The 57,671-nt window shown below is 73.1% G+C and carries 28 protein-coding genes and 1 pseudogene (1 of these 29 only partly in view); 13 read left to right on the top strand and 16 right to left on the bottom strand.

Annotation, left to right across the window (positions count from 1 at the left end; genetic code table 11):
• Both ACFZBP_RS05505 and ACFZBP_RS05500 read left to right on the top strand, forming a co-directional pair.
• A protein-coding gene (locus ACFZBP_RS05505; RefSeq protein WP_391410169.1) for a 3' terminal RNA ribose 2'-O-methyltransferase Hen1 crosses the window boundary here: on the top strand, positions 1–1,119 show its 3' portion. Its footprint begins 354 nt before the window's first position; only the last 1,119 of its 1,473 coding nucleotides appear in the window; the start codon falls outside the window, past its left edge; its stop codon occupies positions 1,117–1,119.
• Positions 1,116–3,668, top strand: a complete 2,553-nt coding sequence (locus tag ACFZBP_RS05500; RefSeq protein ID WP_391410167.1) for a polynucleotide kinase-phosphatase — start codon at positions 1,116–1,118, stop codon at positions 3,666–3,668. The genes ACFZBP_RS05505 and ACFZBP_RS05500 overlap by 4 nt, the downstream gene beginning before the upstream one ends.
• A 24-nt stretch (positions 3,669–3,692) precedes the next feature.
• Here ACFZBP_RS05500 and ACFZBP_RS05495 read toward each other — a convergent pair whose 3' ends face one another.
• Both ACFZBP_RS05495 and ACFZBP_RS05490 read right to left on the bottom strand, forming a co-directional pair.
• Positions 3,693–4,592, bottom strand: coding sequence for a hypothetical protein (locus ACFZBP_RS05495; RefSeq protein ID WP_391410165.1), 900 nt, complete (start codon positions 4,590–4,592; stop codon positions 3,693–3,695).
• Positions 4,589–5,626 carry an SPFH domain-containing protein gene (locus ACFZBP_RS05490; protein WP_383456661.1) on the bottom strand — a complete coding sequence of 346 codons (1,038 nt, stop codon included), beginning with the start codon at positions 5,624–5,626 and terminating at the stop codon, positions 4,589–4,591. The genes ACFZBP_RS05495 and ACFZBP_RS05490 overlap by 4 nt, the downstream gene beginning before the upstream one ends.
• 135 nt (positions 5,627–5,761) lie before the next feature.
• Between ACFZBP_RS05490 and ACFZBP_RS05485 the strand changes: the two genes are divergently transcribed.
• Together ACFZBP_RS05485 and argF are read left to right on the top strand one after the other, a co-directional pair.
• On the top strand, positions 5,762–6,985 hold the full coding sequence (locus tag ACFZBP_RS05485; RefSeq protein ID WP_383456659.1) for an arginine deiminase: 1,224 nt from the start codon (positions 5,762–5,764) through the stop codon (positions 6,983–6,985).
• Between the two features lie 62 nt (positions 6,986–7,047).
• Positions 7,048–8,055: an ornithine carbamoyltransferase gene (gene argF, locus ACFZBP_RS05480; protein ID WP_391410162.1), complete on the top strand. Its 1,008-nt coding sequence runs from the start codon at positions 7,048–7,050 to the stop codon at positions 8,053–8,055.
• Between the two features lie 116 nt (positions 8,056–8,171).
• On the opposite strand, the gene ACFZBP_RS05475 is transcribed toward argF, so the two are convergent.
• On the bottom strand, positions 8,172–8,624 hold the full coding sequence (locus ACFZBP_RS05475) for an ATP-binding protein (RefSeq protein ID WP_383456653.1): 453 nt from the start codon (positions 8,622–8,624) through the stop codon (positions 8,172–8,174).
• Between the two features lie 304 nt (positions 8,625–8,928).
• On the opposite strand from ACFZBP_RS05475, the gene ACFZBP_RS05470 reads away from it, so the two are divergent.
• Together ACFZBP_RS05470 and ACFZBP_RS05465 are read left to right on the top strand one after the other, a co-directional pair.
• Positions 8,929–9,756: an enoyl-CoA hydratase family protein gene (locus ACFZBP_RS05470; protein ID WP_383456651.1), complete on the top strand. Its 828-nt coding sequence runs from the start codon at positions 8,929–8,931 to the stop codon at positions 9,754–9,756.
• Between the two features lie 110 nt (positions 9,757–9,866).
• Positions 9,867–12,152: a bifunctional salicylyl-CoA 5-hydroxylase/oxidoreductase gene (locus ACFZBP_RS05465; RefSeq protein ID WP_391410160.1), complete on the top strand. Its 2,286-nt coding sequence runs from the start codon at positions 9,867–9,869 to the stop codon at positions 12,150–12,152.
• A gap of 49 nt (positions 12,153–12,201) precedes the next feature.
• On the opposite strand, the gene ACFZBP_RS05460 is transcribed toward ACFZBP_RS05465, so the two are convergent.
• Together ACFZBP_RS05460 and ACFZBP_RS05455 are read right to left on the bottom strand one after the other, a co-directional pair.
• The gene (locus tag ACFZBP_RS05460; protein WP_391410158.1) at positions 12,202–13,014 is read right to left on the bottom strand and encodes a PaaX family transcriptional regulator C-terminal domain-containing protein; all 813 of its coding nucleotides are present in this window, start codon (positions 13,012–13,014) and stop codon (positions 12,202–12,204) included.
• Positions 13,015–13,029: 15 nt separating this feature from the next.
• Entirely contained in the window at positions 13,030–14,634 is a 1,605-nt protein-coding gene (locus ACFZBP_RS05455) for an AMP-binding protein (protein ID WP_391410380.1), read from the bottom strand.
• A 224-nt stretch (positions 14,635–14,858) separates the two neighbouring features.
• Between ACFZBP_RS05455 and ACFZBP_RS05450 the strand changes: the two genes are divergently transcribed.
• Entirely contained in the window at positions 14,859–15,989 is a 1,131-nt protein-coding gene (locus tag ACFZBP_RS05450) for an acyl-CoA dehydrogenase family protein (RefSeq protein ID WP_391410156.1), read from the top strand.
• Positions 15,986–16,384, top strand: a complete 399-nt coding sequence (locus ACFZBP_RS05445) for a Rid family hydrolase (protein ID WP_391410154.1) — start codon at positions 15,986–15,988, stop codon at positions 16,382–16,384. The genes ACFZBP_RS05450 and ACFZBP_RS05445 overlap by 4 nt, the downstream gene beginning before the upstream one ends.
• Positions 16,385–16,391: 7 nt before the next feature.
• Here the strand turns inward: ACFZBP_RS05445 and ACFZBP_RS05440 are convergent, their stop codons facing one another.
• A complete protein-coding gene (locus tag ACFZBP_RS05440) occupies positions 16,392–16,583 on the bottom strand; it encodes a DUF5999 family protein (protein ID WP_391410152.1) in 192 nt (63 codons plus the stop codon).
• 237 nt (positions 16,584–16,820) lie between these two features.
• On the opposite strand from ACFZBP_RS05440, the gene ACFZBP_RS05435 reads away from it, so the two are divergent.
• Positions 16,821–17,273 (top strand): DUF6299 family protein, encoded by a 453-nt coding sequence (locus ACFZBP_RS05435; protein WP_391410150.1) that lies wholly within the window; start codon positions 16,821–16,823, stop codon positions 17,271–17,273.
• A gap of 105 nt (positions 17,274–17,378) precedes the next feature.
• Here the strand turns inward: ACFZBP_RS05435 and ACFZBP_RS05430 are convergent.
• A pseudogene (locus ACFZBP_RS05430) lies at positions 17,379–17,483 on the bottom strand (4-hydroxy-2-oxovalerate aldolase); the annotation flags it as partial.
• 285 nt (positions 17,484–17,768) lie between these two features.
• Here ACFZBP_RS05430 and ACFZBP_RS05425 point away from each other — a divergent pair.
• Both ACFZBP_RS05425 and ACFZBP_RS05420 read left to right on the top strand, forming a co-directional pair.
• Entirely contained in the window at positions 17,769–18,548 is a 780-nt protein-coding gene (locus ACFZBP_RS05425; RefSeq protein ID WP_391410148.1) for an alpha/beta fold hydrolase, read from the top strand.
• A 328-nt stretch (positions 18,549–18,876) separates the two neighbouring features.
• Positions 18,877–21,363 carry a BTAD domain-containing putative transcriptional regulator gene (locus ACFZBP_RS05420; RefSeq protein ID WP_391410146.1) on the top strand — a complete coding sequence of 829 codons (2,487 nt, stop codon included), beginning with the start codon at positions 18,877–18,879 and terminating at the stop codon, positions 21,361–21,363.
• On the opposite strand, the gene ACFZBP_RS05415 is transcribed toward ACFZBP_RS05420, so the two are convergent.
• The 3 genes from ACFZBP_RS05415 to ACFZBP_RS05405 all read right to left on the bottom strand — a co-directional run bounded on the left by ACFZBP_RS05415 (position 21,340) and on the right by ACFZBP_RS05405 (position 25,385).
• Entirely contained in the window at positions 21,340–22,527 is a 1,188-nt protein-coding gene (locus ACFZBP_RS05415; RefSeq protein ID WP_383456628.1) for a cytochrome P450, read from the bottom strand. The two genes, ACFZBP_RS05420 and ACFZBP_RS05415, sit on opposite strands and share 24 nt — an antisense overlap.
• 181 nt (positions 22,528–22,708) lie before the next feature.
• Positions 22,709–24,244: an FAD-dependent oxidoreductase gene (locus ACFZBP_RS05410; RefSeq protein ID WP_391410143.1), complete on the bottom strand. Its 1,536-nt coding sequence runs from the start codon at positions 24,242–24,244 to the stop codon at positions 22,709–22,711.
• Positions 24,245–24,491: 247 nt separating this feature from the next.
• Entirely contained in the window at positions 24,492–25,385 is an 894-nt protein-coding gene (locus tag ACFZBP_RS05405) for an NAD(P)-dependent oxidoreductase (protein WP_383456621.1), read from the bottom strand.
• 153 nt (positions 25,386–25,538) lie between these two features.
• Here ACFZBP_RS05405 and ACFZBP_RS05400 point away from each other — a divergent pair, with 153 nt between their 5' ends.
• The gene (locus ACFZBP_RS05400; protein ID WP_383456617.1) at positions 25,539–26,651 is read left to right on the top strand and encodes a helix-turn-helix domain-containing protein; all 1,113 of its coding nucleotides are present in this window, start codon (positions 25,539–25,541) and stop codon (positions 26,649–26,651) included.
• Here the strand turns inward: ACFZBP_RS05400 and ACFZBP_RS05395 are convergent.
• The 6 genes from ACFZBP_RS05395 to ACFZBP_RS05370 all read right to left on the bottom strand — a co-directional run bounded on the left by ACFZBP_RS05395 (position 26,603) and on the right by ACFZBP_RS05370 (position 55,625).
• The gene (locus ACFZBP_RS05395; RefSeq protein WP_234763416.1) at positions 26,603–27,031 is read right to left on the bottom strand and encodes a DUF4440 domain-containing protein; all 429 of its coding nucleotides are present in this window, start codon (positions 27,029–27,031) and stop codon (positions 26,603–26,605) included. The two genes, ACFZBP_RS05400 and ACFZBP_RS05395, sit on opposite strands and share 49 nt — an antisense overlap.
• Positions 27,032–27,206: 175 nt before the next feature.
• Positions 27,207–28,043, bottom strand: coding sequence for an NAD(P)H-binding protein (locus ACFZBP_RS05390; RefSeq protein WP_391410139.1), 837 nt, complete (start codon positions 28,041–28,043; stop codon positions 27,207–27,209).
• A gap of 87 nt (positions 28,044–28,130) precedes the next feature.
• Positions 28,131–29,477 carry an FAD-dependent monooxygenase gene (locus ACFZBP_RS05385; RefSeq protein ID WP_391410137.1) on the bottom strand — a complete coding sequence of 449 codons (1,347 nt, stop codon included), beginning with the start codon at positions 29,475–29,477 and terminating at the stop codon, positions 28,131–28,133.
• A 54-nt stretch (positions 29,478–29,531) separates the two neighbouring features.
• Positions 29,532–36,014 (bottom strand): thioester reductase domain-containing protein, encoded by a 6,483-nt coding sequence (locus ACFZBP_RS05380; protein WP_391410135.1) that lies wholly within the window; start codon positions 36,012–36,014, stop codon positions 29,532–29,534.
• A 94-nt stretch (positions 36,015–36,108) separates the two neighbouring features.
• Positions 36,109–41,700: an SDR family NAD(P)-dependent oxidoreductase gene (locus ACFZBP_RS05375; protein ID WP_391410133.1), complete on the bottom strand. Its 5,592-nt coding sequence runs from the start codon at positions 41,698–41,700 to the stop codon at positions 36,109–36,111.
• Positions 41,701–41,795: 95 nt separating this feature from the next.
• A complete protein-coding gene (locus tag ACFZBP_RS05370) occupies positions 41,796–55,625 on the bottom strand; it encodes an SDR family NAD(P)-dependent oxidoreductase (protein WP_391410131.1) in 13,830 nt (4,609 codons plus the stop codon).
• A gap of 296 nt (positions 55,626–55,921) precedes the next feature.
• Between ACFZBP_RS05370 and ACFZBP_RS05365 the strand changes: the two genes are divergently transcribed.
• On the top strand, positions 55,922–57,505 hold the full coding sequence (locus ACFZBP_RS05365; protein ID WP_391410129.1) for an aminotransferase class III-fold pyridoxal phosphate-dependent enzyme: 1,584 nt from the start codon (positions 55,922–55,924) through the stop codon (positions 57,503–57,505).
• Positions 57,506–57,671: the final 166 nt, after the last annotated feature.

The raw sequence follows: 57,671 nt of genomic DNA, 5'->3' as shown, positions 1-57,671 counted from the left end.
CCGGCGCAGCCGCTGCCCCTGCGGATCGAGGTGCCCGCGCTTCCGGCCCGCGGCGGCCCCGAACTCGTACGACGGCTCTTCGAGCCGCTCGGCTGGGCCGTGACCGCCGAGCCCGTGCCGCTGGACGTGCGGTTCCCCGAGTGGGGCGACTCGCGGTACGTAGGGCTCGTTTTGGAGTCGGATTCGCTGACCCTCGCCGAGGCGCTGCGGCATCTGTACGTCCTGCTGCCGGTCCTCGACGACGCCAAGCACTACTGGGTCGCCTCCGACGAGGTCGACAAGCTGCTGCGGGCCGGCGAGGGCTGGCTGCCGGACCACCCGGAGCAGAAGGTCATCACCAGCCGGTATCTGTCGCGCCGCTGGTCGCTGACCCGGCAGGCGATGGAGCGGCTGGAGCTGGTGCGGCTCGCGGAGGCCGACGACAGCGAGGTCGAGGACATCGACAACGCCGTCGAGGCGGAGGGGGAGACGGAGGAGAAGCCGACCCCGCTCGCCGTGCAGCGGCGGGACGCGATCATCGCCGCGCTGAAGGCGTCCGGTGCCGCCCGCGTGCTCGATCTCGGTTGTGGGCAGGGGCAGTTGGTGCAGGCGCTGCTCAAGGACCCGTCGTTCACCGAGATCGTCGGCGTGGACGTGTCGATGCGGGCGCTCACCATCGCCGGGCGGCGGCTGAAGCTGGACCGGATGGGGGAGCGGCAGGCCTCGCGCGTGAAGCTCTTCCAGAGCTCCCTCGCCTACACCGACAAGCGGCTCGCGGGCTACGACGCCGCCGTGCTCAGCGAGGTCATCGAGCACCTCGACCTGCCGCGGCTGCCCGCCCTGGAGTACGCGGTCTTCGGCGCCGCCCGCCCGCGGACGGTCCTGGTGACCACCCCCAACGTCGAGTACAACGTCCGCTGGGAGTCCCTCCCCGCCGGGCACGTCCGGCACGGCGACCACCGCTTCGAGTGGACCCGCGAGGAGTTCCGGACGTGGGCGCGGGCGGTGGCCGAACGGCACGGGTACGGCGTGGAGTTCGTGCCGGTCGGCCTCGACGACCCGGAGGTGGGGCCACCCACCCAGATGGCCGTCTTCGAGATGGGCGGAACCAAGAACGTGAAGGAGGCGAAGGCCGCATGAGCGAGAACACCACCCTGGCAACCGAGGGACGGGTCCTGCCCGTCACCGACCTCTCCCTCGTCGTGCTCGTCGGCGCCTCCGGATCCGGCAAGTCCACCTTCGCCCGCCGGCACTTCAAGCCCACCGAGGTCATCTCCTCCGACTTCTGCCGCGGCCTGGTCTCCGACGACGAGAACGACCAGAGCGCGACCCGGGACGCCTTCGACGTCCTGCACTACATCGCGGGCAAGCGCCTGGCCGCGGGCCGCCGTACCGTCGTCGACGCCACCAACGTGCAGCAGGACGCCCGCAAGCAGCTGATCCAGCTGGCGAAGCAGTACGACGTGCTGCCCATCGCCATCGTGCTCGACGTGCCGGAGCAGGTGTGCGCCGAGCGCAACGCGGCCCGCGGTGACCGGGCCGACATGCCGCGCCGGGTCATCCAGCGGCACACCCGCGAACTGCGCCGCTCGCTCAGGCACCTGGAGCGCGAGGGCTTCCGCAAGGTGCACATCCTGCGCGGTGTGGAGGACGTCGAGAACGCCACCGTCGTCACCGAGAAGCGCTTCAACGACCTGACCCACCTCACCGGCCCGTTCGACATCATCGGCGACATCCACGGCTGCGCCTCGGAACTGGAGTCCCTGCTGGGCAAGTTGGGCTACGCCGACGGCGTGCACCCCGACGGACGTACCGCCGTCTTCGTCGGCGACCTCGTCGACCGCGGCCCGAACAGCCCCGGAGTGCTGCGGCGCGTCATGGCGATGGTGAAGTCGGGCGACGCGCTGTGCGTGCCGGGCAACCACGAGAACAAGTACGGCCGCTACCTCAAGGGCCGAGGCGTCCAGCACACCCACGGACTCGCCGAGACCATCGAGCAGATGGAGGGCGAGAGCGAGGAGTTCCGGGCCGAGGTACGGCAGTTCATCGACGGGCTCGTCAGCCACTACGTCCTGGACGGCGGGCGACTGGTCGTCTGCCACGCCGGTCTGCCGGAGAAGTACCACGGCCGTACGTCGGGGCGGGTGCGCTCGCACGCGCTGTACGGCGACACCACCGGGGAGACCGACGAGTTCGGGCTGCCGGTGCGCTACCCGTGGGCGGAGGACTACCGGGGCCGGGCGGCTGTGGTGTACGGCCACACTCCGGTGCCGGAGGCCACGTGGCTGAACAACACCATCTGCCTGGACACCGGTGCCGTCTTCGGCGGCAAGCTGACCGCGCTGCGCTGGCCGGAGCGGGAACTGGTCGACGTGCCGGCCGAGCGGGTCTGGTACGAGCCGACGAGGCCGCTGCGGACGGAGGCACCGGGCGGGCACGACGGACGGCCCCTCGACCTCGACGACGTGCAGGGCCGCAGGGTCGTCGAGACCCGGCACTCGGGCCGGGTGTCGGTCCGTGAGGAGAACGCGGCCGCCGCCCTGGAGGTCATGAGCCGCTTCGCCGTCGACCCGCGCCTGCTGCCGTACCTCCCGCCCACCATGGCGCCCACGGCCACGAGCCACATCGACGGCTACCTGGAGCACCCGGCGGAGGCCTTCGCGCAGTACGCGGCGGACGGTGTCGAGCGGGTCGTGTGCGAGGAGAAGCACATGGGCTCGCGGGCCGTGGCGCTGGTGTGCCGGGACGCGGAGGTCGCCCGCAAGCGGTTCGGGGCCGACGGTCCCACCGGGTCGCTGTACACCCGTACCGGTCGCCCCTTCTTCGACGACGAGTCGGTGACGGAGACGATCCTGGACCGGGTCCGGGCCGCTGTCACCGAGGCCGGTCTGTGGGAGGACCTGGAGACCGACTGGCTGCTGCTCGACGCCGAGCTGATGCCGTGGTCGCTGAAGGCGCAGGGCCTGCTGCGTTCGCAGTACGCGGCGGTCGGCGCCGCCTCCGGCGCGGTGTTCCCGGGGGCGCTGGCCGCGCTGGAGGGTGCCGCGGCGCGCGGCGTCGACGTGTCGGACCTCCTGTCCCGTCAGCGGGAACGGGCCGCCGACGCAGCCTCGTTCACCGAGGCGTACCGCCGGTACTGCTGGACCACCGACGGCCTGGACGGCGTACGCCTGGCACCGTTCCAGGTCCTCGCGGTCCAGGGCCGCAGCCTCGCCGCCCTCCCGCACGACCAGCAGCTCGCGCTGCTCGACCGGCTGGTGGAGCACGACGGCACGGGTCTCCTCCAGACCACCCGGCGGCTGTACGTCGACACCGGTGACCCGGAGTCGGTGCGGGCCGGCGTCGACTGGTGGCTGGAGATGACCGGCCGGGGCGGCGAGGGCATGGTCGTCAAGCCGCTCGGCGCGGTGGTCCGCAGCGGGGAGGGGCGGCTGGTCCAGCCCGGGATCAAGTGCCGGGGACGCGAGTACCTGCGGATCATCTACGGTCCGGAGTACACGCGCCCGGACAACCTGGCGCGGCTGCGGCAGCGGTTCCTCAACCACAAGCGGTCCCTCGCCATCCGCGAGTACGCGCTCGGACTGGAGGCCCTCGACCGGCTGGCCGAGGGGGAGCCGCTGTGGCGGGTGCACGAGGCGGTGTTCGGAGTGCTGGCGCTGGAGTCGGAGCCGGTCGACCCCCGGCTGTGACGGCCGGCGGCCGGCACCGTCCGGTCAGCCGACGAGCCGCAGCCGCTCCCGGCACACGCCCACGCGCAGGGTCTGACCCCAGGTCAGCTCGACCGCGTCCGTCTCCATCCCGTCCCCGAAGGCGACCAGCCGCTCGGACTCGACGGTGAGGCGGAGACGGTGCGCGGCGGCGAGTTCCCCCGCCACCAGTGACGTACCGGTGGCCGGGGAGGGCCAGGCCTCCCGCACGAACCACAGCAGGCGTTCCTCCGTCGGGGCGGGCAGCGGAAGCCGCCCGCCCCGCTCCTGCCACACCGACCGGATCCATCCGGTCGCCCCCGTCCCGGTGCCGATCAGCACCCCGGACGAGGCCTGGGCCTCGACGACACCCCCGTCGTCCTCCAGGCCCAGGCGGTATCGGGCCGTCTGGTGACCGACGGCGCCCAGGTAGATCTCGTTCAGCGCCACCAGCCGCTGGGTGTCGTCGGCGACGGCCTCCACCATGATGAGTTCGTCGCAGCGGACCCCTCCCGACTGCGCGGCCGCGAGCAGCGGTCCGGTGTCCTCGGGGCGGTGGCGGACCAGGACGCCCGGGTTGCGGCCGGGGTCGGTGTCGATGCCGAGCACCGGCTGGCCGGCCAGGTACTTGGCCACGTTCGCGACCAGCCCGTCCTGGCCGACCACGACGACCACGTCCTCCGGCGCGAACAGAAAACGGTCCAGGTCGGCCCGCTCCACCCGGGTCTGACGCCAGGTCAGCGGGATCGCCGAGGCCACCTCCGTGAGCGCCTGCCGCGTACGGCGGTGGCGTTCGGCGACCTCCGCGATGTCACGGCCCCGGGAGGAGAGGAAGAAGGCGGCCTGGCCGTGGGTGCCGTGCCGGGCCACCAACTCCTCGTACTCCGTGGTGCGATGGACGAGGACGACCCGCGGGGCGAGACTCACGTCCGCTCCGGGGCACCGAGCCTGGCGAGCAGCCCGGTCAGCACGTCCGGCGACAGCGTCACGCTGTCGATGCGCGGCAGGTTCTCCGCCAGCCGTGTCCCGGTGAGGGCGTGCAGCGTCGCCACGTCCACCTCGGCGTGCACCCGCAGCCACGCCGCCTGTGCCTGGGCCCGCGCCTCACCGACCTCGCGCGCGCCCTCGGCCTCCGCCCGGGCCAGTCGTACGGACCGCTTGGCCTCCGCCTCCGCGAGCCGTACCGTCCGTGCCGCCTCCGCCTCGGCCCGCACGGCGTCGGCCGCGGCGTGCTCCTCGGCCTCCCGGCGGGCGTTCGTGCCCCGCTGGTCGACCAACTGCTCCTCGCGGCGGGCGAGTTCGATCTGGCTGGCGAGTTCGTTCTCGGCGATGGCACGCTCCCGCTCGACCGCGACCGCCCGCCGCTCGTACGTCGCCCGGTCCGCCTCCTGCTGGATCTGCTCTCGGGCCGGGGTGCGCAGCGCCCGCTCCACCTCCGGCTCCGGACGCAGGGCGACGACGCGTACGGCGACCACTTCGATGCCGGTCGCGGGGAGGCGGGGCTCCCCGGCGAGGCCCGCGGCGATCCGTTCCCGCACCGCTGTGACGCCGTCGACCAGCGCCGCCGACAGCGGCGTACGGGACAGGACGTCCAGCGCGTGCTGCTGGGCCGTCTCCGTCAGCAGTGTCCCCAGCTGCTCCAGCGGGGTGCCCCGCCACGCGCCCGTGTCCGGGTCGACGGAGAAGTCCAGGCGGGTCGCGGCGAGTGCCGGGTCGCTGATCCGGTAGGTGACCGTCGCCTGGACGGCCACGTCCTGGAAGTCGGACGTGCGGGCATGGAAGGTCATCGCCAACTCGCGGTCATCGACCGGCACTTCGGAGAGCGCGGCGGTCAGCGCCCGGTACCAGAAGCTGAGTCCGGGGCCGTCGTGCAGCAGCTTTCCGCCGCGGTGGTGGCGGATGTGCGCCGTGGGCGCGCCGCGCAGGTGGCGCCAGCCGAGACGCCGGGTGATGTCGGCCATGGTTCCCCTCCCACGATTTCTCGTCATGCAGACGATAATCGCGAGTCCGGGTTGTCGTCAAGGGGACGAGAACGAGAGGAGGTCAAGGCGGTCAAGCAGGGGGTGAAGACGGCCCCCGGTGGTCAGGATGGAGGCATGGGATTCCATGTCGACTCCGAGGCCGGGCGGCTGCGCCGCGTCATCCTTCACCGGCCCGATCTAGAGCTCAAAAGGCTCACCCCCAGCAACAAGGACGCCCTGCTCTTCGACGACGTGCTGTGGGTGCGCCGGGCGCGCGCCGAGCACGACGGGTTCGCCGACGTCCTGCGCGACCGAGGGGTCACCGTCCACCTCTTCGGCGACCTGCTCACCGAGGCCCTGGAGATCCCGGTGGCCCGCGGGCTCGTCCTGGACCGGGTCTTCGACGAGAAGGAGTACGGGGTGCTCGCCACGGACCACCTCCGTGCGGCCTTCGAGGGCCTGCCCTCGGCCGAGCTGGCCGAGGCCCTCGTCGGCGGTATGACCAAACGGGAGTTCCTGGAGGCGCACCCCGAGCCGACCTCTGTGCGCTTCCATGTCATGGAGCTCGACGACTTCCTCCTCGCGCCCCTGCCCAACCACCTCTTCACCCGTGACACCTCCGCCTGGATCTACGACGGCGTCTCCGTCAACGCCATGCGCTGGCCGGCGCGGCAGCGTGAGACCGTCCACTTCGAGGCGATCTACCGGCACCACCCCCTCTTCCGTGACGAAACGTTCCGCGTCTGGTCCGAGGGGCAGGCCGACTACCCCTCCACCATCGAGGGCGGCGACGTCCTGGTGATCGGCAACGGTGCCGTCCTCATCGGGATGAGCGAGCGGACCACGCCCCAGGCCGTCGAGATGCTCGCCCACAAGCTGTTCGCCGCCGGGTCCGCGCAGACGATCGTGGCCCTCGACATGCCCAAGCGGCGCGCCCTGATGCATCTCGACACCGTGATGACGATGGTCGACGGCGACGTCTTCACCCAGTACGCCGGGCTCGGCATGCTCCGCTCGTACACCATCGAACCCGGCGCCGGCGACAAGGAGCTGAAGGTCACCGACCATCCGCCGGAGCACATGCACCGCGCCATCGCCGCCGCCCTTGGGCTCAGCGAGATCCGTGTCCTGACCGCGACCCAGGACGTCCACGCCGCCGAGCGCGAGCAGTGGGACGACGGCTGCAACGTGCTGGCCGTCGAGCCGGGCGTCGTCGTCGCCTATGAACGGAACTCCACCACCAACACCCATCTGCGCAAGCAGGGCATCGAGGTGATCGAGATCCCGGGGAGCGAGTTGGGGCGGGGGAGGGGCGGGCCGCGCTGCATGAGCTGTCCGGTCGAACGGGAGGCCGTATAGAAATTCTATTGGTCGTATAGACTTCCAACGTCCCTGTCCTCGTCCCACCCTGGAGCGCCCCCATGGCGACTGTTCCGAGCGCCCTCGCCGGCCGCCACTTCCTCAAGGAGATCGACTTCACCGAGCAGGAGTTCCTCGGGCTGGTCGAACTGGCCGCGGAGCTGAAGGCGGCCAAGAAGGCCGGGGCCGAGACGCAGTACCTGCGGGGCAGGAACATCGCGCTGATCTTCGAGAAGACCTCGACGCGTACGCGCTGCGCGTTCGAGGTCGCGGCCGCCGACCAGGGTGCCTCCACGACGTACCTCGATCCGTCCGGCTCGCAGATCGGCCACAAGGAGTCCGTGAAGGACACCGCGCGCGTGCTGGGCCGGATGTACGACGGGATCGAGTACCGCTGCGACAGCCACGCGAAGGTCGAGGAGCTGGCCGCCTACGCGGGCGTGCCCGTCTTCAACGGCCTCAGCGACGACTGGCACCCCACGCAGATGCTCGCCGACGTGCTGACGATGACGGAGCACAGCGACAAGCCGCTCAAGGAGATCGCCTTCGCCTACCTGGGCGACGCCCGCTTCAACATGGGCAACTCGTACCTGGTCACCGGTGCGCTGCTCGGCATGGACGTGCGGATCGTCGCGCCCGAGGAGTACTGGCCCGGTGACGAGGTCGTGGCCCGGGCCCGCAAGCTCGCGGAGGTCAGCGGCGCCGTCATCACGCTCACCGAGGACGTCGCCGAGGGCGTCCGGGGCGCCGACTTCGTCGCCACCGACGTCTGGGTGTCGATGGGGGAGCCCAAGGAGGTCTGGGACGAGCGGATCACCGCGCTCGGCGCCTACGCGGTGACCATGGACGTCCTGCGCGCCACCGGCAACCCGGACGTCAAGTTCCTGCACTGTCTGCCGGCCTTCCACGACCTCGGGACGAAGGTCGGGCGCGAGATCTTCGAGAGCCATGGCCTGGAGTCGCTCGAGGTGACCGACGAGGTCTTCGAGTCGGAGCACTCGGTGGTGTTCGACGAGGCGGAGAACCGGATGCACACGATCAAGGCCGTGTTGGTGGCTGCGCTGGCGTGAGTTTCGGGAGGCGCCGTAGGGGGGGTCGGTTGTTTGCCGGGTGCGGCGCCGTTGTGGCTTGTCGCGCCCGCGCGGCGGTAGCCGCAAATTCAATACAGCCCCGCGCCCTGGGGGTGTTAGGCCGGGCGGCGTTGGGCCGGTACCGAGGGCAGCCTGAACCACACCGCCTTGCCGGAGTCGGTGGGGCGGTGGCCGCAGGACGAGCTCAGGGCGCGGATGAGGAGGAGGCCGCGGCCGTGTTCCTGCCATGGGTCGGGATCGTTGCCGCTCGGCTTGGTCAGATCGCCCGGCGGTGCCGGGTCCGGGTCGTGGACCTCGACCTGGCAGCCGGACGGCAGCAGCTCCAGTACGAGCTCTATCGGGCCGGTGCCCGCGGTGTGCTCCACCGCGTTCGCGACCAGCTCCGCCGTGAGCAGCTCCGCGGTGTCACAGTCGGCTGCATGCTCCAGCTCGGCCAGCGCCGTACGGACCAGGGCGCGCGCCACGGGCACGGCGGCGGCCGTGTGCGGGAGCGCGATACGCCAGGAGGCGGAGGCTGACGGGCGATCTTGCAAGGCGGGTCCGTTCATGAGCAGGCTGTCCTGCTTTCAACCTTATGAATGGTACGGCGCCACCCCGCAGAGGCTCCCGAAGGGCACCGTTCGGGACCTTCGGCCCCGACTGAAGGGCGGCTTACCCGGGTGAACGGCCGGCCTCGCGCGGCTGATCCCACCGTTACGCGGGTGTCGACGAGCCGTGACGGATGTGACGGGGTCAGGTCACACCCGATCGGGTTATCGCGTGACCGTGACGACAGTCAAAGTTGGGTGATAGCTTCGAAGGGTAGAGCTCAGTGATGCAGTGCCCGCCGTCCGCCCGAGGAGGCCGCACGTCATGAGTCCCTTCACCGGCTCCGCCGCCCGCACCGCCGACTGGAAGCATCTGCGGGTCGAGCACGCCGACGGGGTCGCCACCGTCACCCTCGCCCGCCCCGAGAAACTCAACGCGCTCACCTTCGGCGCCTACGCCGACCTGCGCGATCTGCTCGCCGAGCTGTCCCGGGAGCGGGCGGTGCGGGCCCTGGTGCTGGCCGGCGAGGGCCGCGGCTTCTGCTCCGGCGGCGACGTCGACGAGATCATCGGCGCGACCCTGGCCATGGACACCGCCCAGCTCCTCGACTTCAACCGGATGACCGGGCAGGTCGTCCGGGCCGTACGGGAGTGCCCGTTCCCGGTGATCGCGGCGGTGCACGGGGTGGCGGCCGGGGCAGGCGCCGTACTCGCCCTCGCGGCGGACTTCCGCATCGCCGACCCCACCGCGCGCTTCGCCTTCCTCTTCACCCGGGTCGGCCTGTCGGGCGGCGACATGGGCGCGGCGTATCTGCTGCCCAGGGTCGTGGGACTGGGGCATGCGACTCGGCTGCTGATGCTGGGGGAGCCCGTGCGGGCACCCGAGGCGGAGCGCATCGGCTTGATCAGCGAGCTGACGGACGAGGGCCAGGTGGACGAGGCCGCCCAGACCCTCGCCCGCCGCCTGGCCGACGGTCCAGCACTGGCGTACGCCCAGACCAAGGCGTTGCTGACGGCTGAGCTGGACATGCCGCTCGCGGCGGCGGTGGAGATGGACGCGTCGACGCAGGCCCTCCTGATGAACGGCGAGGACTACGCGGAGTTCCACGCGGCCTTCACGGAGAAGCGCCCACCGAAGTGGCAGGGGAGGTAGGGATGTTCTCGGCGAAGGGGACTGCATCGCCCTCAGGGGCGGGGGGCGGTGTTGAATCTGCGGCTACCGCCGCGCGGGCGCGACCAGCCCCCACAAACCCGCAGCCGCCGATGACGACAAGCCACCCCCTACGAGTCGCGATCATCGGCGGCGGCCCGGGAGGGCTCTACGCCGCCGCCCTGCTCAAGCGCCTCGACCCCGCCCGCGAGATCACCGTCTGGGAACGCAACGCCCCCGACGACACCTTCGGCTTCGGCGTCGTCCTCTCCGACGAGACCCTCGGCGGCATCGAGCACGCCGACCCCGTGGTCCACGAGGCGATGCAGAACGACTTCGTGCGGTGGGACGACATCGACATCGTGTACCGAGGTACCCGGCACACCTCCGGAGGCCACGGCTTCGCCGCCCTCGGCAGAAAACGCCTCCTGGAGATCCTGCACGACCGCTGCCGCGCCCTGGGCGTGGAACTCCGGTTCCGCACCGAGGTCCCCGACCCGGCCCGGCTCGCCGATACGCACGACCTGGTCATCGCCGCAGACGGCGTGCACAGCACCACCCGCGAGGCCTACGCCCATGTGTTCCGCCCACATGTGGCCGAACACCACTGCCGCTACATCTGGCTCGCCGCGGACTTCGCCTTCACATCCTTCCGCTTCGAGATCGCCGAGACCGAACACGGCGTGATGCAGCTGCACGGCTACCCGTACGCGGCCGACGCCTCCACCGTGATCGTCGAGATGCGCGAAGAGGTCTGGCAGGCCGCCGGGTTCGCGGAACTCGACGAACAGGGGTCCGTCGACCGCTGCGCCAAGATCTTCGCGGAGGCGCTCGGCGGACGCATCCTGAAATCCAACAAGTCGGCCTGGACCACCTTCCACACGATCGTCAACGAACACTGGTCGCACGGCAACGTCGTCCTGCTGGGCGACGCCGCCCACACCGCCCACTTCTCCATCGGCTCCGGCACCAAACTGGCCGTCGAGGACGCCCTCGCGCTCGCCGCCTGCCTGACGGAACAGCCCTCACTGGAGCAGGCGTTGGCGGCCTACGAGCAGGAGCGCAAGCCCGTCGTCGCCTCCACGCAGCGTGCCGCCCGCGCCAGCCTGGAGTGGTTCGAGAACCTCGGGCTGTACCTCGACCAGCCGCCCCGCCAGTTCGCCTTCAACCTCCTCACCCGCAGCCGCCGCGTCACCCACGACAACCTGCGCCTGCGCGACGCCCACTTCACCGAGGCCGTGGAACGGGACTTCGGCTGCCCACCCGGTACGCCGCCGATGTTCACGCCGTTCCGGCTGCGCGGTCTGACCCTGCGCAACCGGGTCGTCGTGTCCCCGATGGACATGTACTCGGCGACGGACGGCGTCCCCGGCGACTTCCACCTCGTCCATCTCGGCGCCCGCGCCCTCGGCGGCGCCGGACTGGTGATGACCGAGATGGTGTGCGTCAGCCCGGAGGGCCGGATCACGCCTGGCTGCGCCGGCCTCTACACCGGCAAGCAGGGCGAGTCATGGCGGCGGATCGTCCGGTTCGTGCACGCGCAGGCGCCCGGCACCGCGATCGGCGTGCAGCTCGGCCACAGCGGGCGCAAGGGCTCGACCAAGCTGATGTGGGAGGGCATCGACGAGCCGCTGGAGGACGGCAACTGGCCGCTCGTCGCCCCGTCCCCGATCCCCTACAAGCCCTACAGTCAGACCCCGCGCGAGCTGACCCGCTCCCAACTCACCGACATTCGCGAACAGTTCACGGCAGCGGCCTGGCGGGCCGCCCGCGCCGGGTTCGACCTCCTCGAACTCCACTGCGCGCACGGCTATCTGCTCTCCGGCTTCCTCTCCCCCCTCACCAACCGCCGCACCGACGCCTACGGCGGCTCGCTGGAGAAACGACTCCGCTTCCCGCTCGAGGTCTTCGACGCCGTACGGGCGGTGTGGCCCGAGGAACGGCCCATGACCGTCCGGATCTCCGCCACCGACTGGGCCGAGGGCGGTACGACCGCCGAGGACGCCGTCGAGATCGCCCGTGCCTTCGCCGCGCACGGCGCCGACGCCGTCGACGTGTCGACCGGCCAGGTCGTGGCCGACGAGCAGCCGGAGTACGGGCGGTCGTACCAGACGCCGTTCGCCGACCGGATCCGGCACGCCACCGGCCTCCCGGTGATCGCGGTCGGCGCCATCTCCTCCTGGGACGACGTCAACTCCCTGATCCTGGCCGGCCGAACGGACCTGTGCGCCCTCGCCCGGCCGCACCTCTACGACCCGCACTGGACGCTGCACGCCGCGGCCGAGCAGGGCTACGACGGTCCGGGCGTGGTCTGGCCGGCCCCGTACCGGGCGGGCAGCCGCCGCCCGCAGACCGGGCGCACGGACGCCCCCAAGCCCCGGCTCACACTGGGGAGGTGAAGTCCGCCGGGTCCGTCGCGCCCAGCCCAGGCCGTTGGCCTGCCCGACGTCACAGACCGGCGTACGTGGCTCCCGCGTCCCGCAGACGCTCGTGCAGCCCCCGGAAGACGGCGGCCGAGCGGGCGCCCGGCCAGTCCGCGGGCAGCAGCCGAGCGGGCAGGCCGGGGTCGGTGTACGGGAGGTGGCGCCAGGAGTCCAGGGCGAGGAGGTAGTCGCGGTACGCCTCCTCGGGTTCGGTGTCCGGCCGGCGCTCCCAGTCGTGCAGCACGCGCGCGTGACGCTCGAGGAACGCCTCGTGCTCCTTGGCGATGGCGGCCAGGTCCCACCAGCGGGCGACGGCCTCGACGGTCGGTGTGAAGCCGAGGTGCTCACCGCGGAAGAAGTCGACGTACTCCTCCAGGCGCAGCCGCTGAAGGGTGTGCCGCGCCTCCTCGTAGAGCCGTGCCGGCGCGATCCACACACCCGGAGCCGCCGTCCCGAAGCCGAGACCGGCCAGCCGGGAGCGCAGGACGTGCCGCTTCTGGCGCTCGCTCTCCGGCACCGAGAACACCGCGAGCACCCAGCCCTCGTCGTCCGGTGCCGCGCTGGTGTAGATGCGCCGGTCGCCGTCGTCCAGCAACTGGCGGGCGTCGGGGGAGAGTTCGTACCCGGCCGCGCCCTGCGCCGTACGGGCCGGCAGCAGCAGCCCGCGCCGCTTCAGACGGGACACCGACGACCGTACGGAAGGGGCGTCCACGCCGACCGCGGCCAGCAGTCTGATCAGCTCGGCGACCGGCACCGGGCCGGGCATGTGGCGGCCGTAGGCGCCGTAGAGCGTGACGATGAGAGACCGTGGTGCATGCTGGTCGGACACGTTGATCATCTTAGTTCGTGCGGATCACTGCCGGTCGCCCGGCGGGTCGGCGGCGTCGCGCAGCCGGAAGCGCTGGAGTTTGCCGGTAGCGGTGCGCGGCAGGGCGTCCAGGAAGACGATCTCGCGCGGGCACTTGTACGGCGCCAACTCGGCCTTGACGAACGCCCGCAGCGCCGCCACGTCCCGTCGGGCACCCTCCCTGAGCACCGCGTACGCCACCACGACCTGCCCGCGCGCCTCGTCGGGCCGTCCCACCACCGCCGTCTCCAGAACTTCGGGGTGGCGCAGCAGGGCCTCCTCGACCTCGGGGCCCGCGATGTTGTAGCCGGCCGAGATGATCATGTCGTCCGCGCGGGCGACATAGCGGAAGTAGCCGTCACTCTCCCGGACGTAGGTGTCACCGGTGATGTTCCAGCCGTCGCGTACGTACTCACGCTGGCGGGGGTCGGCGAGGTAGCGGCAGCCGACCGGTCCCCGCACGGCGAGCAGCCCGGGCTCCCCGTCGGGCAGCTCCCGGCCTTCGTGGTCCACCACGCGCGCGTGCCAGCCCGGAACGGGTCGTCCGGTCGTGCCGGGCCGGATGTGCTCGTCGGCGGCGGAGATGAAGATGTGCAGCAGCTCCGTGGCGCCGATGCCGTTGATGATGCGCAGCCCGGTCCGCTCGTGCCAGGCCCGCCAGGTGGCCGCCGGCAGGTTCTCGCCCGCGGAGACGCAGCGGCGCAGCGAGGAGACGTCGTGCGAGTCGAGCTCGTCGAGCATCGCGCGGTACGCCGTCGGAGCGGTGAACAGCACGGACACCCGGTGCTCGCCGATGGCGGGCAACAGCTGCTTGGGGCCGGCCTGTTCGAGGAGCAGGGCGCTGGCGCCGGCCCGCATCGGGAAGATGACGAGGCCGCCCAGGCCGAAGGTGAAGCCGAGCGGGGGGCTGCCGGTGAAGACATCGCCCACATGTGGTTGGAGCACATGCTGCGAGAAGGTGTCGGCTATCGCGAGCACATCCCGGTGGAAGTGCATACAGCCCTTGGGCCGTCCGGTGGTCCCCGAGGTGAAGGCGATCAGGGCGACGTCGTCGGCCGCGGTGTCGGTGGCGGGGTACGGCTCGTCGGGGGCGGGGCGGCGCAGGAGGTCGTCGGGGGCGTCGCCGCCGTACGTGGCGAGGTGCAGGCCGGGTATCTCGGCCTTGGCCAGGTCGTCGACGGACCGGATGTCGCAGAGTGCGTGCCGCACCCGGGCGATCTCGCAGACGGTCCGCAGCTCGTGCGGGCGCTGCTGGGCCAGCACGGTGACGGCGACCGCGCCCACCTTCAGCACCGCCAGCCAGCAGGCGGCCAGCCAGGGTGTGGTGGGGCCACGCAGCAGCACCCGGTTGCCCGGGACGACGCCGAGGTGGGTGGTGAGCACATGGGCGAGCCGGTCGACGCGGGCGCGCAGTGTGCCGTACGTCCATGTGTCGCCGGACGGGGTGTGGAACGCGGGGCGCTCGTGGGGCGGGCCGTCGAGCAGTTCGGCGGCGGCGTTGAGCCGATCGGGGTAGTGCAGCCCCGGCAGGTCGAAGTGCAGCTCGGGCCACTGGTCGGGCGGTGGCAGATGCTCGCGGGCGAAGGTGTCGACGTGGGCGGAGCGGTGCAGACCGGCCATGGCGGTTCGCCCCCTTGCCGTGTGGGCTGCCTTGTGGGCTTGGTGCTTCCTGGCGTTCTGGTGGGCCAAGCGGGTCCGGGGGAGTGCGGGCACGCCCCCGGACCCGCTCGCACAGGGAGCGTATCGTGTTGGTGACGACAGTCAATGGTGCGCGATATCGTCGAGGAGGTCCGTCGAGAGGGCCCGTCGCGGACGGCCCCGCAGGGAGGTCGGCAATGCCCGCATTCTCACTCGATCCACCGCAGACCGCATGGTGTGCCGAACTGCGCGCCCTGGCCGCCGAACGGCTGCGCCCGCTCGCGGAGAAGGGCGAGCCCGGGCACGTCAACCGCCCCCTCGTCGCCGAGCTCGGCGAACTGGGGCTGCTGAAGCGGCTGTTCAGCTCCGGCGCGGTCGACCTGTGCCTGATGCGGGAGTCCCTCGCGTACGCCTGCACGGAGGCCGAGACCGCGCTCGCCCTGCAGGGCCTGGGCGCCCACCCCGTGCACGCACACGGCACGCCCGCCCAGCGGGACCGCTGGCTGCCCGGCGTGGCCGAGGGAAGCACGGTGGCGGCCTTCGCGCTCAGCGAGCCCGGCGCCGGTTCGGACGCGGCGGCACTGGAACTCGCCGCCGAGCCCGACGGCCCCGCCCGCTGGCGGCTCACCGGCGAGAAGTGCTGGATCTCCAACGCCCCCGAGGCCGACTTCTACACCGTGTTCGCCCGCACCACCCCCGGCGCCGGCGCCCGTGGTGTCACCGCCTTCCTGCTCCCCGCCGACCGCCCCGGCCTCACCGGGGCCGGCCTCGACATGCTGTCCCCGCACCCCATCGGCAGCCTCGATCTCGACGCCGTCCCCGTCACCGCCGACGACATGCTGGGCGAGCCCGACCGCGGCTTCCGGGTCGCGATGGGCACCCTCAACCTCTTCCGGCCCAGCGTCGGCGCCTTCGCCGTCGGCATGGCCCAGGCGGCCCTGGACGTCACGCTCGCCCACACGGCCCGACGGGACGCGTTCGGCGGCAAGTTGAAGGACCTCCAGACGGTCGCCCACCAGGTCGCCGAGATGGCCCTGCGCACGGAGGCGGCCCGTCTCATGGTGTACGCGGCGGCGGCGGCGTACGACGAGCAGGCGCCGGACGTGCCCCGGCGCGCGGCGATGGCGAAGCTGCTCGCGACGGAGACCGCGCAGTACGTCGTCGACCGGGCGGTCCAACTGCACGGTGCCCGCGCCCTGCGCCGCGGCCATCTGCTGGAGCACCTCTACCGCGAGGTGCGCGCGCCGCGCGTCTACGAAGGCGCCAGCGAGGTGCAACGCGGCATCATCGCCAAGGAGTTGTACGCGGACATGGAGGCCGGTCAGTGACCACCGAGCGCGTCAACCCACCCGACCTGTCCCCGCCCACCGGCTTCTCCCACGCGGTCGTCGCCACCGGCTCACGCGTCGTCTTCCTGGCCGGACAGACCGCGCTCGACGCCGACGGCAAGGTGGTCGGGGAGACGCTTCCCGAGCAGTTCGAGCGGGCCCTCACCAATCTGCTGGCCGCGCTGGGCGCGGCCGGCGGCGCGCCGGCCGACCTCGCGCGGGTCACCGTCTACGCCACGGACGTCGCCGCGTACCGCGCCCAGGTCGCCGAACTCGGCCGGGTCTGGCGGCGGTTGGCGGGGCGCGACTATCCGGCGATGGCGGTCGTCGAGGTCGTACGGCTCTGGGACGAACGGGCGATGGTGGAGCTCGACGGATTCGCGGTGCTGCCGTAGACGGTGCTCACGCCGCCATGGCGAGGCGCTCGGCCGGCACCCGGTGCGGGGCGACGACGCGGCCGTCGGGCAGCAGCTCACCGCTGTCGTCGAAGACGATCGCCCCGTCGCACAGCAGGCTCCAGCCCTGCTCGGGGTGGGCGGCGACCACATGGGCGCCCTGGTCGGAGGAAGGGCACGAAGACTGGTGGGAACACATGGCGCACCTCCACATCGGGCGGACGATCCGTATGGGCCGTCCATATGGGGAGACCATCCACCCCGCGCGAACTCATCGGAACGGCCCGCCGTGAACCGTGACAACACGCGGACAACTCTCTGACGGATCCACGAAGGTCGGGGCGGACTCGCCACCGAAGGGGTGACGATCACGCCCATAAGCACACCGGACAGGTACCAGTGGAGGCCCCCACTCCGCCCACCGGGAGGTCATCCCATGCCCCTGCGTCCCGCTCTCGCCACCGCCACCGGCGCCGTTCTGCTCCTGCTGGCCGCCGCGCCCTCGGCCTTCGCCGACTCCGACGTCACCGCCGAGCCCAAGGAGACCGTGACGGTCGACAAGACGGTCCGTATGGCCACGGACGGCACCGTCACCGTCACCGGCACCTACAGGTGCGCCGACAGCGAGGGCCCCGTCTTCGTGAGCGCCTCCGTCGGTCAGAAGTCCGCCCCCACCCGGTACGCCATCGGGGGCACCCTCGCCGTGTGCGACGGCAAGAAGCACCGCTGGGAGAACAAGAGCAGGACCTCCTCGGCCACCCTCAAGCACGGCAAGGCGGACGTCGAGGCCACCCTCGTGGAACTGCGCCCCTCGGACGACCTGGGCGGCCTGCCCCTGCCCCACTTCCACGCGGCCTCGAAGAAGGACATCACCCTCACGAAGGCGTGACGCCTCCCCTCACGAACGACCGGGCACCCCGGAGAACGATCGGGCCCCGGAGCACGCCGCGGCACGCACCCCGCGGCACGTCGCGCCCCTCCCCGACCGGAGGGGCGCGATGCCGGTGATCATGTCCTCCTGGCCGCCCACCATGCCCCGGCGGCCCACCTCGACGAGGATGCCGCGGGTGTCCAGGCCGTAGCGGGCCGTGGCCGGCTGGGTGCCGGCCGCGGGGGAGTGGCCGCAGCGCGACGGTCGGGGCGGTGGTCCGGAAGGAAGCGATGCGCAGGGGGCCGGTCAGGTCGGTGCGCGATGGTGGACAGGCGCGGGGGGAAATGATGAAGAATTTTTGGGCGGGATGTGATGCGGGGATGCGATGATGCGGGTGAACGCACGTGCGCGAACCCGTTCGAGAGGTCCGTGGATGTCTGGTGAGGTGCAGGGGCGTCGCGAAGCAGGCGCTGTCAAGGGGCCGTCGGGTGCTGAGACGGGAGGCCGGCCGAGGTGAGCCAGCAACGGAACGTCTGGTTTCGGCGCTTCCCGCCGGCGGAGAGCGCGCCTACTGGTATCGACAGCGGCGCGGAGTGCGAACTGGTCTGTTTCCCGCACGCGGGCGGCTCCGCCGCCTACTGGAAGTCCTTGGCTGTCGCACTCGCCCCGACCGTGGACGTGGTGGCCGTGCAGTACCCGGGCCGGCTCGACCGGTTGGCTGAGCCCCCGGTCGAGGATCTGCATCTGCTGGCCGACCTGATCACCGAGGCGCTGGGCCCGCCGGGAGAACGGCCCAGGGCGCTGCTCGGGCACAGCATGGGGGCCTCCCTCGCGTACGAGGTGGCTGTGCGGCTCGCCCGCCGGCCCGGCGACGAGCCGCAGCTGCTCGTCGTGTCGGCCCGCAGGGGACCGGCCGCCGCGCGGGGAAGGGACCGGGACTGGCCTGTGGGCGACGCGCAACTGGTTCGGCGGATAAGGGGTTTGGGCGGCACGGACGCCATCGTCCTCGATGACCCGGACTGGCTGGAACTGATCCTGCCCGCGCTGCGCGGCGACTACCGGGCCCTCGCCTCCTACGAGGACACTCCCGGCCGGCCGCTGTCCTGTCCTGTGGTCGCCCTGGCCGGAAACCGCGACCAGGAGGCGACCGTCGAGGAGATCCGAACCTGGGGCGAGCAGACCTCGGGTGACTTCCGCACCCAGGTGTTCGAGGGCGGTCACTTCTTCCTCAACCATCACGCCGGGGACGTCATCGACCTGATCCGCGGCCTGTTGCCGACCCGCGCCGGCTGACCGGGGTGGGCAGCTGACGACCCGGTGGGTGGACCACCACCGGCCGGGCCGGACGGTCCCGGCGGTCCCTATATCACGGCTGCCGTATGTGCGAAGCCGGTGAGCCGCCTGAATCCGGTCATAAAACGGCCAGCTACCGGTAAAAACTTGACCGGGAAGCAAGGGGCGTGTGTCACTTGGGACCAGGTATTCGTGATCGACTCGGCGGGTCGACCTGCGCAGACGGGGACACGGGGGTGGCACGGTTGACACCTGAGTATGCCCGTGCAAGGGGGCCTCGAAGGCGATCGCTCGTAAGAACTTGAGCAGTCTGTAACGGGGGTAAGCGATGCGGTTTCGAATGCTGGGCCCATTAGAGGTCGTTTGCAGTGACCAGTTGGTCGGACTGGGCGGAACGAGACAACGCGCGACACTCGGGTTTCTGTTGCTGAACGCCAACCGGGTGGTGGCGAGCAGTCAGTTGATAGAGGCTTTGTGGCCGGAAGGTAAAGCGCCTCAGTCGGCCCGGAAAATACTGCAGAACTCCGTGTGGAGACTGCGCAGGGCCCTCTCCCCGGACGAGCGTGACCCGGGCTGTGTGGAGCTGTTGAGCCAGGCCCCGGGCTACATGCTGCGCGTCGCGCCCGACCGGACGGATCTTCACAACTTCCGGGGGCTGGTCGAAAAGGGCCGCGCGGAACTGGCGGCGGGATCACCGGAGAACGCGTCCCTGTTGCTGCGCGACGCACTTGCCCTCTGGCGGGGACCGGTGTTGGCGGATCTGGTGGAAACCGGAATTGACTGGCCGGAGTTGACTTCCGTCAGTAACGCCCGCCTGGACGCCCTGGAGGACTGCTTCGAGGCGGAGTTGGCGTGCGGTCATCATCACCGCATCCTCGCCGAGCTGCAGAAAACCGTGGCCACCGAGCCGCTGCGGGAACGGCTGCTCGGACAACTCATGCTGGCGCTCTACCGATCGGGGCGGCAGACGGACGCATTGGACGTTTATCACAGCGCCCGCACCGAAATGGTGGAAAAACTCGGACTTGAACCGGGTCATGTCCTCAAGGCATTGCAGCAGGCCATTCTCGCCCATGACCCGGCACTGGTCCCGGTCGGCGTCCGGCAGCAGATCGAGTTGCTCATGACGGGTGCCCCCCGGGACCGCGCGGAACCAGCCCTCCAGGGCGTCCCGGTCGGCCCGGACGCCGTACCCGCGCGGCCGGAGACCTCCGCCGCCCCGGCCGTACCCCGCGATCGCCGGGTCGACGAGGGCAGGGTCCCCGAGGAGCCGGCCACCCGGCCGCCGGCCGTCGAACCGCCGGCCGCGGCCACGCCGGTGCTGCCGACCATGGTGGCCGAGCGCAAGGACGTCAGCGTCCTCATCGTGCGCGCCCAGCTCAGCCCGGAGGACGGCGACAGCGATCCCGAGCGGATAGACGAGGCCGCCGAGAACGCGGCCGCGGTCATCCGCGAGGAGGTCGAGTGCCTCGGCGGTACGGTCACCGCCTCGATCGGCCCGATCTGGCTCGCCCTGTTCGGGGTGCCCCGCAGCGGCGAGGACGACGCCGAACGGGCGGTGCACGCGGCGATGACGATCCGCGACCGCCTCGGTGTCGCGGCGGCCTCCGCGGGACCGGCCACGGCCGCCGCGCGCGGGGTCTCCGTCCAGGCGGCGGTCGCCACCGGCGAGGCGCTCGTCCGCTACCAACCCGACCGCGGCGAGGTCCCGCCGTCGGTCAACGGCGCTCTCCTCGACGAGTGCCACACCCTGCTGTACCTCACCCCCGCCGGGGAGATCCGGGTCTGCGACGACACCCGCCGCGCCACCGAGTTCGCGGTCACCTACCATCGCGGCGACTCCTCGCCCGGCTGGCAGGTCGGGGGCTTCCGCCAGGAGTACGTCGCCCTGCACGCCGTACCCGTGATCGACCGCGAGTACGACCTGGACGTGCTGCGCGGCCTGCTCCAGCGCACCCGTCACCAGACGAGGCCCCATCTGGTGACGGTGCTGGGGGAACCCGGCATCGGCAAGACCCGGTTCATCATGGAGTTCGAGCGCCGGGTCGCGGCCAACCCGGAGGCCGTACGGCTTCTGGTGGTGCGCAGCCGGCCCGTCATCGGTGAGGAGCCGCTGGAGGTCCTGTACGACCTGGTGGCGTCCTGCTGCGGGATCCTGCGGGGCGATTCGGCCGAGACGACCCGGGCCAAGCTCACCGCCACCGTCGAGCGGCTGGTCGAGACCGAGAACGAGCGGCAGTGGATGCTGACGCGACTGCACCCGCTCCTCGACGCGGAGATCTGTGCGAGCACCCGGGTCGCGGTCGCCGACGCCCTGGCCGCGTCGCGGCAGTTGCTCGCGGAGATCGCGGGGCGGGGCCCGCTCGTGGTGGTCGTCGAGGACCTGCACTGGGCCGACGACGTCCTGGTCGACTTCGTCAAGGACCTCGCGCCGTCGGTGGGTTCACTGCCGCTGCTGGTGATCGCCACCGCCCGGCCGGAGCTGCTCAAACGGCGCCCGGAGTGGGGCAGCGGTATCCGGCACGGACTCACGCTCACCCTGGAGCCGATCTCCGACGCGGCCATCGACCGGCTGCTGGAGTTCCTGATGTCCACCACGGCCAGCGGTCTGAACACCTCCGCCGGGGGACTGCTGGAGGCGCTGCTGGAGGGGGCGGGTGACGATCCGGCTGCCCGTCGCGCCCAGTTGCGCCGCATCCTGGCGTCGGGCTCGGCCTCCCTCCGGGACGAGCGGTGCGGGCCCGGCGCGGGCGGTCCGCAGACTGCCGCGCCGGACCCGTGCCTGCCGAGGTCAGCCGGACACCCGTATCGGTAGACGAGTGGGCGAGATCAGCTGCCTGGGGTTCTCGAACTCCAGGGAGCCGGTCTCGTCCACCGCGATGTCCCGGTAACGGTCCATCAGGATGTTCAGGGCGACCTTCGCCTCGAGACGGGCCAGCGGCGCGCCGAGGCAGAAGTGGATGCCCTGGCCGAACACCAGGTGGTTGGTGGTGCGGTGGATGTCGAACCGGTCGGGGTCGGGGAACCGCGAGCCGTCCCGGTTCGCGGCCCCTATCCACGGCGTCACCAGAGACCCGGCGGGGATCGTGTGACCGCCCAACTCGGTGTCGGCGGTGGTGATCCGGGCCAGCCTCGGGAACGGCGGCCGCAGCCGCAGCACCTCCTCCAGCGCGCCCGGCAGCAGCGAACGGTCCGCGCGCACCGCGGCCCCCACCTCCGGGTGCTGGTCGAAGAGGAGGACGGCGTTGCCGATGAGGGCCATCGTGGTGGCGTGCCCGGCGAACATGGTCAGACCGGTCACCCCGACGATCTCACCGTCGTCCAGGTACTCGCCGTCGACCTTGGCACCGGCGAGCCTGCTGAGCACATCGTCGGTGGGGTTCTTGCGCAGCCGCCGTACGTGCTCCAGCAGATAGGCGTTCATCTCCCGCACCGCCGGGGCGACTTCGTTCTCCAACTGCTCCGGAGGGACGGTCGCGGCGTCCACGGTGCCGAGGGCCTCGCCCCACACCCGGAACAGCGGCTCGTCCTCGACCGGCAGGCCCAGCAGTTCGAGGATCACATTGATGGGCAGGGCGTAGGCCAGCGAGTCGATCAGGTCGAAGCGGTCGGCGTCGCCCACACCGTCGAGCAGGGCGTTGGTGATCTTCTCGATCCGGGGCGTCAGCCCGGTCACGGCCCGTGCGGTGAACACGGAGCTGATCACCGAGCGGAGCTGGCGGTGCCGGGGCGGGTCCGTCGTCACCAGATTGCCCATGTCGAAGAAGTCGAGATCGGGCTGCGGCGGATTGAACGCACGGGCGGTGTCCGAGGAGAACGTGGTCGTGTCGGCGAGGATCCGCGAGATGTCGGCGTAACCGAACACCTGCCATCCCTTTTCCGGGTCCCGGTACACCGGCTGCGTGTCGAGCATCGAACGGAACCAGGCGAACAGCGACTCCGCCGGATCCTTTGCGAGAGTATCCGAAGTTATGCTCATGATCCTGACCTTATCCTCGCGTTTCTCGGCCCACGGTGAATGTCGCGGGAATAGAAGGAATGCGTGAGAGACCTGAAACCGGCAGCGGACCGAAGTCCGCTGCCGGTGACGCGGCGCCGGTTTCCGAAGACCGCCCGTAGACCGTCGGCAGATCAGGGGGAGACCGGGCCGGGAGCGCGGGTCAGAACGCCGACATCGAGCGGTACAGCCGGCGGTCGACCTGCGGGGCCCGCAGGGCCGCCGCGCTCGTCAGACGCCCGATCTCGGCGACGGTCAGGGGCTTGCCGCCGGCCACGCGGATGCCCGACTCGACGGCGCCGTCCATGTAGCCGCTCCAGCCGTCGGCGATGTCGCCGCCGGCGAACTTGACGCGGCCGTGCGGCTTCTGGATGTCGCGGTGCAGCCGGGTCAGCTGGAACGGCTGCCGGAAGGCGCCGACCCCCAGCGCGAACTCGTCCGCGTGCCAGTCGTGGGCCGTGTAGCTGAGCAGCTGGGCGTCCGGGAGGATGTCCTTCACCGCCGCCTCGACCTGCCCCCGGTCCCGTACGTCGAAGGTGTCCTTCACACTGAACGCCACCACCGGCTGGCCCACGTCGAAGCGGCCCATGATGCAGATCGGGTGCCCTTCCGGGGCCTCCGCGACGAAGCGGTCGGCGGGCCGCTTCAGGTCCAGCCACAGCTTCTTCTCGTGCGGCACGCCGATGCCCGCGGTGGAGGCCGTGCGGTGCGCCTGCGGCAGCTCCGGGGTGAACCTGATCGTCTTCCACACGTTGACCGGTACGGCCATGATGACCTCAGGGGCGACGAACTGCTGCCCGGCGCGGGTGACGACCCGGACCCGGCTTCCGTCCTGCTCGACCGAGGCCACCGGGGAGTTCAGGCGCAGCGTGGGCGCCGCCTCCGCCAGGATGGCCTTGAGCAGAGAGATCGTGCCGTCCTTCGGACGGTAGGTGTTGACGCCGTGGAAGCCGTCGAAGTTCCAGCCGGACAGCGCCCACCACTGGGTGAGATGGGTCAGCGCGCCGCGCTTGCTGGAGCCGCCGTACAGCGAGGTCGTGCTGGTGAGCCGGATCTCGTCCTCAGGGGCGTACTTCAGCTGGTCGAGCCGGTCGCGCAGCGAGAACCCGTCGTGCCTGCGCACCAGGTCCTCGCGGTAGAGCGGCTCGTAGGGGCGCTCGAAGTACTCTCGGTTGCCGTCCTCGAAGAACGGGGTGAACAGCTCCTTCTGGCGGGCGTAGGCCTCGGTCGGGTCGTACTCCTTGAATCCGTCGAGGGTGGGCAGGATGCTTCGCTCGACCCCCGCGTCGGCGATGATCGGCAGCTTGTAGCGGTTCAGCTCCCGCCACACGTACGGCTGGAGCGGGTCCACCCAGGCGCCGCCGCGCTCGATCTGCTGCCCCTGGTAGGTGTCGGTCCAGGTCCGTCCTCCGATGCGGTTGCGCGCCTCCAGCAGGAGGACGCGCTTGCCCTGGGCCTTCAGTTCGCGCGCGGCGGTGACCCCGGCGAGGCCGGCGCCGACGATGATGACGTCGAAGTCGTTCTTCAGTTCCGCCGCGGCGGCCGGCCGTGCGGCGGCCGCACCCGTCGCGGTGACGAGCGTGGTGGCTCCGGCCGCCTTCAGCAGGGTGCGCCGCGGCAGCCGCGACGCGGTCCGGCCGGAACCGGACGCCGTGTTCTCGTTGGCCGGTATCGCGCCGTGCTCGTTGGGTGTACTCACATTTCTCCTCGATGTGTCGCCGGCATGAATGCCGGGCACTCCCCCGGATCTTCGGACCGTGTCCGGAAAACGCTGCCAACGTAGTCGAGCAGCGGCGATTTTCGGTCTTCCGCGGGTAATTCCGTTTGGCGGACGGCAGATGGGTTGTCGAGGATTGAAATGTGAGAACTACGTGCAGGCGGAATGCAAAAAGCCCCCGGGATACGGCTGGTGGGCCGTATCCCGGAGGCCGGGTGGAACGCGTCCGTCAGGCGGAGGGCTTGCGGAACTGCTCGATCAGCGCCGCGTAACCGCTGTCGGCGTGGCCGTCGGCCACCGCGCGGTCGGCGAGCGCCTTGAAGAAGCGGGGCAGCTCGGCGTTGATGCCGAGGGTCTCGCTCTCCTCCGCGAGGTGCTCCATCGCGTCCTGGTGGACCGTCATGGTGGCGTCGCCGGCGGGGTACTTGCCCTCGTCGATCTGCGGGGCGTACGCGGTCACGTACTCGGTGACCACGTTGATCATCGTGTTGGCCAGCGGTGCGAAGGTGGTGGCCTTCACCTTGGCCGTGCCCAGCAGGGCGGCGCCCTGGAGGAAGCCGTTGAGGATGCCCCACATGATGCCCAGCAGCGACATGTCGTAGAGCGCGGACAGCCCGTGGTCGGTGTCCAGGTACGTGGTGCCCGCGGCGCCCAGTGCGCGCAGCGTCGCCTCGTGCTCGTCGAAGGCCGCCTTCGGACCGCTGTACAGCAGCACGGCGGCGTCGGTGGCGATGTCCGGCGGGATCGCCATGATGGCGCCGTCGAGGTAGGTGGTCTCCACGCCCGCCGCCCACTCGGCGGTCTCGCGGGCCTGCGTCGAGGTGCCCGTCGTCAGGTTCACCACGGTCTTGCCCTTGAGCGAGCCGGCCAGCGGGTCGAGCAGCTCACGCACGGCGGTGTAGTCCGTGACGCAGACGACGACCAGCGGGCTCGCCGCGACCGCGTCCTCGACCGAACCGGCGCGGGTGGCGCCCTCGGCGACGAGCTGGTCGGCCTTGGCGGCCGTGCGGTTCCACACGGTGGTGGGGTGCCCCGCCTTGAGGAAAGCAGCGGCTAACGCCTGGCCCATCAGGCCCAGACCGATGACCGACACCGGAGCTTGGGCTGCGTTGGTGTTCGACATTGCGTACTCCCGTTCCAATTCACGCTGTGGTTTGCATGGTTTGCATCTCGGCGATGGTCAACCCGCTGCCCGCAACCCTCGCACCGCGGTCCGAGCGGCGGACAGTGGCAGAAGTGCCGACCTTCGCAAAATTCCCGCCGTAGGCTTGGCGGTATGACTCCTGGCTCTGTCGCCATCGCTCTGGTCAACGACACGGACATGCAGGTGTGCGAGGTCTACGAGACGGCCATCGCCTACGCGGTCTTCGGCGATCCCCAGCCGGACCTCGCCGACCCCTGGTACGACCTGCGGGTGTGCTCGGTGACCCCGCCCTCCGCCGCCGGCCCGGCACGGGGGTTCTCCGTCCGCACCACCCACGGCGTCGAGGACCTCGTCACCGCCGACACCGTGATCGTTCCCTCGGTGCCGGACGCCGTCGTCAACCGGGGGGAGTCCCTCCCGGCCGAGTTCGTCGACGCGCTGCGCCGCGCCCACGACGCCGGCGCGCGCATGGTGTCCCTGTGCACCGGGGCGTTCGCACTCGCGGAGGCCGGGCTCCTGAACGGCCGCAGAGCCGCCGCGCACTGGCTGAACACGGCCGACCTGGCCAAGCGTTACCCCGAGGTCGAGGTGGACGACTCGGTCCTCTACGTCGACGAGGGCCGGGTCCTCACCAGTGCCGGCATGACGGCCGGACTCGACCTGTGCCTGCACATCGTGCGCCGCGACCTCGGCGCCCACGTCGCCAACCAGCTCGCCCGCCGACTGGTGGTCTCCGGCCACCGGCCGGGCGGACAGGCCCAGTTCGTGGACCTCTCCGTCCCGGTCACCGACGACGACAGCCTCGCCCCCGTCATGGACTGGGCCGCCCGCCACCTCGACCAGCCCCTCACCGTCGACAGCATGGCCAAGCAGGCCGGGATGAGCACCCGGACCTTCTTCCGGCGCCTCCAGGCCGCCACCGGGATGACCCCGCTCAAGTGGCTGCTCAACCAGCGCCTCGCGCACGCGCAGACCCTGCTGGAGACCACCGACCTGCCGATCGAGCGGGTCAGCGAGTTCAGCGGCCTGGGCACGGCGGCCAACCTGCGCCGCCACTTCACCCTGCACGTCGGGGTGACGCCCACGGACTACCGCCAGTCCTTCGGGGCGGCCCCGGCCCGCCGCAACACCCTGGCCGACGGGCGGTTGAACCCACGGGGGCCCGGACGTCCGGCGCACCCGGGCCCCCGCAGGGGCTACGCCCCGGCTGCCTCCTCGGCGGTGCGGGGACCGCTGACGCCGTAGGGGTTGTCGACGACGTAACGCCAGTTGCCGTCCTCGCCGCGCTGGAGGACGTCCACCGCGACGCCCTCCAGGTGCTCCGGGTTGCCGTCGGCGTCCTTGGTCTCCATCGACCACTCGACGATCAGCATCGCCGTGTCACCGGTCACGAGGGTCTGGAGCACCTTCGCGTCCACGGTCGGGCCGTAGGACATGAACTCCTTGACCCGGTCCCGACGGGCCTGGCCCGTCAGCGGCACTCCCGGGTCCCAGACGCCGACGGCGTCCTCGGTGTACATCGAGTTGACGGCGTCCGCGTCACCGGAGTTGAACGCCTCGCCGAACATCTCCTGATGCGTCTCGATGTCGCTCGACAAATACTTGTCGTACTTTCCGCTGGCCATGGATGAGCCGCTCCATTCATTCCCCCGCGAGGGAGTTGGACGAGAGTTGACAGATGGACATCGGGCGGATTGGGCATCGCGCCGCGCATTTCGACCCGTTGAACGCTACTGGCCGCCCGGAACGACCGGGCCACACCCCGGTAACCACCCCTGACCAGCTGTGGAGAGACCGCGGTTACCGTGCCGAGACCGCCTCCCAATCCGTCTCGGCCGCGTATACCCGGAAGTCACGCGGCTCCCGGCCGAGAGCCCGCCGCACACCGTCGGAGAGATAAGCCGTCCGGCCGTCACGAATGGTGTCGAAGAGCTCGTTCATGAAATCCGCGAAATCCCGTGCGTAGCCCCGCCCGACGAGATGCCGGGCGTATTCCTCGCGGTCCACCACGACCGGGCGGACCTTCCGTCCCGCCGCCTCGGCGATCAGGCCGACGCACTCGGGGAACGTCATCAGCCGCGGCCCCGACAGGACGTACAGCTCGCCCGCGTGCCCCTCCTCGGTGAGCGCGGCCACGGCGACGGCCGCGATGTCCTCGGCGTCGATGAACGGTTCGACGCCCTCACCGTCCGGCAGGATCACCTCGCCGGCGGCGACGTCCGGCGCCAGCAGCCGGTCCTCGCTGAAGTTCTGCGAGAACCACGTGGGCCGCAGGATCGTCCACTCCGCCCCCGACTCCCGCACCGCGCGCTCGGCGGCGAACCTGCCCTCGTCGTGTGCCCATTGCTCCAGGGTCCGCGCGGAGAGGAACACCAGTCGCCCGACGCCCCGCCGGGTGGCGAACGCGGCGAAGTCCGCGAGGAGTTCCGCCGCGTGCGGCCCCTGTTCGTCCACCACGTAGACCGCCTCGACGCCCTCGACGGCCGCCGCCCATGTCTCCTTGTCCCACCAGTCGAAACGCCGAGCGCCCGAGCGGGACGCCACCCTGGCCGTACGCCCGCGCTCGGCGAGCTGCCGCGCGACGCGGCGGCCCGTCTTGCCCGTACCACCGAGTACCAGAACGGGATTGTCGTTCATGTCACCTGCCGTCAGAGAGAAGCCGTCAGAAAGAAGCCGTCAGAGAGAAGCTGTCGGGGAAGTCCGGGGACAGCCGGAGGGGAAGGGTCAGTGGGGCTCGGTCGCCAGGGGGGCGTCCGGGGACGCCGCGCGGACGGCCGACTGGATCTCCGGCGCGACCAGCGCCTCCGGCGGGTCGACCAGGAAGACCACACGGGCGTACGAGGTCAGCAGCGAGTGGTCGCGGGTGGCCGCCTCCAGGAGCTGCCCCACATACGCCTGCTCCTCCCGCCACTCCTCGGTGCGCTCGCCCTCGACGCCCGGGAAGGCGAGGTCGGCGCCGGTCGTCATCGACCACACCGCGTCCACGGCCCCCTCGGCGAGGTCGGTGAAGTACTCCTCGGCACGCGGCGCGCCCGGCCGGGACACATGGTCGCGGAGCACCATGGCACCCAGGGCGGCGACCGTCATGCCCTGCCCGTACACCGGGTTGAAGCTGCACACCGCGTCGCCGAGGACGAGCAGCCCGGCGGGGAACGAGGTCATCAGCTCGTAGCGGCGGCGCAGGTTCGCCGGGAAGCGGTACGCCACCGGGTCGCCCAACGGCTCGTGATCCTTCACCGTGTCGTAGATGTCGGTCCCCGACAGTGACTTCAGGAACGTGAGGAACCCCTCCGAGTCGTGGGGCGGGTAGTCGCTGAGGAAGCCGTACGCCGTCACCACCGTGCGGCCGCCCTCGATGGTGGCGCAGATCGCGCCGCGCCCGGTCTCCGGCGAGGCCACCACGTCGATGGAGATGTCGTCGCCCATCAGCTCCGGCGGAAGCCGGAAGTACTGCGTGGTGTAACCGACCCCGATCCGCTGCTGGTCCTCCGCCACCTCCGGGAAACCCAGCTCCGCCAGCCACGCCGGGGTGCGGGAGCGTCGTCCGGTGGCGTCCACCACCAGATCCGCGGCCAGCTCGCGCGAGTGGCCGCCCCCCACCACCGACACCCCGACGACCGTCCGCCGGTCCTCCGACGTCAGCAGCCCGGTGATGTCGTGCCGGTGCAGGAACGACACGTTCGGCAGCGCCCGCACCCGGGTCCGCACCCGCTGCTCCAGATGCGGCCGGCTCATCGACAGCAGAAGCATGTCCGAGTGGGGCTGCGGCATCCGCCGCCCCTCCATGACCCAGCGCACATTCGCGGTGACGTCACCGGTCACAGCGCCGGTCGAGATCAGCTCGTCGGTGATGCCGGGCAGCAACTCCTCGATGATGTGCCGGCCACGCGCCAGCAGGGCGTGGACGTGGTTGCCCTGCGGCACGCCCTTGCGTGGCAGGTCGTCGTCCGTCAGCTCGTCCCGGTCCACCACGACGACCTCGTCGTACGCGTCCGCCAGCACACGCGCCGCCAGCAGCCCGGCCATGCTCGCGCCCAGCACGATCGCGCGGTTCCGCTCAGCTGTACCCACGGTTGTCGCTCCTCACTGTGTAGAAATCCCTGGCCGCGCGCAGGGGGGCGCGGCTCATGCGTCGGCCGCCGGCACCCGGTGGGCGCCGGCCTTCGGGAAGTAGCCGGCGCGCTCGAAGAACCCCACGTACTTCTCGAACAGCTCGCGCCCGATCTCCGGGCACTCGATGCCGGTGCCGACCAGGGCCTGCTCCGTCTCCGACACGTCCAGCGGCGGGTAGGTCGCGCGGCCGTCGCCCGCCATGAGGGCCTCGAAGGCGTCGAGCAGCGGCACCAGCGCGTTGTCGCGGTCGGCCCGCACCCGCTCCCGCCAGCTGTCCCAGTCCAGGACCGGCAACTCGTAGCCGTACGACCGGAGATGGTCGACGAGGTCGGCGAAGGCCTGGTGCTGCTCGTTGAACAGGTGGAACGTGCAGCCCGCGGCCTCCTCCCGGGTCGCGAGGGTGGTGATCGTCCCGCTGACGTAGTCCACCGGCACCATGTGGAAGGACCCGGCGAGCCGGTCCGGCACCGCGCCCGCCCGGAGCAGGCCCTTCAGGCTCAGCCAGACGAAGTCCTTCGTCTGGCAGGCACCGGCCCGCTGGTCGCCGCAGACCACGTCCACCCGGTACATCGAGACCGGCAGCCCGCGCTCCCGCGCGATCCCGATGACCTGCTCGGCGACCCACTTGCTCTGCAGATAGCCGTTCCACAGCTCCTCGGCGGGGCCGGTCGGGTCGGTCACCTTCGCCGGGACGCCTTCGGCGCCGGGCGCGGGCGCCGGGAAGACACCGCTCGTCGAGACGTGGTGCACGGGCACGGTGCGGTGCCGGGCTGCCAGCCGCAGCACCTCCCGCGTCCCGTCCACGTTGGACCGCCGCAGCTCGGTGTACGGCCGCAGCCAGCTCACCGTGGCGCCCGCGTGGTAGACGACGTCGACGAAGCGCGCCAGATCGTCGAACTCGTCCTCCGTCAGCCCCAGCCGTGGCGCGGAGAGGTCGCCGACGACCACGGAGATCCGGTCCGGGTCCACCTCGTCGACGACTTCGTACCACTCCAGGTTCGCTCGCAGTCGCCGTTCGGCGTCGGCCCGGTCGGCGCCGCGCACCAGGCAGTGCACACGAGCCCGCGTCGAGCGCATCAGGTCGCGCAGGAGGAACGCCCCGAGGAACCCGGTGGCCCCGGTCAGAAGGATCTCGCGGGGGTCGACGGAGACCCGGCTGATCTCGCCGGCCGGCCGTACGTCGTCGTCGAGCCGCACCTCCGCGGCGAAGTCCACGGCCGCGGGGGCCGCTTCCGCGGCCGTCGTGAGCAGTTCGGCGCACAGGTGCTTCGTCAGCGCCGCCGGGGTCGGGTGCTCGAAGACCACGGAGGCCGAGAGTCGGAGTCCCGTGGCGGCGCCGAGCCGGTTGCGCAGCTCCACCGAGATCAGCGAGTCGAAGCCGAGTTCGGTGAAGAGCCGGTCGGGGCCGATCGCCGACGTGTCGCGGTGCCCGAGCACCAGGGCGACCTCGGCGCGCACGAACTCCGCCGCGATCTCTCGCTGTCGCTCCTCCGGCAGCCCGTCCAGGCGCTGCGCCAGCGACCGCGTGTCCTCGGCGTCGTCCTGGGCGGACGGCCGGGCCGGTGTCCGCGCCAGACCGGCGAAGACGCTCGGGACCTGGGCGGGGCGGGCGCGCAGGGCGGCCACGTCGAGGGGTGTGGCCACGAGCGCCGGCCGGCCCAGCCGCAGCGCGGCGTCGAGGAGACCCGGCCCGTGCTCCTCGGTCACCGGCAGCAGACCGGTGCGGGCGATCCGCTTCAGGTCGGCCTCGCCGAGTGCGCCGCCCATGCCGCCGGCCGCGTCCCAAAGGCCCCACGCCACCGAGGTCGCGGGCAGACCGGCGGCGGCACGGTGCTCGGCGAGCGCGTCGAGGAAGGTGTTCGCGGCGGCGTAGTTGGCCTGGCCGGGACCGCCCACGAGACCCGCCACCGAAGAGAACAGCACGAACACGGACAGATCGTGATCGTGCGTCAGCTCGTGCAGGTTCCATGCCGCCTCCACCTTGGGGCGCAGCACGGCCGCCAGCCGTTCCGGGGTCAGGTCCGCGATCATCCCGTCGTCGTTCACACCGGCCGTGTGCACGACCCCGGTGAGGGGGTGCTCCGCCGGGACGGTCGCGAGCAGGGCACCGAGGGCCTCCCGGTCCGCCAGGTCGCACGCCGTGATCGTCACCTTGGCGCCCAGCTCGGCCAGCTCGTCGGCGAGTGCGTCCGCACCGGGGGCCGCCGGGCCGCTGCGGCTGACCAGCAGCAGCCGCGACACCCCGTGCTCCCGGACCAGGTGTCGCGCGAAGAGGGCACCCAGCGCCCCCGTACCACCGGTGATCAGGACCGTGCCGTCGCGCCGCCAGGGCGTGGGCGCCGGCACGTCGTCGGCCGGCGCCGGCCTGGCCACACGCGGGACCAGCACCGTCCCGCCGCGCACCGCGACCTGGGGTTCGCCGGAGGCGACGATCGAGGGCAGGGCCTCCGCCGACGCCGGGTCGTCGTCCAGGTCGACCAGCATGATCCGGCCGGGCATCTCCGACTGGGCCGAGCGCAGCAGACCCCACACCGGGGCGGCGACCAGGTCGGACACGCCGGCCCGCCGGTCGGCGCCCCGGCCGGTGGCGACCGCGCCCCGGGTCACCACGACCAGCGGGGTGTCGGCCGACCGCTCGTCCGACGGCCAGGACCGGACGAGGGCCAGCGCCCGCCGGGTCGCCTCCTGCGCCCGTGCCGCCACATCGCCGCCCGGCGCGAACACGAACGGGGCGAGCAGCGCGTCGAACGGGACCGGCGAGTCCAGGGCCGTGTCCACATCGGCGATCCTGCGGACGTCCTCGAACCCGAGGTCCCCGCAGCCCGTCTCCAGCACGGCCAGCGCGGCGCAGTCCCGGTCCTCCGGAACGACCGGGTTCCAGGCGACCCGGAACAGCGAGTCCAGCGGACGCGACCGGGCCACGGCGACCTCGGCCGCGTCCACCGGGCGGGCGACGGCCGAGGCGATCGACGCGACCGGCCGCCCGGACGGGTCGGCGAGCCGTACCGCCCAGCCGCCCTCGGCACCGGGGGTCAGCCGCACCCGCAGCGCGGAGGCGCCGACCGCGTGCAGCCGGGCCCCGCGCACCTCCGCGACGACCCCACCCCGCCCGGCCGCGAGCAGCGTGCCGTGCAGAGCGGCCTCCAGCAGCGCCGGGTGCAGCCCGTACCCGGCGACGTCGGTGCCCTCGGCGGGCGCGACCTCGGCGAACAGCTCCCCGTCGCGGTGCCGGACGGCCGAGACACCCGGGTACGCCGCCCGCTCCCCGTCGGCCCCGTCCAGGGCCTCCGCGCCCGCCGGCGGCCAGGCCCCCAGCTCGAACGGGGCCTCCCGGCCGGCGGGACTCAGGGTCCCCGAGGCGGCGACGGTCCACGCCGGGTGGTCCTCGTCGGCGCCCGTGTGGACGGTGAACGCGCGGGTGCCCGTGGGGTCCGGCGCGCCGACGGTCAACTGGACCCGGATCCGCGAGCGTTCGGGGAGGACGATCGGGCGGCGCATGGTCAGCTCGTCCACGACCGTGCAGCCGACCTCGTCGGCCGCGCGGAACACCACGTCCAGCAGCGCGGAGACGGGCAGCACGACCTCGCCATGACGGGTGTGCCCGGCGAGCCACGGGGCCGAGCGGGCCGTGAAACGGGCGGTGAGGACCAGCTCGTCACGGCCGGCGATCTCGACCGCCGCGTCCACCAGCGGATGGCCGGCCGCGCCCCCGGAGCGCCCGGACGCCTCGGCGGGGCCGGACTCCAGCCAGTAGCGCTTGCGCTGGAACGCGTAGCTCGGCAGGTCCACCCGCCGCCGGGGCCCGGCCGGGGCGAAGAAGGCGGGCCAGTCCACGGGCACGCCCGCGCTCCACAGCCGCCCCAGCGCCGCCACCGCGGCCATGGGCTCAGACAGGCCGGACCGTACGGCGGCGACGGCGGTCACCGCACCGACGCCGGACACGCAGTCGTCGACCATCGCCGTGAGCACCCCGGCCGGGCCCAGCTCCAGGGTGGTGGTCACCTGCCGCTCGGCGAGGGTGCGGACCGCGTCCAGGAAGCGGACCGGCTGCCGTACCTGCTGGATCCAGTAGTCGGGCGAGCGCAGTTCCGCCTCGGTGGCGATGCGGCCGGTGACCGTGGACACCAGGGGGATCTCCGGCGCGTTCAGGGTCACACCCCGCACGACCCGGCCGAACTCCTCCAGCATCGGCTCCATCAGGGGGGAGTGGAACGCGTGGCTGACCACCAGCCGCTTGGTCGCGCGGCCCCACGAGCGGACCGTGGACGTGATCGCGGCGACCGCGTCCTCGTCGCCCGACACCACCGTGGACGAGGGGCCGTTGAGCGCCGCCACGCCCACACGCCCGCCGGCCCCGGCGAGGAGTGGCTCGACCTCGTCGGCCGTGGCCTGCAGCGCCACCATCGCCCCGCCCCTCGGCAGGGCCTGCATCAGCCGGCCCCGGGCGGCGACCACGACCGCCGCGTCCGCGACGGTGAGGACACCCGCCACATGCGCGGCGGCCAGTTCGCCGACCGAGTGCCCGGCGAGCAGGTCGGGCCGTACGCCCCATGACTCGAACAGCCGGTACAGCGCCACCTCGACGGCGAACAGGGCGGGCTGGGCGTAGCCCGTCTCGTCGAGTCGGTCGCCCGACGCGATCACCTCGCGCAGCGGCCGGTCCAGCAGCGGGTCGAGGTGCGCGCACACCTCGTCGAAGGCCGCCGCGAACGCCGGGAACGCGGCATGCAGTTCGAGGCCCATCGCGGCGCGCTGGGCACCCTGCCCCGTGAACAGGAAGCCGAGCCTGCCGGTGCCGGTCGCGCCGCGCGGCAGGGCCGGGGCCACCGCGTCCGGCGTGAACGCGCGCAGCGCGGCGAGGAGTTCGGCGCGATCGGCGCCCACCACCACGGCCCGGTGCTCCAGCCCGGCCCGCGTGGTGGCCAGCGCGTGTGCCACGTCCTGCGCCGACACCTCAGGATGCCGCTCGACGAACTCGGCCAGCCGCTCCGCCTGCGCCACAACGGCACCGGCCGTCCGCGCGGACAGAGGCCAGGGGACGGCGGGGAGGGGGACCGGGGGAGCGGGGGGCAGGGCGTTCGCCGGGCGCGTCGTCTCCGCCGGTGCCTCCGTCGGCTCGGGGGCCTGCTCGATGATCACGTGGGCGTTGGTGCCGCTCACCCCGAACGCGGAGACGGCGGCGCGGCGCGGGCGGCCCGTGTGCGGCCAGGGCCGCTCCTCGGTCAGCAGTTCCACCGCGCCGTCGGACCAGTCGACCAGCGGCGTCGGCCGGTCGACGTGCAGGGTCCTGGGCAGCACCCCGTGCCGCATCGCCTGGACCATCTTGATGACGCCGCCCACCCCGGCCGCGGCGGCCGCGTGCCCGATGTTGGACTTCAGCGACCCCAGGTACAGCGGACGCTCGGTCGGGTGGGCCGCGCCGTAGGTGCGCACCAGCCCCTGGGCCTCGATCGGGTCGCCCAGCCGGGTGCCGGTGCCGTGCGCCTCGACCGCGTCCACGTCCGCCGCGTCCAGCCGCGCCTCGGCGAGCGCCTGGCGGATGACCCGCTCCTGGGCCGGGCCGCTCGGCGCGGTGAGCCCGTTGGAGGCGCCGTCCTGGTTGACGGCGGTGGCCCGCAGCACCGCCAGCACGCGATGTCCGTTGCGTACGGCGTCGGAGAGCCGCTCCACGAGGAGCAGCCCCGCGCCCTCCGACCAGCTGGTCCCGTCGGCGGCGGCCGCGAACGACTTGCACCGGCCGTCGGCGGCGAGACCCCGCTGCCGGGAGAAGTCGACGAACCCGCCCGGCGTACCAGTGATCGTCACCCCGCCCGCCAGGGCGAGCGCCGACTCCCCGCTGCGCACGGACTGCGCCGCGAGATGCAGCGCGACCAGCGACGAGGAGCACGCCGTGTCCACCGTGACGGCGGGCCCCTCGAACCCGAACGAGTACGAGACCCGGCCGGAGACCACACTGCCGAGCTTGCCGGTCATCAGATAGCCCTCGAACTCCTCGGGCCCTTCCAGACCGAGGTACGTCTGTTCCACCGCGCCGACGAAGACACCCACGTTGGACGCCTTCAGCCCAGTCGGGTCGATGCCCGCGTGCTCGAAGGTCTCCCAGGCGGTCTCCAGCAGCACCCGCTGCTGCGGGTCCATCGACAGCGCCTCGCGCGGGGAGATCCCGAAGAACGCGGCGTCGAAGTCGGCCGCGCCGTCCAGGAACCCGCCCTCGCGGGTGTACGACGTGCCGGGCGTGTCCGGGTCGGCGTCGTACAGCCCCTCCAGGTCCCAGCCCCGGTCGGCGGGGAAATCCGAGATGGCGTCCCGGCCCTCGGAGACCAGCCGCCACAGATCGTCGGCCGAGGCCACCCCGCCGGGGTAGCGGCAGGCCATGCCGACGATCGCGACCGGCTCCAGCCGTCCGGACTCCAGCTCGGCGATGCGGCTGCGTGCCTTCCGCAGATCGGCCGTGACCCATTTCAGGTAGTCGGCCAGCTTCTTCTCATCCGCCATGGGGTGACTCACATCTTCTCGGGGACGGCAGTGACGTGCAGTGACAGCGGTGCGGGACACCGGGGCGTACGGGACGGCGCTTCGGCACGGGGCATCAGCTGCCCGCGCGGCCGAGCTCGTTGTCGATGAAGTCGAGGAGTTCGTCTGTCGAGGCCGACTCCAGCGGGTCCGCCGGGCCCAGATCGCCGGGCGTGTCGCCCCAGGCGTCCATCCAGCGCGACAGGATCGTCTGCAACCGGACGGTGACGGCGGCGCGTTCGTCCGCCTCGGCGACACCGGAGTTCTCGGTGCCGGCGGCCGTCGAGAGGATCTCCTCCAGCTTGTCGAGCTCGGCCAGGAGCGGGGATCGCTCGCCGGGCTCCTCCCCGGACCCGAGCCCGGCGAGCAGGAACGCGGTGAGGGCCGCCGGGGTCGGATGGTCGAACACCACGGTCGCCGGCAGCCGGACGCCGCTGACCGCGCCCAGCCGGTTGCGCAGCTGCACGGCGGTGAGCGAGTCGAACCCCAGCTCCTGGAAGGGCCGTTGGGACTCGACGGCGGCCGGGTCGCGGAAGCCCAGCACGACGGCCACCTCGCCACGCACCAGGTCCAGCACGAACTCCCGCCGCTCGCCCGCGTCCATCCCGGCGAGGCGCTCCGTGAGGGGCACGCCCCCCTCGGCGCCGGTCCGCTCCGGGCGGCGGTCGGCCACCGGCAACAGGGCCCGCAGCAGCGGCGGAACCGGATCGCCGCAGGCCCGTACCGCCGCGAGGTCGAACGGCACCGCCGTGAGCGATGGATGACGTACCGTCAGCGCCGCGTCGAACAGCGCCAGTCCCTCGGCCGTGCTCGTCGGTACGAAGCCGTCGTGGGCGAAACGGGACCGGTCGGCCGGGGTGAGCCCCGCGTTGATCCCGCCCTCGACCTCCCACAGCCCCCAGGCCGGCGAGCTGGCCGGCAGGCCCTCGGCGCGACGCCGCTCGGCCAGCGCGTCCAGGAAGGCCCCGGCCGCCGCGTAGTTGGCCTGACCCGGACCGCCGAACACGCCCACGACCGAGGAGAACAGCACGAACGCCGCCAGTTCGTCCTCATGGGTCAGCTCGTGCAGATGCCACGCGGCGTCCGCCTTCGGGCCCATTACCGCGTCCAGCTGATCGGACGTCAGCGCCGGGAGCAGAGCGTTGTCCAGGACCCCGGCCGCGTGCACGACCCCGGTCAGCGCGTGCGCGGCCGGTATCTCGGAGAGCAGCGCCTTGAGCGCGTCACGGTCGGCGACGTCGCACGCCTCGATCCGCACCTCGGCCCCGAGCCCGGTGAGCTCGGCACGCAACTCCCCGGCCCCCGGAGCCCGTTCACCCCGGCGGGAGGTCAGCAGCAGCCGCCGGACGCCGTGCTCGACGACGAGGTGCCGGGCCACCGCGGCGCCGAGCGCCCCCGTGCCGCCGGTGACGAGGACCGTGCCGTCCGGGCGCCAGCGGGGGGCCGTGCCGTCGCCCGTGTCGGCCCGGGCGACCCGGTGCAGCCGGGGCACCAGGAGCCGGCCGTCGCGTACGGCGGCCTGCGGTTCGTCCGTGGCGAGCAGGGCGGCCAGGAGCGCCGGGGGGACCTGCGCGGCGTCCGCGCCCGTACCGGGGGCGTCCACCAGGACGATCCGGTCCGGGTTCTCCGACTGCGCCGAGCGCACCAGGCCCCGGACCGCCGCCGCGTCGAGGTGCGGCACCTCGTCGGCCGTGGCGGCCACCGCGCCCCTGGTGACCAGCACGAGCCGGATCGCGGCCAGCCGTTCGTCGGCCACCCAGGCCTGGAGCAGGGCCAGCGCCCTCCCGGTCGCCGAGTGCACGCCGTCCACGACCTCGGTGTCGTTGCCGGCCGCCGGGAGATGGACGAGGAGGGCGTCGACCGCCGTACCGGACTCGACCGCGCGGCCGAGGGCGGCGAGGTCCTCGTAGGAGGGAACGCCGGACTCGCCGTCGTACGCCCGGTGTGCCGCGTACGTCTCCCCGGGCCCCTCGCCCGGCAGGCGCTCCAGGGCCGCCCAGGCGATCGGCCGGTCCGGCCGACGGGGGGCGAGCGGCGTCCAGGTGACGTGGTGCAGGGCCCGCAGCGGGCCAGGGCCGCCGATGAGTTCCGACGGCTCGGGGGAGCGCCGGACGACGGAGTCGACGGTGGCGACGAGCGCCCCGTCCGGACCGGTCAGCACGACGGACACGACCCCCTCCTCCGCGTCGGCCTCCCCGGCGCTCTGCCCGGCAGGGGCGAGCCGGGCCCGTACGGCGGTCACGCCGGGGGCGTGCAGCCGCACCCCGCGCCAGCGGACCGCGAACGGCTCGCCCCCGTCCACCGCGAGAGCGGTCTCCAGCAGCGCCGGATGCAGGACGTGACGGCCGGCGTCGGCGGCGTACTCCTCCGGGAGCCGCACCTCGACGCCGTCGGCGCTCCCCGCGGGGCCGGCAACCGTGCCGTCCTCGGCGCGCAGGGTCCCGCAGGCCAGCTCCGCCCACTCCCCGGTGCCGGCATCCGGCAGGGCGTGCACGGTGACAGGGCGCCGGCCCGAGTCGTCCGGTGCGCCGACCCGCACCTGGAGCGGGACGTCACCGGTGTCGGGGACGGCGAGCGGGGCCCGCACGTCCAGTTCGTCCACCACCGGGCAGCCCGCTTCGGCGCCCGCCCGCACGACCGCGTCGACCAGGGCCGCCGACGGCAGCACGACGGTGCCGGACACGGTGTGCCCGGACAGCCACGGCTGGGCGGCCGCCGCGACCCGGCCGGTGAACAGCACCTCGTCCGCGCCGGCCACCGTGACCGCCGTACCCAGCAGGGGGTGGTCCAAGGGGCCGGGGCCCGCCGCGTACGCGGGCGCCGACTGCTCCAGCCAGTACCGCTCGCGCTGGAACGGGTACGTCGGCAGCTCGACGGGGCGCACCGGCAGGCCCTCGAACACCACCGGCCAGTCCACCGGGACCCCGGCCACGAACGCCTCGCCCAGCGCGGCCAGCACCCGGTCGGGCCCGCCGTGGTCGCGGCGGAGCGAGCCGACGCCGACGACGGCCGTGCCCACGACGTCGGCGGTCTCCTCGATGCTGTGCAGCAGCACCGGGTGCGGGCTGCACTCGACGAAGACACCGTGGCCGCCGTCCAGCAGGGTCCGCGTGGTCGGCTCGAACAGCACGCTCTGCCGCAGGTTGGTGTACCAGTACGTGGCGTCCAGACCCGTGGTGTCGAACAGGCCGCCGGTGACGGTGGAGTAGAACGGCACCTCGGAGGGGCGGGCCTCGATGCCCGCCAGGTCGGCCAGCAGCCGCTCACGGATCGACTCGACGTGCGCGCAGTGCGAGGCGTAGTCCACCGGGAGGCGCTTGGCGCGGCCGCCGTCGGCCAGGACCGTCTCGCGCAGCTCGTCCAGGGCGTCGCCGTCACCGGAGAGCACCACGGACGCGGCGCCGTTGACGGCGGCCACCGCGACCCGGCCGCCGTAGCCGTCGATCAGTTCGCGCACGCGGGGTTCGGGCAGCGCGACCGACATCATGCCGCCCCGGCCGGAGAGGTCCTCGGCGATGGCGCGGGCACGCAGGGCCACGACCCGGGCGCCGTCGGCCAGGGACAGCGCGCCGGCCACGCACGCGGCGGCGATCTCCCCCTGGGAGTGGCCGATCACGGCGGCGGGCCGCACCCCGTGGGCACGCCACACCGCCGCGAGCGAGACCATGATCGCCCACAGTGCCGGCTGGACCACGTCCACCCGCTCCAGGGGCTGCCGGGCCCGTACGGTCTCGATCAGATCCCAGTCGGTGACCGGTGCGAGCGCCGCCCCGCAGTCGGCCATGGCTGCCGCGAACACCGGTGAGGCGTCCAGCAGTTCGGCCGCCATGCCGGCCCACTGGGATCCCTGCCCGGGAAACACGAACGCCACCCGCGACGCTCCGGCACGACCACCGCGCACCACGTTCGGGGCCCCGCTCCCCTCGGCGAGCGCGGTCAGCCCGGCGGTCAGCGCGTCGAGGTCGGCACCGACGACCACGGCCCGGTCGTCCAACGCGGCCCGCGTGGTGACCAGGGCGTGGGCGATGTCGGCGACAGTGGGGCCGCCGTCGCGGACCCGAGCGGTCTCGCTCGCGGCAAGCAGGTCCAGCAACTGCCGGGCCTGCCCGGCGAGGGCGGGCTCGCCCTTGGCGGACAGGACCAGCGGCAGGGGGCGGCCGGGCCACTCGAAGGACTCGCCTCCGGCAGGATGCCGTGGAGCCCGCACGGGCCCGCCCTCGCCCTGCCCGGCGGTGCCCTCGGTCGGGCCGTCGGCCCCCTCACCTGCCTCTGTCGTGTCCTCCGTCGCCTCCTCCACGATCACGTGGGCGTTCGTGCCGCTGAAGCCGAACGACGAGACGGCGGCGCGGCGGGGGCGACCGGTCTCCGGCCAGGCGCGGGGCTCGGTGAGGAGGGCGAGGGCGCCGCTGTCCCAGTCGATGTGGGGAGAGGGCTCCTCGGCGTGCAGGGTCCTCGGGAGGATCCCGTGGCGGATCGCCTCGACCATCTTGATGATGCCGCCGACGCCGGCCGCGGCCTGCGCGTGTCCGATGTTGGACTTGAGCGAGCCCAGCCACAGCGGCCGGTCGGCGGCCCGGTCCTTGCCGTACGTGGCGAGCAGCGCCCGCGCCTCGATCGGGTCGCCGAGCGTCGTCCCCGTACCGTGCGCCTCGACCGCGTCGACGTCGGTCGGCGACAGACCCGCGCTGGTGAGCGCCTGACGGATCACCCGTTCCTGAGCGGGCCCGTTGGGCGCGGTGAGCCCGTTGCTGGCGCCGTCCTGGTTGATCGCCGACCCCTTGATCACGGCCAGCACGGGGTGGCCCTCGCGCCGCGCGTAGGAGAGCCGGGCGAGCAGCAGCAGACCGACGCCCTCCGCCCAGCCGGTGCCGTCGGCGGACGCCGCGAAGGACCGGCACCGGCCGTCGGGCGACAGCCCGCGCAGCCGGGAGAACTCCACGAACGAGGTGGGTGTCGACATCACCGTCACCCCGCCGGCCAGCGCCAGATCGGCCTCGCCCCGGCGCAGCGCCGTCGCCGCGAGATGCGCGGCGACCAGCGAGGACGAGCACGCCGTGTCGACGGTGACCGCCGGCCCCTCCAGCCCGAAGGTGTAGGCGAGCCGGCCCGAGGCGACACTGCCCGCGCTGCCGCCGTACAGATAGCCCTCGAACTCCTCGGCAGGCAGGTGGGGCCGCGAACCGTAGTCGTTGTACATCGCCCCGACGAACACCCCGGTACGGCTGCCCCGCACCGACTCGGGCACGATCCGCGCCCGCTCGAACGCCTCCCACGCGGTCTCCAGGAGCAGCCGCTGCTGCGGGTCGGTGGCCAGCGCCTCACGGGGCGACATCCCGAAGAACTCCGGGTCGAACAGGTCCGCGTCGTGCAGGAACCCGCCGTACCGGGTGTACGACTTGCCGACCGCCTCCGGGTCGGGGTCGTAGAGGTCGTCGACGTCCCAGCCACGGCCCTCGGGGAAGGGCGACACCGCGTCGACGCCGTCGGCGACGACCTGCCACAGCTGCTCCGGGGAGCGCACGCCGCCGGGGTAGCGGCACGCCATCCCGATGATCGCGATGGGCTCCTGCTCCCGCTCCTCCACCTCGCGCAGCCGCTTGCGGCTCGCGCGGGCGTCGGCGACCGCACGCTTGAGGTACTGGCGGAGTTGGTTCTCGTCGGTCGTCACGTCGTCTCAGCTCCATGGGGAAATCGGCAGGGAAGTCATGGGGCGCCCCGGCCCGCCCGGGGCGGGAACGGGCCCGGGCCGTGCGGCCCCGCGCGCTAGTCGAGTTCGTCGACCAGGGCGAACAGGTCCTCGTCGGTCGCGGAGTCGAGGTCCGGCAGGTCGTCGTCGCGAAGCGGGTCGGTGCCGTCGGCGAGGTCGAGCAGTTCCCGCAGCCGGTCGACGATGCTCCGGTGCGCCGCCACGTCCGAGAGCGCGTCCGGCAGCGCGGCCTTGAGCCGGTCGAGGTCGGCCAGGACCGGATCCGCGAGGGACGGCTCGGCGACCGCCACGACGAGTTCGGCGCGCAGATACGCCGCCAGGGCGTCCGGGTTCGGATGGTCGAAGACGACCGTGGTGGGCAGCCGCAGTCCGGTGGCGCTGTTCAGCTGATTGCGCAGCTCGACCGCGGTGAGCGAGTCGAAGCCCAGCTCGCTGAAGGCGCGGGTCGTGCCGATCGAGGTGGCGTCGGCGTGTCCGAGGACGGCGGCCGTCCTCGCCCGCACCAGATCGGTGAGCACCTGCTGCTGCTCCGCCGGTGGCAGCCCGGCCAGCCGCTGCGGGAGCGGCACCTGCTGCCGCTCGGCCCGGGGCGCCGGCCGCGGGGCGAGCCCCCGCAACGCGGCCGGCAGGTGCTCGGCCCCGCGCAGCGCACCCGTGTCGATCCGGGTGACGGCGTGCACGGGCCGGTCGAGGCCGAGCGCCGCGTCGAACAGCGCGGTGGCCTCGGCGTTGGTGAGGGGCAGCAGTCCGAGGCGGGCCAGACGGTTGAGGTCCGCGTCGGACAGATGCGTGCTGAGCGCGCTGCTCTCGGCCCACAGCCCCCACGCGAGGGAGTGCGCGGGCAGGCCGTTCGCGTGCCGGTGGTGGGCGAGCGCGTCCAGGAAGGTGTTGGCTGCGGCGTAGTTCGCCTGCCCCGGTGTGCCGACGACACCGGCGACGGACGAGTACAGGACGAACGCCTCCAGGTCCGCGTCCTTCGTCAGCTCGTGCAGATGCCACGCACCGTCGACCTTGGGCCGCAGAACGCCGTCGAGCTGGTCCGGCGTCAGCGAGGTGACGGTCGCGTCGTCGGTGATGCCGGCGGTGTGCACGACGGCGGTCAGCGGGTGCTCGTCGGGGATGCCGGCGAGCAGCGCGGCCAGCGGTTCACGGTCGGCTGCGTCGGCGGCCACGATCTCGACGTGGGCGCCGAGCGCGGTCAGCTCCTCGGCCAGCTCCGGGGCGCCGGGGCCGGCGGGTCCGCGGCGGCTGGTCAGCAGCAGCCGGCGGGCGCCGTGCTCGGTGACCAGGTGCCGGGCGAGGATCGCGCCGAGGGCGCCGGTGCCGCCGGTGACGAGCACCGTGCCCCGCCGCCAGTCCGGCCCCGCCCGGTCCGGCCCGGCCGGGCCGCCCGGTTCGGCCGGGGCCAGCCTCGGGGCCAGCATCTGGCCCGCGCGGAGGAGGAGTTGGGGTTCGCCGGTGCGCAGCGCGGCGCCGAGGGCCTCGTCGGAGCCGGGGTGCTCGTCGAGGTCCACCAGCGTGAACCGGTCCCGTTGCTCGGCCTGGGCGGAGCGCAGCAGACCCCAGACCCCGGCCCGCGCCAGATCGGTGACGTCCTCACCGTCCGGGGCGACGGCCCCTCGGGTGAGCACGACCAGCCGGCTCGCCGCGAACCGGTCGTCGGCCAGCCAGTCCCGTACGGTGCCGAGCACCTCGTGCAGCACCGCCCGGGCCCGCCCGGCGAGCCCGCCAACACTGCCCGAAGCGTCCGCACCCATCGCCTCCGCGCCTGCCGCACCATCCGGGGCGGCCGCGTTCTCAGGCGCGTCCTCAGCGGGCGGTGGCAGCAGGGGCAGCAGCACCGTCGTCGGGACCTCGGCGCCGCCGTCGATCGCCTCCCGCAGCGCGGCGAGGTCGTCGTACGACGGGACGGGCCGGGCACCGGAGGGCCGCGGGAGCCCCTCGCCCAGCACGACCCAGGGGCCGTCGTCGTCGGCGGCCGGGTCGGTCGGCACGGGGACCCACCGCACCCCGTACAGCCCCTCCCGGGCCCGGGCGCCCGCGGCGGCCAGGTCGCCGGGGGAGAGGGGGCGCAGCCGGAGCTCGTCGATCGTGGCCAGCGGCAGCCCCGTCTCGTCGGCGAGGTGCAGGGCGACCGCCACGGTCGTGTCGTCGGACTGCGTCACCGCGAGCCGGACCCGCAGTGCGCCGGGGCCCGTTCCGGCCGGGGGCACGCTGATGCCGGACCAGGAGAACGGCACCATCGGCCCGGAGGCCACGTCCGCCACGCCCGGCAGCAGCGGGTGCAGGGCCGCGTCGAGCAGCGCCGGGTGCAGCGCGAAGCGCGCGGCCTCGGCCCGGTGCTCCTCGGCGAGGGTGACCTCGGCGTGCAGGTCGTCCCCGTGGCGGGAGAGCCGGCGCAGGTTCCGGAACAGCGGACCGTACGCGTACTCCCGCTCGGCGAGGGCGTCGTAGACCCCGTCGAGGTCGATCTCCACGGCGTCGGCGGGCCGCCGTACGCCCTCGGGGAGGACCGTGGCGGGCTCACCCGTGCTCAGCGTTCCCTCGGCGTGCCGCGTCCAGCGGCGGTCGCCGTCGGCCCGCGCGGGACGGGAGTGCACGGTCAGCGGACGCCGACCGGAGTCGTCGGGGGCGCCGACGGACACCTGGATGCGTACGTCGTCGTCCTCGCGGAGCACCAGCGGCGCGGTCAGGGTGAGTTCGTCGACCAGGGTGCAGCCGGCCCGGCGGGCGGCATGGAGCGCGAGGTCCACGAACGCGGTCCCCGGCAGCAGCACGGTGCCCATGACGGCGTGGTCGGCGAACCAGGGGTGGGTGCGCGGGGAGACCCGGCCGGTGAGGACGACACTGTCGCCGTCGACCGCCTCCACGGCCGCGCCCAGCAGCGGATGGTCCAGGGAGTCGAGACCGAGGTCGGTGGCGTCACCGGAGCCGGCCGGAGCCGTGAGCCAGTAGCGCTGCCGCTGGAAGGCGTAGCCGGGCAGGGGGGTGCGACGGGCGCCGGGGAAGACCGCGTTCCAGTCCACGTCGGCCCCGCGCAGGGCGAGCAGCGTCACAGCGGCGGGGGCGGTGCGCGTCGCGGGGCGTCCGACCCGCAGCAGCGGGACCACCGCCCCCGCCGGTGCGGTCAGACACGGCTCGACCAGCGCGGAGAGCACCCCGTCGGGTCCCAGCTCCACATAGTCGGTGACCCCGGCGGCCTCCAGCCGCCGTACCCCGTCCGCGAACCGCACCGCCTGGCGCACCTGGGCCACCCAGTACTCCGGGGTGCACAGTCGCGCGGCGTCGACCAGGTCACCGGTGACCGTCGACACGATCGGCAGCGCCGGCGGGTGGAAGGTCACGCCACGGGCCGCCTCGGCGAAGGCGTCGAGCATGCCGTCCATGCGGTGGGAGTGGAAGGCGTGCGAGACGACGAGGCGCTTGACCTTGCGGCCCTCCGCCCGCCAGTGCTCCTCCAGCGTCGCGACCGCGTCCTCGTCGCCCGAGACCACGACCGCCTCGGGGCCGTTGACGGCGGCGAGGCTCACCCCGTCGGGCAGGGTGATCTCGTCCTCCGCCGCCGCGACGGCGAGCATCGCGCCGCCCTCCGGCAGGGCGTCCATGAGCCGGCCCCGGGCCGCCACCAGCGCGCACGCGTCGGGCAGCGACAGCACACCGGCGACGTGCGCCGCCGCGAACTCGCCGACCGAGTGGCCCAGCAGATGGTCGGGCGTGAGGCCGCAGGACTCGGCGAACCGGAACAGCGCGACCTCCAGCGCGAACAGCGCGGGCTGCGCGAACACCGTGCGGTTCAGCTCGTCCCCACCGTCGAACACGAGGTCGCGCAGAGATCGCTCGAGGTGGGCGTCGAGGTGGGTGCACACCTCGTCGAAGGCGGCGGCGAACACCGGGGAGGCCGCGTACAGGGCGCGTCCCATGCCGGGGCGCTGGCTGCCCTGCCCGGTGAACAGGAACGCCGTCCTGCCCCTCGTACCTCCGCCGGCACGGACGACGGAGGGGGTGTCCTCGCCCCGCGCCAACGCGTCGAGGGCGCTCAGGAGTTCGTCCCGGTCGTGTCCCAGCACCGCGGCCCGGTGCTCGTGCCGGGCCCGGCCGGTGGCCAGCGAGAAGCCGACGTCGACGGGGGCGATTTTGGGCCGCTCGACCACGAACGCCCGCAGCCGCTCGGCCTGCGCCCGCAGCGCCGTGTCCGACTTGGCCGACAGCAGCCAGGGCTGGGCGGTGCCCGGGGCCGGGCGGTCCTCGGCCGTGGCGGCGTCCCCGGAGCCGGCGGCGCCGGCCGTCGCGGGCTCTCCCTCCGCCTGCTCGATGATCACGTGCGCGTTGGTGCCGCTGATACCGAACGACGACACGGCGGCCCGGCGCGGACGCCCGGCCTCCGGCCACGCACGGGCCTCGGTGAGCAGGGCGAGGGCGCCGCTGTCCCAGTCGATGTGCGGCGAGGGCTCCTCGGCGTGCAGGGTCTTCGGCAGCACCCCGTGCCGCATCGCCTGGACCATCTTGATGACACCGCCGACCCCGGCCGCGGCCTGCGCGTGTCCGATGTTGGACTTCAGCGAGCCCAGCCACAGCGGGTTCTGGGCGTCGTGGTCGGCACCGTACGTGCCCAGCAGGGCCTGTGCCTCGATCGGGTCGCCCAGCGCGGTGCCGGTGCCATGCGCCTCCACGGCGTCGACGTCAAAGGCCCGCAGTCCGGCGCCCGCGAGGGCCTGCCGGATCACCCGCTCCTGGGACGGGCCGTTGGGCGCGGTGAGCCCGTTGCTGGCGCCGTCCTGGTTGACGGCGGAACCGCGCAGCACGGCGAGCACCTGGTGCCCGTTGCGCCGGGCGTCGGACAGCCGCTCCAGCAGCAGAAGGCCCACGCCCTCGCTCCACACGGTGCCGTCGGCGTGCGCGGAGAACGACTTGCAGCGGCCGTCCGGCGCGAGGCCCCGCTGCCGGCTGAACTCGACGAACGAGCCCGGCCCCGCCATCACGGTCACCCCACCCGCCATCACGAGGTCGGACTCGCCGGACCGCAGCGCCTGCGCCCCCAGGTGCAGGGCGACGAGCGACGACGAGCAGGCGGTGTCCACGGTGACCGCGGGACCCTCCAGGCCGTACGCGTAGGCGAGCCGCCCGGAGATCACGCTGGAGGTGTTCCCGACCAGCAGGAATCCCTCGAACTCGGCCGGCACCGACGGCAGCCGCGACGCGTAGTCGTCGTACATCGCGCCGACGAACACCCCGGTGTTGCTGCCGCGCAACGCGGCAGGATCGATCGCCGCGTTCTCGAAGGCCTCCCAGGCGGTCTCCAGGAGCAGCCGCTGCTGGGGGTCGGTCGCGGTCGCCTCGCGCGGCGAGATCCCGAAGAACTCCCGGTCGAAGAGGTCCGCGTCGTGCAGGAACCCGCCCTCGCGCACGTACGAGGTGCCGGCGCTCCCGGGGTCCGGGTCGTACAGCTTCTCCAGGTCCCAGCCGCGGTTGACGGGGAAGGCGCTGATCGCGTCCGTCCCGGCGGACACCAGCCGCCACAGGTCCTCCGGGGAGCTCACCCCGCCGGGGTAACGGCACGCCATCCCGACGATCGCGATGGGCTCGTCGGTGCCGGTCGCGACCGGCACCTGGGCCACGGCGGCCGGGGCCTCGCCCGCGATGCGGCCCAGCAGATGACGGGCCAGCGCCTCGGGGCTCGGATGGTCGAAGACGACGGTGGACGCCAGCCGCAGCCCGGTCGCGCTGTTCACCTGGTTGCGCAGCTCCACGGCGGTGAGCGAGTCGAAGCCCTGCTCCTTGAACGCCCGAGCGGCGTCCACCGCGTCGGCGGAGGCGTGCCCCAGGGCCAGGGCGGCGGACGTACGCACCACGGCGAGCACCGCGGCGTACCGTTCCTCCTTCGGCAGGGCGGTGATCCGCGCCGACCAGTCCCCGGCGCCGGGGGCGCTCGCCGTGCGCGCGACCCGGCGGGTGCGGACCATGCCCCGCCAGACGGCCGGGACCTGCTCGGCGCCCGCACCGGCCCGCCCCGGCCGCAGCGCGGCGGGCACGACGAGCGCCTCGGGGCCGGCCAGCGCCTCGTCGAACAGCCGCAGCCCCCGCTCCGGGTCCAGCGGTACTACACCGGTCCGCGCCCAGCGGGCCACGTCCGCCTCGGAGAGCGTGCCGCCCATGCCGGCGGCCGCGTCCCACAGCCCCCACGCCAGCGAGTGCGCCGGCATGCCCCGCGCGCTGCGATGGTGGGCGAGCGCGTCGAGGAAGGTGTTGGCGGCGGCGTAGTTGGCCTGGCCCGCCATGCCGGTGACGCCCGAAACGGAGGAGAACAGCACGAACGCCGCCAGGTCCTGACCGCGTGTCAGCTCGTGCAGATGCCACGCCCCGTCGACCTTGGGCCGCAGGACCGTCTCCACCTGCGCCCCGGTCAGCGAGCCGACCGTGGCGTCGTCCAGGACACCGGCCGTGTGCACCACGGCGGTCAGCGGGTGCTCCGCCGGTATGCCGGCGATCAGCTCGGCCAGCGCCTCCCGGTCGGCGGCGTCGACCGCGGCGATCCGGACCCGCGCGCCCAGCCCGGTGAGCTCCTCGGCGAGCGCGGACGCGCCAGGGCTGTCGGGTCCCCGGCGGCTGGTCAGCACCAGCCGGCGGGCGCCGTGCCCGGTCACCAGATGCCGGGCGAACAGCGCGCCGAGACCACCCGTACCGCCGGTGATCAGCACCGTGCCGTCCGGGTCCAGCCGCAGCGGATCGGTGCGGCGGTCCGTGGCGCGAGCCAGCCTCGGGGCGTGCGACCGCCCGTCCCGTACGGCGATCTGCGGTTCCCCGGTGGCCACGGCGGCGGCCACCAGGGCCCGCGCGTCGCCCGTCCCGTCGAGGTCGACGAGCACGATCCGGTCCGGGTGCTCGGTCTGCGCGGTGCGCAGCAGACCCCACAGGGGCGCGTGCACCAGGTCGGACACGTCGTCGCCGGGCAGCGCGGCGACGGCACCGGTGGTCACGACGACCAGCCGGGACCCCGCGAACCGCTCGTCGTCCAGCCACCGCTGAACCAGCTCCAGCGTCCGTACGGTCGCGGCGCGCGCGGCGGCGGGCGTCGCCTCACCGTCCGTCGCGAGCGTGACCACCACGAGGTCGGCCGGCGCGGCGGCGGACAGACCGGCCGGGTCGCTGAGGTCGCTCCGGCTCCACGCGGGGACCTCCGTCGCGGGCAGCGCAGGCCAGTCGACGGTGAACAGCGCGTCGTCGCGGGCGGCGCCGGCCGTGGCGAGCCTGCCGCGGTCGACCGGGCGTAGTGCGAGCGAGTCGACGGTCACGACGGGAGCGCCCGTGCCGTCGGCGACCGTCAGCCGGAAGGTGTCCGTGCCGAGGGGCGAGATCCGCACCCGCAGCGCGGCGGCCCCGCCCGCGTGCAGCCGGACCCCCGACCAGGAGAACGGCAACCGGATCCGCCCCGGATCCTGGGCCGCCGCCGGCAGCAGTGGGTGCAGGGCGGCGTCGAGCAGCGCCGGGTGCAGCCCGAACAGGACGGCCCCCTCGCGCTGTTCGTCGGCGAGCGCCACCTCCGCGAGGAGGTCGTCGCCGAGCCGCCACACGGCCCGCACGCCACGGAACGCGGGCCCGTAGTCGTAGCCGAGGTCCCGCAGCACGGCGTAGGCGTCCTCGACCGGCTGCGCCACCGCGCCGGCGGGCGGCCAGGCACCCGTGTCCCCGGCCGTCACGGCCGGACCCGCGGTCGACGCGAGGACGCCGGTGGCGTGCCGGGTCCACGACCGGTCCGCCGCCGTGTCGTCGTCGGCCGTGGCCGGGCGCGAGTGGATCGTGAACGACCGGGCGCCCGTGCCGTCCGGGTCGGTGACCCTGACCTGGATACGCACCGAGTCCTGCTCGGGCAGCACCAGCGGTGTCTCCAGGGTCAGGTCGTCGACGGCGTCCGCGCCCACGCGCTCCCCGGCGGCGAAGGCCAGCTCCAGGAAGGCCGTGGCGGGCAGCAGCACCGCCCCCTCCACGACGTGGTCCGCCAGCCACGGGTGGGTACGCGGCGACAACCGGCCGGTGAGGACGAGGTCCTCGCCGCCGGCCATCTCCACCGCCGCGCCGAGCAGCGGGTGACCGGCCGGCTCCAGCCCGAGCCCGCGCGCGTCGGAGCGGGCGCCGGGGGCCAGCCAGAAGTGGTCGCCCCGGAAGGCGTACGTCGGCAGGTCGATCCGGGCGGCGCCGGGGAAGTACGCGGTCAGGTCGACCTCGCCGCCGGCCGCGTGGAAGTGCGCGAGGGCGGTCAGGTACGTGTCCGCCTCCGGCCGCCCGGCCCGCGAGAGCGCGACGCTCGTCACGGAGCCGCCCTCGTCCTCGTCCTCGGCGAACGCCTCCCGCGCCATGCCGGTGAGGACGGCGTCCGGGCCCACCTCCACGAACAGCCCGGCCCCGAGTGCCCGCAGCGACCGTACGGCGTCGTGGAAGCGGACGGTGGCGCGGATCTGGTCGGCCCAGTAGTCGGGGGAGCACAGCAGCTCGGACCCGGCGGGTTCCCCGGTGACCGTGGAGACCACCGGGATCGTGGGCGGATGGAAGGTCAGGGACCGGGCCACCTCGCGGAACTCGTCGAGGATGCCGTCCATGTGCGGCGAGTGGAAGGCGTGGCTCACCTGGAGCCTGCGCGTGCGGCTGCCGCGCTCACGCCACTCCTCCGCGATCCGGGTGACCACCGGATCGTCGCCCGCGAGGACCACGGAACGGGGCCCGTTGACGGCGGCGAGGGAGACGGCGTCGGAGTACCCGGCGATCGACTCGGCGACCTCGTCCGGATCGGCCTGGACCGCGATCATCGCCCCGTCCGAACGGGCCGCCTGCATCAGCCGGCCCCGGGCCGCGACCAGCGCGGCGGCGTCCTCGAGCGACAGCACACCGGCGACGTGGGCCGCCGCCAGCTCGCCGATCGAGTGCCCGGCGAGCAGCTCGGGCACGACCCCGTCACGCTCGACCAGCAGCCGGAAGACGGCCACCTCCACGGCGAACAGCGCGGGCTGGGTGTACTGCGTGCGGTGCAGCAGCTGCGCCGCCGCACTGCCCTCCTCGGCGAACAGCACCTCGCGCAACGGCCGCTCCAGGTGCGGGTCGAGTGCCGCGCACACCGTGTCCAGCGCCTCGGCGAACACCGGGAACGCCTCGTACAACTCCCGGCCCATCCCGAGGCGTTGGGCGCCCTGTCCGGTGAACAGCAACGCCGTCCGCCCTGTTTCGCCGGCGGTGCCGCGCACGACGTTCGGGGCTCCCGACCCGTCGCTGACCGCGTCCAGCCCGGCCAGCAGCTCGCCGACGTCCGAGCCCAGCACCACGGCCCGCCGCCGGAACGCGGTCCGCGTGGTCGCCAGTGCCAGCCCGACGTCCCCGATGCGCACCGCGCCCGCACCCGTCACGAACTCCCGCAACCGCCCGGCCTGCGCGCGCAGGCCGTCCTCGGTGGGGGCGGAGAGGACCCAGGGGAGACGAGGGACGGGGGAGGCCGCGGCCGTCTCGGCCCCCGGGATCGCGTCCGCGACGTCCCCCTGTTCCACGATCACGTGCGCGTTCGTGCCGCTGATCCCGAAGGACGACACGGCGGCTCGTCGGGGCGCGGCGGTGTGCGGCCACTGCCGCCGCTCGCGGACCAGTTCCGCGGCGCCGGACGTCCAGTCGACGTGCGGGGTCGGCTCGTCGACGTGCAGCGTGGCCGGTACGACGCCGTGTCGCATCGCCTGGACCATCTTGATGACGCCGCCGACCCCGGCCGCGGCCTGCGCGTGCCCGATGTTGGTCTTCAGCGAACCGAGCAGCACCGGCTCCCGGCCGTCCCGGTCCCGCCCGTACGTGGCGAGGATGGCCTCCGCCTCGATGGGGTCGCCCAGCGCGGTGCCCGTGCCGTGCGCCTCCATGACGTCGACGTCGGCCGTGGTGAGCCCGGCGTCGGCGAGCGCCTGCCGGATCACCCGCTGCTGCGACAGTCCGTTCGGGGCGCTCAGCCCGTTGGACGCGCCGTCGGAGTTGACGGCCGAACCCCGCACCACCGCGAGGACCGGGTGGCCGTTGCGGCGCGCGTCGGAGAGCCGCTCCACGACCAGCAGGCCCACGCCCTCCGCCCACGCGGTCCCGTCGGCCGCCGCCGCGAACGCCTTGCACCGCGCGTCCGCCGCCAGCCCGTGCTGCCGCGAGAACTCCAGGAACATGCCGGGCGTCGACATGACCGTCACCCCGCCCGCGACCGCGAGACTCGACTCGCCGCGCCGCAGCGACTGCACCGCCAGATGCAGCGCGACCAGCGACGAGGAGCACGCCGTGTCCACGGTCACCGCGGGCCCCACGAACCCGAACTGGTAGGCGATCCGCCCGGACATCACGCTCGCCGCGCCGCCGGTCAGCAGATGCCCCTCGACGCCCTCGGGCGCGTCGTGCATCCGGGGCCCGTAGTCGCCTGCCGTCGCGCCGACGAAGACCCCGGTACGGCTGCCGCGCAGCTGCCGCGGAACCAGTCCGGCCCGCTCCAGCGCCTCCCAGGCGGTCTCCAGCAGCAGCCGCTGCTGCGGGTCCATGGCCTGCGCCTCGCGCGGGGAGATCCCGAAGAAGGACGCGTCGAACCGGCCCGCGTCGTGCAGGAACCCGCCCTCGCGGACATAGCTCTTGCCGGACCGCTCGTGGTCCTGGTCATAGAGGTCCTCGGCCCAGCCCCGGTCGGTCGGGAACGCGGAGATCGCGTCGCCGCCCTCGGCCACCAGGCCCCACAGCTCCTCGGGCGAGGCGACACCACCCGGGTACCGGCAGGCCATGCCGACGATCGCGATCGGCTCGTCGTACGCGTCCTGCCCACCCGAGCCCGAGCCGGCCCCGGCCACCGCTCCCGGCAGAACCTCGTCGGCCCCGCCCGGGTCCGTCCCCGCCAGCTCGGCCGCGACGAACTCCGCCAGCGCTCTGGGCGTCGGATGGTCGAACGCCAGCCCCGTCGGCAGCCGCAGCCCGGTCGCCCCGACGAGGTTCTCGCGCAGTTCCACGGTCATCAAAGAGCTGAAGCCGAGGTCCCGGAACGGCACGTCCATCTCGACGGTCCGTCCCGCGGCGTACCCCAGGACGGCGGCGACATGCGAGGTCACCAGCTCGACCGCCGACCGCTCACCCGCCGCCCCGGACGCGACGGCGTGCGGCGGCCGGACGACGGCGGGCAGGGCTCCGGAACCGGGCGAGGGCACGGGGGAACCACCGGCCGCGGCATCCTCCGCGCGGGCCAGATCCGTCACCCAGTACCGCTCCCGTTGGAACGCGTACGTCGGCAGATCGATCCGACGCCCCCCGGCCCCCTCGAACACGGCCGCCCAGTCCACCGCCGCACCGCGGACGAACGCCCGGGCCAGCGCCGTCCAGGCCGTCTGTTCCTCGGGCCGCCCCGGGCGCAGCGCCGGTTCGGTGGCGATCGAGTCCCTGTCGAGCACGCTCTCGGCCACCATCGCCGAACAGACGCCGTCGGGCCCCAGTTCGAGGACGGTCCCCACGCCCTCCGCCTCCAGGGTCCGCGCGGCCCGCATGAACCGCACCGGACGGCGGACCTGCTCGACCCAGTACTCGGGGGAGGTCAGCAGTTCGGGCGCCGCGATCTCGCCTGTCACCGTGGAGACCACGGGGATACGGGGCATGCGGAAGGCCAGCCCGGTGACCACACGGCGGAATGCGTCGAGCATCCCGTCCATGTGCGGGGAGTGGAAGGCGTGGCTCACCGTCAGCCGCTTGGTCCTGTGTCCCCGGTCCTTCAGGACGGCGGTGATCTCCAGCACCGCGTCCGTGTCCCCGGAGAGCACGAGAGCCGTGGGCCCGTTGACGGCGGCGACCGCCACCTCGCCCTCCCGACCCGCCAGCAGCGGCAGCACCTCGTCCTCGGCGGCCTGGACGGCGACCATGGCGCCCGCGACGTCCAGTTCCTGCATCAGCCGGCCGCGGGCGGCGACCAGCGCGCAGGCGTCGGCGAGCGAGAGGACCCCGGCGACATGGGCGGCGGCGACCTCACCGATCGAGTGCCCGGCGAGGACGTCGGGCCGTACGCCCCATGACTCGAACAGTCGGTACAGCGCGACCTCGACGGCGAACAGCGCGGGCTGGGTGTACCGGGTCTCGTCGAGTCCCTCGCCGGTGGCGACGACCTCGCGCAGCGGTCGCTCCAACAGCGGGTCGAGGTGGGCGCACACCGTGTCGAAGGCCGCCGCGAACACGGGAAAGGCCGCGTGGAGTTCGGTGCCCATCCCTATGCGCTGGGCGCCCTGCCCGGTGAAGACCATGGCCAGCCGGCCCGTCGTCCCGGCCCCCGCCACCACCCTGGCGGCGGGCAGCCCCGACGCCAACGCGCGCAGCCCGGCGACCAGTTCGTCCCGGTCGGCGGCCAGCACGACACCCCGGTGACCGAGCTGTGACCGGGTGAAGACCGACGACCGGCCGACGGAGGCGGGGTCGGCGTCATCGTGGCTCTCGACGTACTCGGCGAGCCGCCCGGCCTGGGCGCGCAGCGCCTGCGGACCCCGCCCGGAGACCACGACGGGCAGCACGGCGTCCGCGGGGCGGGTGCGCGGGGCGTTCTCGGGCTCGCGAGCACCGGGCGCCTCGCCCACGACCACATGGCAGTTGGTGCCGCCCATGCCGAAGGAGCTCACGCCGGCGAGCAGGGGCCGCTCGGGGTGCGGCCACTGGCCCAGCCCGTCGTTGACCGAGAGGTTGAGCGTGTCGAGCGGGATCCTCGGGTTGGGTGTACGGAAGTTGAGGCTCGGCGGGAGCATGCGGTGGCGGACGGAGAGGACCGTCTTGATGAGCCCGGCGATGCCGGCGGCCCCTTCGAGGTGCCCGATGTTCGTCTTCACCGAGCCCACCCGCAGCGGGTCTCCGGGTGCCTTGAGCGCGCTGACCGCCGCCCCGAGCGCGGCGGCCTCGATCGGGTCGCCGACCGGGGTTCCGGTGCCGTGCAGCTCGACGTACTGGACGGCGTCCGGCGTGACCCCCGCCCGCCGGTGGGCGAGCCGGATCACCTTCTCCTGCGCGGCGGCGCTGGGCACAGTGAGGCCGGGCGTGGCGCCGTCGTTGTTGACCGCGCTGCCGAGGATCACGCCGTGCACCCGGTCGCCGTCGGCGAGGGCCTGTCGCAGCGGCTTGAGCACGACCATGCCGGCGCCCTCGCCGCGCACATAGCCGTTCGCCCGGGCGTCGAAGGTGAAGCAGCGCCCGTCCGGGGAGAGCCCGCCGAACTGCTCGGCGCCGGCCACCCCTTCGGCGAGGAGGTTGAGGTTGACGCCCGCCGCGAGCGCCAGTTCCGCCTCTCCGGCGCGCAGGCTCTCGCACGCGAGGTGCACGGCGACCAGCGAGGACGACTGGGAGGTGTCGACGGTGAGGCTCGGCCCGTTCAGCCCGAGCGCGTACGAGACCCGGTTGGCGATGATGCCGCGGTGGGTGCCGGCGACGGTGTGCTGGGTGATGGCGGCGGAGCCCTGCCGGTAGACCAGGCTCGTGTAGTCCTCGCGGGCGGTGCCGACGAACACGGCCGTGGGGCTGCCGTCGAGGCTCGCCGCGACGATCCCCGCGTCCTCCAGCGCCTCCCAGGTGATCTCCAGCAGCAGCCGTTGCTGGGGGTCCATGACGACGGCCTCGCGGGGCGAGATCCCGAAGAAGGCGGCGTCGAACTCCTCGACGGCGTCCAGGAACCCGCCCCGGCGTATCTCGCTGCGGGCGTCCGCCGATATCGGCTCCCACCGGTGCTCGGGCATCTGCGTGACGGCGTCCCGGCCCTCGCGCAACAGCCTCCAGAACGCCTCGGGGCCGGTGGCCCCGGGCAGCCGACAGGACAGGCCGACGACGGCGATCGGTTCCTGCCGATCCAGTGGGTTGATTGCGGAGGAGTGTCGCTCACTCGTCATTTTCGCTCGGCTGCCCTTCCATTACTGGAAATCACCTCGGGTAACGAACATGCGCTCCCGGCGAGCGTATCCGGGGTTTTTTCGAGTCGGCCCAAATCCAGTCCCGGCCCGGTAACGTGCCGTTCGCTCCGGAATGAACCCGCCACGAGGACGGCCAATTACCGGAGATGTTCCCGAGAATTACCGGAGAGTGGGATGTTACTGGCCTATTACGGCAGAACCGGCAGGTGGTAGAAGGTGAATGCTAGGGTCTGCCGACATTGGTCGGGCAGAAAACAATCGGAGAGGAAAACCCGGTGGTCGAGAAAATCGAACTGGCGGAACCGCACCTTGCCGGATGGCTGTCCTCACTCGGACTCGGCGTCGAATACATCCGCTCCCAGGGAAACACCCTCTTCTACCGCGACGACCAGGGCACGGAAATCCCCGTCCTCGACCTGGTGGGCGGCTACGGCTCGGCGATACTCGGGCACAACAACCCGGAGATCGTGGCCTACGCCAAGGGCCTGCTCGACCAGGGGACCCCGATCCACGCCCAGTTCTCCCGGCACCCGTACGCCAACGACCTCGCCTGGAAGATCAACGGCATCCTCCAGCGGGAGTTCGGCACCGACGAACACTATTCGGCGGTCTTCGCCAACAGCGGCGCCGAGGCCGTCGAGGTGGCCGTCAAGCACGCCGAGCTGGACCGGGTGATGAAGCTGGCCGAACTGACGGAGGAGATCGAGACCCACCTCGACGAGGCCCGCGCGGCGGTACGGTCCGGCGCCCGCATCGCCACCGACGCCGCCGCCGGTCTCCTCGGCCCCGACGCCACGCCGGGCGACGTCGGCGACATCGACCACCTGCTCGACGCGGTCCGGGCCGCCAACAGCGAGCGCATGACCGCCCGTCCGGTGTTCCTGGCCCCGGAGGGCTCCTTCCACGGCAAGCTGGTCGGCAGCGTCCAGCTCACCCACAACGTCGGCTACCGCACCCCGTTCACCGCCCTCGCCGCCCGGTGCCGCTTCGTGCCGCTCGACCAGCCGGACGCGCTGGAGAAGACCGTGGCCGAGGAGCGCAGGACGGTCCTGGACGTCACCGTCGAGGACGGCGTTGTCCGCCTGACCGAACGGGAACTGCCCGTCATCTGCGCCTTCATCCTCGAACCCATCCAGGGCGAGGCCGGCATCCGGGTCCTCGACCGGGCCGCCGTACGCCGGGTCCAGGAGGTCTGCGCCACGATCGACTGCCCGATCATCGTGGACGAGGTGCAGAGCGGCATGGGCCGCTCCGGCGCGTTCTTCGCCAGCTCGCACCTCGGCCTCCAGGGCGACTACTACACCCTCGCCAAGAGTCTCGGCGGCGGCATCGCCAAGGCCGCGCTCACCCTGATCCGGGGCTCGCGCTACCGCACCGACTTCGAACTCGTCCACAGCTCCACCTACGCCAAGGACAGCTTCTCCACCCTCATCGCCGGACGCACCGTGGACCTGCTGGAGGCCGACGACGGCAGGGCGTACCGGCTGGCCGCCGAGCGCGGCGACCAACTCCTCGAGGTGCTCGGCCGGTTGAGGGAGGAGTTCGGCGACGTCGTCAAGGACGTCCGGGGCAAGGGCCTGATGCTCGGCCTGGAGTTCCACGACCAGTCCGAGTCCACCTCGGAGATCATCCGCGACCAGGCGCAGGCGGGTCTTCTCGGCTATCTCTTCGCCGGTTACCTGCTGCGCGTCCACGCGATCCGCATCTTCCCCACCGCGAGCGCCACGAACACCCTGCGCTTCGAGCCGTCCGTGTACCTCACGGACGACGAGATCGCCCGGGCCGACAAGGGGCTGCGCGATCTGATCGCGGTCCTGCGGAAGCAGGACGGCGAGACGTTGCTGCACATGCACGCCTGAACGGGGGCGGCGGGCACGGACAGCGAAGGCGAACAACGCAGAGCGGGAGCGGGGGGGGGGGGGGGGGGGGGCCCCCCCGCCCCCCCCCCCCCCCCCCCCCCCCCGGGGGCCCCGGCGGGCGGGCCCCCCCCCCCCGCGGCGCGCCCCCCCCCACCAGACCCGCGGG

The organism is Streptomyces sp. NPDC008086, from assembly GCF_042957325.1.
GTDB lineage: Bacteria > Actinomycetota > Actinomycetes > Streptomycetales > Streptomycetaceae > Streptomyces.
Note: the sequence above shows the minus strand (reverse complement) of the source record. Positions and strands in the feature narration are given on the sequence as shown.

Coding starts and splice junctions, on each gene's coding strand:
- ACFZBP_RS05500 (WP_391410167.1), top strand. CDS start 1,116: ATGAGCGAGAACACCACCCTGGCAACCGAGGGACGGGTCCTGCCCGTC.
- ACFZBP_RS05490 (WP_383456661.1), bottom strand. CDS start 5,626: ATGGCCGACATCACCCGGCGTCTCGGCTGGCGCCACCTGCGCGGCGCG.
- ACFZBP_RS05485 (WP_383456659.1), top strand. CDS start 5,762: ATGGGATTCCATGTCGACTCCGAGGCCGGGCGGCTGCGCCGCGTCATC.
- argF (WP_391410162.1), top strand. CDS start 7,048: ATGGCGACTGTTCCGAGCGCCCTCGCCGGCCGCCACTTCCTCAAGGAG.
- ACFZBP_RS05475 (WP_383456653.1), bottom strand. CDS start 8,624: ATGAACGGACCCGCCTTGCAAGATCGCCCGTCAGCCTCCGCCTCCTGG.
- ACFZBP_RS05470 (WP_383456651.1), top strand. CDS start 8,929: ATGAGTCCCTTCACCGGCTCCGCCGCCCGCACCGCCGACTGGAAGCAT.
- ACFZBP_RS05465 (WP_391410160.1), top strand. CDS start 9,867: ATGACGACAAGCCACCCCCTACGAGTCGCGATCATCGGCGGCGGCCCG.
- ACFZBP_RS05460 (WP_391410158.1), bottom strand. CDS start 13,014: ATGATCAACGTGTCCGACCAGCATGCACCACGGTCTCTCATCGTCACG.
- ACFZBP_RS05450 (WP_391410156.1), top strand. CDS start 14,859: ATGCCCGCATTCTCACTCGATCCACCGCAGACCGCATGGTGTGCCGAA.
- ACFZBP_RS05440 (WP_391410152.1), bottom strand. CDS start 16,583: ATGTGTTCCCACCAGTCTTCGTGCCCTTCCTCCGACCAGGGCGCCCAT.
- ACFZBP_RS05435 (WP_391410150.1), top strand. CDS start 16,821: ATGCCCCTGCGTCCCGCTCTCGCCACCGCCACCGGCGCCGTTCTGCTC.
- ACFZBP_RS05420 (WP_391410146.1), top strand. CDS start 18,877: ATGCGGTTTCGAATGCTGGGCCCATTAGAGGTCGTTTGCAGTGACCAG.
- ACFZBP_RS05415 (WP_383456628.1), bottom strand. CDS start 22,527: ATGAGCATAACTTCGGATACTCTCGCAAAGGATCCGGCGGAGTCGCTG.
- ACFZBP_RS05405 (WP_383456621.1), bottom strand. CDS start 25,385: ATGTCGAACACCAACGCAGCCCAAGCTCCGGTGTCGGTCATCGGTCTG.
- ACFZBP_RS05400 (WP_383456617.1), top strand. CDS start 25,539: ATGACTCCTGGCTCTGTCGCCATCGCTCTGGTCAACGACACGGACATG.
- ACFZBP_RS05395 (WP_234763416.1), bottom strand. CDS start 27,031: ATGGCCAGCGGAAAGTACGACAAGTATTTGTCGAGCGACATCGAGACG.
- ACFZBP_RS05390 (WP_391410139.1), bottom strand. CDS start 28,043: ATGAACGACAATCCCGTTCTGGTACTCGGTGGTACGGGCAAGACGGGC.
- ACFZBP_RS05380 (WP_391410135.1), bottom strand. CDS start 36,014: ATGGCGGATGAGAAGAAGCTGGCCGACTACCTGAAATGGGTCACGGCC.
- ACFZBP_RS05370 (WP_391410131.1), bottom strand. CDS start 55,625: ATGACGAGTGAGCGACACTCCTCCGCAATCAACCCACTGGATCGGCAG.